Genomic DNA, 54,919 nt, shown 5'->3' on the forward strand with positions numbered 1-54,919 from the left:
TCGGACTGAGGCCGTGCAGGGGGTTGCGCCCCATGCTGGCGGGGCCGGGAAAACCGGGGCGGCAACGGGCTGTGGATAACTTTGGGAAGCTACGCCGCGGCGCCGGCGATCGGCACGGCATCGCGCCGCGTCACGGCGGCATAATACGACCAGAACAGCCGGGCTGCGACCGAGCGGTGCGGCGACCACGCCGCTGCCAGGGTCGACACGTCGCGCGCCGTGGGGCGGCTCGCAAGACCGAAGGCGTGGCCGACGGCCACTTGCAGCGCGAGGTCGCCGGCGGGAAATACGTCCGGGTGACCGCCGCAGAACAGCAGATAGCACTCCGCCGTCCACGGTCCGATGCCGCGCACCGCGACCAGTTCGGCGATCGCTGCCTCGGCGGGTGCGGCGCCGATGCGGCGAAAGTCGAGGCTGCCGGTCTCGATCGCTTGCGCGACCGCAAGCAGCGTCTGCTGTTTGGGCCGGGACATGCCGGCACGGCGAAACGCTTCGTCGGACGCGGCGAGGATCGCCGGCGCACTGTCGACGGCGATCTCCACGGCCAGCCGCGCGAGGATCGCATCGGCGCTGGCCCGCGATACCTGCTGGCCGACGATGATGGCGACGAGGCCGGCAAGTCCGCCCTGCCGGCGCCGCAGCGGCACGGTGCCGGCACGCTCGATCACGGCTTCCAGCCGGACGTCGGCGGCGCGAAGCGCCGCAAGACCGGCCGCGATATCGGCCTCGGTCGAAATGGTCATGCCGCTGCCTCCCGTCACTTTCCCCTCGCAATCGGACTCTAGATGCGCAGCCAGAACGAGGGAACCGATCCGAATGAACGACACGCCGGACGTCTTCCGCTTTGCCCCCAGTCCAAACGGTGAACTGCATCTTGGCCATGCCTTCTCGGCGCTGCTCAATCACCGGCTGGCGCGCGAATCGGGGGCGGATTTCCTGCTGCGGATCGAGGACATCGACAGGGCGCGCTGCACGCCGGCCTTCGAGCGGCAGATCGAGCAGGATCTGTTCTTTCTCGGCGTCGACTGGGACGGGCCGCCGCGCCGGCAGTCGGAGCATTTTGCCGACTATGCGGCGGCGCTGGAAGCGCTGGCGGACGAGGAACTGATCTATCCGGGCTTCATGTCGCGCGGCGAGATCCGGGGTTTCGTCGAACGGTTCGAGGCGGAGGAGGGGACGAAGTGGCCGCTCGATCCGGACGGCGCGCCGGTCTATCCCGGCCTCGACCGGCAGCTGTCGACCAAAGAGCGCGAGCGCAAGATGAGCGATGGCGAGCGTTTCGCCTGGCGGCTCGACATGGAGAAGGCGATCGAGCTTGTGCCCGCGCTCGCCTGGCAGGAAAGCGGGGAGTCGCCGGCGGGCGACAGCGGCGAGATCGTCGCCCGGCCGCTGGAATGGGGCGACGTCGTGCTCGCACGCTTCGACACGCCGACCAGCTACCATCTCGCCGTCGTCGTCGACGATGCGCTGCAGGGCGTCACCGACGTCGTGCGGGGCCGCGATTTGTTCTATGCGACCAGCGTCCACCGGCTGCTGCAGGCACTGCTCGGCCTGCCGGCGCCGCGCTATCATCACCACGCGCTGATCCTCGGGCCGGACGGGCGCAAGCTGTCCAAGAGCCTGCGCGACACCTCGATCCGCGCGCTGCGCGAGGCGGGGCTGACGGCGGAGGACATTCGGCGGATGGTCGGGTTTGCCGGCCGCTCGGCGTCGGAGAGCTTCAGCCGAGGACGATCAGCCAAAGGCTGAGGGTGATCACCGACAGCACCGTCGAGACCAGGATGGTGGTGGCGGCGAGGCGTTCGCCGGAGCCGAAATGCACCGCCAGCAGATAGGCGTTGACGCCGACCGGCGAGGCGGCGGTGATGACCGCGCCCTTCAGCCAGAGCGGCGGCAGGCCGAAGGCGGTGCCGGCGGCGAAGACGAGGGCCGGCATGACCAGCAAGGACAAAGTCGAGACGATGGCCGACGACAGGATGTCGCCGCGCAGGCCGTAGCGGGTCAGCGACATGCCGAGCGAGAACAAGGCCAACGGGCCGGCGGTGCCGGCGAGCAGCCGCGTCACCTCGTCGAGATGGGATTCGAGCTCCAGGCCGGTCAGCCGCCAGGCGGCGCCGGCGAGGATGCCGATGACAAGGGCGCTGGTGGCGAGGTTCTTCGCGACGCGGGCGAGGGTGCGGGCGAGCGAGACGGTCGGGGGCGCGGTGCCGGCCGCGCGGGCGTCGAGCAGCGCGGCGCGCTCGATCAAGAGCGACGAGGCGATCATCATGACCGGCAGATGAATCGAGATGATCAGCAGCAGCGGCTCGAGGCCGGCGTCGCCATAGGCGCGCTGGAGGGCGGGAATGGCGACGAAGACGGTGTTGGCGAAGCTCGCCGAGATGCCGGCGATGACGCCGCGGCGGTGGTCGGATGCGGTGAAGCGGCGCACGAGCAGCGTGGCGGCGGTCCAGGTGATCGCGACGGCGCCGAAATAGGCGAGCCAGAGAAAGAGCGGGTTGGCGGCGCCGAAATCGGCGGTGGCGAGGGTGCGGAACAGGAGGAGCGGCACGGCGACGACGAAGACGAAGCGGGCGAGGGCGTCGCCGGTGGCGGCGGGGAGGAGCTTGGCCCTGGCCATCAGGAAGCCGATGGCGATCAGGCTGAAGATCGGGACGATGACGTTGAGGATGGTCTGCATGCGGGGCCCGCCGGCAAGGGGTCCCATGGTCGATAGACCCCCGGCGGGGCGAAACGCAAATCGGCGGCGGCCGCAACGTCGGGCAGGAAAGACGGGAAGCTGGGTTCCGGCGGGGCGCTTCGCCTGCTATCGGGACGCCGTCGGCCGTCCGGCCGGTCCCGTCACGGCGCCGCAAAGGCGCCGCCCGCGAAAGCGCCCATCTTGAAACGGCTTCTCGTCTTCTTCCCCGCTTTGTTCGTGCTGCTCTGGTCGACCGGCTTCATCGGCGCGCGCTATGCGATGCCGCATGCCGAGCCGTTCACGTTCCTCACCATGCGCTACGCCCTGGCGCTGGCGCTGCTCGGGGCGCTGGCGGTGATGACCTCGGCGCCGTGGCCCAGATGGCGGCCGGCGAGCCATGCGATGATCGCCGGCAGCCTGATCCACGGCGTCTATCTCGGCGGCGTGTTCTATGCGGTGCGGCACGGGCTCAATGCCGGGATCGCGGCGCTGATCGTCGGGCTGCAGCCGATCCTGACGACGATTCTGGCCGCCAGCTTCCTCGGCGAGAAGGTCCGGCCGCGTCATTATGTGGGCCTGGCGCTCGGGCTTGTGGGCGTCGCGCTGGTGATCCTGCCGAAGCTCGGCGGCGCCGGGGCGTACGGGTTCCAGACGCTGGCGCCGGTGTTCCTGTCGGCGATCGCCATCTCGGTCGGCTCGGTCTGGCAGAAGCGCTTCGTCGGCGGGGTGGATCTGCGCACCGGCACGGCCCTGCAATATCTCGGCGCGCTGGTCCCGACGCTGATCCTGGCGCTCGCCACCGAGACGATGGTGGTCGACTGGACGGGCGAGCTGGTGTTCGCGCTGGTCTGGCTGGTGCTGGTGCTGTCGATCGGGGCGATCTTCCTGATGCTGTATCTGATCCGCGAGGGCGCGGTGTCGCGGGTGGCGTCGCTGATGTACCTGGTGCCGGGCGTCACGGCGGTGATGGCGTATCTCCTGTTCGGCGAGACGCTGCAGCCGGTGCAACTCGCCGGCCTCGCGCTGGCCGGGATCGGCGTCGCGGCGGCGACGCACCAGCGGGGGCCCAAGGTGCTGCCGCCGCCCTCCTGAGCGCGGCCGATCGCCGCCCGCCGGGCTTGCGCCTCGCGCCGTGGCGCGAGCTGCCTATATGAAGAACTCAGCATCGAAACCGCCGAAAGGCCGGCATGTCCGATTTCCTCACCTATCTCGCCCTCCTCGTGATGATCGCCACGGCCGGCGTGCTGCTCGCCGGGCTGTTCAACATGATGCGGGCCGGCGACGGCAACCGCTCGCAGAAGCTGATGCGCGCCCGCGTCATGCTGCAGGGCGTCGCGGTGATCCTCATCGTCGGCGTGCTGCTGCTGGCGCGGTAACCTCTCCTTCGGCTTTGGGTCTGGGCGTCTGCCGTTGGCGGCGCTCGGCGGGTTGCGCGCGCACCCTCATCCGGCGCTTCGCGCCACCTTCTCCCCGCTGGGGAGAAGAAGGGAGCCCGTTCCGGCGCCGTTTTCGCAGACGCCATTTCTTTGGCGACGCTGGCGGAAGCTCGCCATTCCTCTCCCGCTTGCGGGAGAGGGTGGATGCGAGCGGGAGCGAGCAGACGGGTGAGGGTGTTTGCCACCAACCTTTCTCCATAGCCCGGGGTCCCCGCCAGCGACGAGCGCAGCGAGGGGGAGGGGCAGCGAGTCTCTGTCCCGTCCGTCGCGGCTTCGCCGCTCACTGACGGGCCCCTGGCCGTTTCGTCTTCGACGAAACAGGCTGCGGGATGCCGCAGGCCAACCCTGCGACGTATTTAGCGTCATGCGGTTCGCCTCCGGCATCCCGCGCGGCGTTTGACCATCCCCTCGCCACGTGATCCGCCCGGAGGCGGCTAGCGTGTGGCCGGCTCTTCGCGCCCGGGGGCGCTCAAGCGGACCGATCCGCAGCCCTCTCATAGTGGAGGACGGTCCGGCGGCTCGAAGGGCGGTCCGGGCCGAAGCTTCTCCGGAAGAAGCCCCGTCGCGGCCGCCGCCCGCCGGCCCCCGAACGATCCCGGTGATCATTCGCGCCCGTTTCGCGGGCCGGCGGTGAGGGGAGTATGCGGGGGGTGTGGGAGGTGGGGATAAGTTTTTTTCGAGTTACACAACCCACTGGACGAGAGGTGCAGCCTAGTTCATTATATATTTAAATAATGGCAATTAAGGCGTGTGTCATGTCTCGCAACGAAGACGAGCAGGTCGTTCAATTCATGGTCTCTCCAAGAATCAAAAAAGCAATTAAATCGCTTGCGTTGGAGCGGGACGAAACGATTCGGACCTTGATCCTTCGGTCTCTAAGGGATTCTGGTCTGCATTTAGACGATGAAGAGCTCATTGATCGGCGAAAGGGCGTCGCTCGATGAGCGCCAGCAATGCGCCCGCCTCGGTCGTGGATATCTTTTGCGGAGCTGGCGGGCTCTCCTACGGATTCCTCGATGAAGGGTTCAGTGTTGTGGCTGGCATCGACGTCGATGAGGGCTGCCGTCATCCATACACAAAAAATCTTGGAGCCCCATTTCTTCGACGGGACGTCGCCGAAATAGAGGCAAAAGAGATCTGCGATTTGTTCGTGCCCAACCTTCCGAGGGTTTTGGTCGGCTGCGCCCCCTGCCAGCCCTTCTCAAGCTACAACCAAAAAAACGACGATCCAAAATGGCAGTTGCTGCGAGAATTCGCTCGGCTGATAGTAGATATCCAGCCAGATATTGTTTCCATGGAGAATGTTCCCCGCCTCCTAACTTTTAAGGGTGGGTTGGTTTTCCAGGAGTTTGTTCGGACGCTGCGAGCCGCAGGCTACGAGGTCAATTTCGATATTCTTTACGGGCCCGATTTCGGGATGGCGCAGTCGCGATCCCGTCTCGTTCTTCTAGCTGCCAAGGGCGTGGGGCCTGAACTCCCCATGCCAACACATAAAGATGGCTATCGGACGGTTGCAGACGAGATAGCAGATTTATCTCCCTTGGGCGCGGGAGAAGTGGATCCAACGGATCGCTTACACCGAACGAGCAAGTTGAGCGAAGTAAATTTACAAAGAATTCGTGCCTCGAAGCCCGGCGGAACCTGGCGAGATTGGCCTAGAGACCTTATTGCAGGATGTCACCAAGAGGAGCGTGGTCGGGGCTACTCCTCCGTGTATGGGCGCATGGTTCTTGATAAGCCTTCTCCCACAATCACCACGCAGTTTTATGGGTTCGGTAACGGTCGATTTGGTCACCCTATACAAGACCGTGCTCTCTCCCTCAGAGAAGGCGCCATGCTCCAAGGTTTTCCTCGAGATTATTCATTCTTACCCGATGAAACAGAGGTTTCCTTTAAGACGATCGGGCGAATGATCGGAAACGCCGTGCCTGTACAGCTGGCGCGGGCAATCGCACGCGCTGTTCAAAAGCATTTGGCGGGAAATTAATGTCTCAATTGCGCAAGCTTCAGATGAAGATCAGCCTAAATGCTCTCGAGCATCTTGGCATGAACCTCTACAGTAACGTTCCCGCCGTCTTATCAGAGGTCGTGGCGAACGCTTGGGATGCGGATGCGGCTAAGGTGAAGATCCAACTCGACAAGAGCGCAGAGCGGATCGTTATCGACGATGACGGAACGGGCATGACCCGTGACGAAGTCATTGAGCGGTTCCTCACAGTAGGATTTCGGCGGCGCACTACTCTTGGCGACCAGACCGAAAAAGGTCGTCGACCTATGGGGCGTAAAGGCATCGGCAAGCTGTCGACCTTTTCCATCGCGCGGGTTGTGGAAGTCTATACGGAACGGGGCGGTGAGCGGACCTCGTTCCAGATGGATCGGGAGGCAATACGAGAAAAGATTGAGAACGCAGACAACGAGCTTTACGAACCGGTCGAACTGCAAGATTGGCCTGCGGACCATCCGGGCGGAACGCGGATCGTGCTCTCAGACCTAGCAAAGAGTTTGACCAAGCTCACTGACGCTGGATTGCGAAGGCGGGTCGCCCGGAGATTTTCGATTATCGGACCGAGGCACGGCTTCGTCGTATCTGTGAATGGGAAGGATATCACAGCTGCAGACCGCGGATACCATGGAGCCTTAGAATACCTTTGGATTTATGGTAAGCAAAATGAGGTCGTTACGCTTGCTAATAACTTGAAGCGTACGGCGGACGACCGGACTGCAAATGTGGCGGAACGCCTTAAGAGTTCTAGTCTTTCCTTAAAAGGTTGGATTGGTACTGTCGAAAGCCCAGGTCAATTAAAAGATGAGGAAGGCGACAATCTCAACCGTATCGCTATTTTCATGCGGGGAAAGCTCGCGCAAGAAGATATGCTTGATGACTTTGGGCAGAAAGAGATTTATGCAGACTATCTGATTGGAGAGCTTCATTGTGATGAGCTGGATCTGGCGGCTGAGGCGGATATTGCGACGAGTAGTCGTCAGTCACTTAAGCAAGATGATCCGCGTTATGAAACTCTGAGATCTACGGTTCTTTCTGAGCTCCGTTACATAGCCAGCCAATGGAGCGAGCGACGCCGCGAAGATGGCACGAAATTTGCGCGCACAGTGCCGGCGGTGGCGGAGTGGCTCGACAGCTTAGAGGGGGATACTAAGAAGCAGGCTCAAAAGTGGGTTGGGCGGCTGAATGAGATTCGCTCTGACAAAGACAACGACCGAAAGGAGCTTCTCAAGGCGTCGATTTTAGCGTTTGAGAGTTATCGTCAGCGCCAGCAGTTGAGCATGCTGGATAAGATGAGTGTTGACAGTGTCGCGGCTGTTCTCCCGATTTTCAAAGATATCGACTCTTTAGAACTTAGCTACTACGGGCAGATTGTCAATTTGCGCCTCGGCGTGGTCCGTAAGCTTCAAGAGATGATGCGCACAGACGTAAAAGAAAAGATCATACAACAGCATGTTTTTGATCATCTTTGGCTAATCGATCCTTCTTGGGAGCGCGCTAAAGGGACAGAAAATCTTGAGACAAAGATTGGAGAATTTCTGAAAGGGGACACGGCTAAGTTAAACAGCGCCGAGAAAAAGGGGCGGATAGATATAGCCTATCGAACTGCTTCTGGATCCCATGTCATCATTGAATTGAAGCGGGCTTCTGTCGCGACATCAGTTGATAAGCTAGCTGCTCAGGTTCGGAAGTATCGTAATGGCGTGCGAAAAATCATCGAGGAAAGCGACTATGCCGGCTGGCCGATTCAGATCGTTTGCTTGGTCGGCAATCCGCCTCCTGAGTGGAATGAGCGAAATGGACAACAGGAGGTAAAGGAAACACTAGCGACGGTGGACGCTAGATTGGTGTTCTACGACCAGCTGGTCGACAACGCACAGAGGTCCTATGCGGACTATCTTGAGGCGCATAAAAAAACAGATCGCCTGTGGGATGTTTTCAAGTCGATCGACGACTTTGTGCCGACGCAGCAATCATAATCATGGGTAGAATTGACGAGCTTTCCGTTGATCCCTTGCGTTCGCGCATCATGCGGAGCGTAGGATCGAAAAAGACCAAGCCGGAAATGTTAGTCAGACGGGCCCTTCACACCATCGGTTACCGTTTCCGGACTAATTCAAAAGCACTGCCTGGCTCGCCGGATCTGGCCTTCACTGCTCGCAAGAAGGCTATTTTCGTTCACGGGTGCTTTTGGCACCGTCATTCGAATTGTCGCCTTGCAACGACACCCAAGACGCGTGCTGAATTTTGGGAAAACAAGTTTAGTCACAACGTGGAGCGAGATGCTCGAAAAGTAGCTGAGCTTGAAAGTCTGGGTTGGGAGGTCATTGCCGTTTGGGAGTGCGAAACGCGTCAGATGGACACCGTTTTGCCGCGCGTTGTCGAATTCTTGGGCAAGCCGAGGGTTATGGAGCGCTAACCAGCCGCACCACCCCCTGTCTCGCATCCTCCCGCGCCCTACGTCGCCGGAAAACCGGAGACAGCATGGTCAAGCTCAACAAGATTTACACGCGCACCGGCGATGCCGGGGAGACCGGGCTCGGCAATGGCGAGCGGCGGCTGAAATCGGATCTGCGGGTCGAGACCTATGGGACGGTGGACGAGCTGAACGCGGTGATCGGGCTGGCGCGCCTCTCCGCCGAGCCCGAACTCGATGCGATGCTGGCGCGGATCCAGAACGAATTGTTCGATCTCGGCGCGGAGCTGGCGACGCCGCTGACCGGCGAGCCTCTCGGCTACGAGCCGCTGAAGATCATCGCCTCGCAGGTCGAGCGGCTGGAGCGCGAGATCGACGCGATGAACGCGAAGCTGGAGCCGCTGAAGAGCTTCGTGCTGCCGGCAGGGTCGGCGGCGGCGGCGCATCTGCATCTGGCGCGCACCGTGGCGCGGCGGGCCGAGCGGCTGATGGTGGCGCTGGGGCGGGTCGAGACCGTCGAGGCCGTGGCGCTCGCCTATGTCAACCGGCTGTCGGACCATCTGTTCGTGGCGGCGCGCATCGCCAACGAAGACGGGCGGGCGGACGTGCTCTGGGTGCCGGGGCAGAGCCGGTAGCGGGCAGGCGGACGGGCGCCGTGGCCGGCGGGGCGGCGGTGTCAGCCGGGGGCCGTGCGGCGGGGTTCGTCGGCGCGGGACGGCCGGGGGCGGATGCGGCGCGAAAGCGGGGCTTGAAAGATGCGGGCCGGGGCGTCACTAAGCCGGCAGGCACAGACGTCGCTTTGACGATTACGTAAGAATCCGATATCGCGTCGGGCAGATAAAGGCCTCGGCCGAAGCGCTGCGCCAGGCCTGGGCGGCCCGCTGCGGGCCGAGCAAGGGAGAGCATCCGCATGAAGGTCCTCGTCGCCGTCAAGCGCGTGGTCGACTACAACGTCAAGATCCGGGTCAAGCCGGACGGCACGGGCGTCGACCTCGCCAACGTCAAGATGAGCATGAACCCGTTCGACGAGATCGCCGTCGAGGCGGCGATCCGGCTGAAGGAAGCCGGCACGGTCACCGAGATCGTCGCCGTCTCCGTCGGGCCTCAGCAGGCGCAGGAGACGATCCGCACGGCGCTCGCGATGGGCGCCGACCGCGGCATCCTGGTCAAGACCGACCAGCCGACCGAGCCGCTGGCCGTGGCGAAGATCCTGAAGGGCGTGGTCGAGGAGGAGAAGCCCGACCTCGTCATCGTCGGCAAGCAGGCGATCGACGACGACTGCAACCAGACCGGCCAGATGCTGGCGGCGCTGCTCGGCTGGAGCCAGGGCACCTTCGCCAACAAGATCGAGGTGGCGGACGGCCGCGCGGTGGTGACGCGCGAGGTGGACGGCGGGCTGCAGGTGGTGGACCTGGTGCTGCCGGCGATCGTCACCACGGATCTCAGGCTCAACGAGCCGCGCTACGCCTCGCTGCCGAACATCATGAAGGCGAAGAAGAAGCCGCTCGAGGAGAAGACGCCGGAGAGCTACGGCGTCGACATTTCGCCGCGGCTGGAGATCATCAAGACCGCCGAGCCGAAGGGCCGCGACGCCGGCATCAAGGTGGCGAGCGTCGACGAGCTGATCGACAAGCTCAAGAACGAAGTCGGCCTGCTCTAAAGCGCCCTTCCAGGAGACAATCGATGACCACGCTTCTCATCGCCGAACACGACAATGCGGCGCTTTCGGAACAGACGGCCAAGGCGCTGACCGCCGCCGCGCAGCTGGGCGGGGACGTGCATGTGCTCGTCGCGGGCTCGGGCTCGGCCGCGGTGGCGGAGGCTGCCGCGAAGCTCGCCGGCGTCGCCAAGGTGCTGCATGCCGATGGCGCGCCCTACGCCAACCAGCTGGCCGAGCCGCTGGCCGACCTCGTGGTGGGGCTGGCGGCGGGCTACGATGCCATCGTCGTGCCGGCGACGACCGGCGGCAAGAACGTCGCGCCGCGCATCGCCGCGCTGCTCGACGTGATGCAGGTGTCGGACGTCACCAGCGTCGAGGGGCCCGACACGTTCGTGCGGCCGATCTATGCCGGCAACGCCATGCAGACGGTGAAGTCGCGCGACGCCAAGAAGGTGATCACGGTGCGCACCTCGGCGTTCCAGGCGGCCGGCGAGGGCGGCTCGGCGCCGGTGGAAACGGTGGCGGCGGCGGGGGATCCGGGCCTGTCGCGCTTCGTCGAGGACCGGCTGGCGCACAGCGAGCGGCCGGAGCTGACCAGCGCCAAGATCATCCTCTCCGGCGGGCGGGCGCTCGGCTCGAAGGAGAAGTTCGAGGAATATCTCTTGCCGCTCGCCGACAAGCTGGGCGCGGCGATCGGCGCCTCGCGCGCCGCGGTGGACGCCGGCTACGCGCCGAACGACTGGCAGGTCGGCCAGACCGGAAAGGTGGTGGCGCCCGACCTCTACATCGCCGTCGGCATCTCCGGCGCCATCCAGCACCTCGCCGGCATGAAGGATTCCAAGGTGATCGTGGCGATCAACAAGGACGAGGAGGCGCCGATCTTCCAGGTCGCCGATTACGGCCTGGTCGGCGACCTGTTCCAGATACTGCCGGAGCTGAAGGACAAGCTCTGACGCGGCTTTGACGGGGTTTCGCCGCCCCGATAGGCTGGCAGCGGGGCGCGAGAGGAACGGGAATCCGCGATGGTTACGGGCATCGAGAAGATCGGCATCGTCGGCGCCGGGCAGATGGGCGCGGGGATCGCCCATGTATCGGCGCTCGCCGGCTACGCGGTAACGCTCTACGACATCTCGGACGACAGGCTGAAGGAAGGCCTCAGGCGCCTCGGGGCGTCGCTGGACCGCAAGCTCGGCTCGGAGAAGATCACCGAGGCCGAGCGCGCCGCGGCGCTCGCACGGGTGGTGACGACGACGGATCCGGCCGATCTCGGCGGCCTCGACCTGGTCATCGAGGCGGCGACCGAGGACGAGACGGTCAAGCGCAAGATCTACCGCGAGATCTGCCCGCATCTCAGCCCCGAGACGATCCTGGCCACCAACACCTCGTCGATCTCGATCACCCGCCTGGCCGCCTCCACCGACCGGCCCGAGCGGTTCATGGGCATCCATTTCATGAACCCGGTGCCGGTGATGATGCTGGTCGAGCTGGTGCGCGGCATCGCCACGGAGGACCCGACCTTCGAGGCGGCGCGGGAATTCGTCGCCTCGCTGGAGAAGACGATCACCGTGTCGGAGGACTTTCCGGCCTTCATCGTCAACCGCATCCTTTTGCCGATGATCAACGAGGCGATCTACGTGCTCTACGAGGGCGTCGGCTCGGTGGAGTCGATCGACACGGCGATGAAGCTCGGCGCCAACCACCCGATGGGCCCGCTGCAGCTCGCCGACTTCATCGGCCTCGATACCTGCCTGTCGATCATGCAGGTGCTGCATGACGGGCTTTCCGATTCCAAGTACCGGCCATGCCCGCTGCTGGTGAAATATGTCGAGGCCGGCTGGCTCGGCCGCAAGACCGGCCGCGGCTTCTACGACTATCGCGGCGAGACGCCGGTCCCGACACGGTAGGGGGGGTCGGGCGGCGCCGGTTCCGCGGCTTCCCCCTGCCGGGCCTGACCTGTTTCAGGTGACCTGACCGTGCTCGGCGAGGAAGTCCAGCAGCACGCGGGCCCGGGCCGGCAGGCCGGCGGAGCGGCCGATGAAGACGGCATGGAACGCTTCCTCGTCGCCCGGATTGAGCGCCTCCAGCAGGGGTGCCAGCCGGCCGGCGGCGATGTCGCCGCGGACCGTGAAGGCGGCGAGCCGGGCCGGGCCGATGCCGGCGAGCGCCAGCTGCCGCAGGCCCTCGCCGTCGTTGATCCGGACCTGCCCGACGCTCGGCAGCACCGTCACCTCGCCATCTCCCTTGCGCAGCGGCCAGCCGCTCGTCGCCCGGGCGTAGCTGAAGCCGAGCCGGCTCAGCCCCTCGATGTCCGCAAGGGTCTGGGGCAGGCCGTGCCGGTCGATCCATGCCGGCGCGGCGACGATTGTCATCCGCGTCGCGCCCAGCCTGCGCGCCATCAGGCCCGAACTCGGCATCGGTCCCGCCCGGATCGCGATATCGGTGCGGTCGCTGAGGAGATCGACGACCTGGTCGGTCTGGACGAGGTCGAGATCGATGCCCGGATAGCGCGCGAGAAAGGCGGGAAGCACCGGCGCCAGGACGTGGCTGAGATAGGAGGCGCTCGAGTTGACGCGCACCCGCCCGGCGGGCCGCTCGCCGGCACCGGCCGCGCGCTCCGCCTCCTCGAGGTCGGCGAGGATCGTCAGCGCTCGTTCGTAAAATGCCTGACCCTCCGCAGTCAGCTGGAACCGCCGGGTCGTGCGGTGGACGAGGCGCGTGCCGAGCCGCGCCTCCAGCCGGGCGACGAGCTTCGAGACCGCTGAGGCGGAGACGCCGGCGGCGCGCGCGGCGGCGGAAAAGCCCGCCTGCTCGACGACGCGGACGAAGACCTCCAGCTCGGCGAAGCGATTGACGTCGGGGCGCGGCATTCGTGAGGTGAATTCCCAGATGTTGTTCCTGCCGGCAGCCTACTTCATCAGCGTGGGAGCTGTCATCTGAGAGGCCTGTTCAACGGTCAGGCCATCGTCATGCCCCTTGCTCTCTACGCCCTCACCGCTGGTGCCTTCGGCATCGGCGTCACCGAATTCGTCATCATGGGCCTGTTGCTGGAGGTGGGCGCCGATCTCGGCGTCTCGACCAGTGCCGCCGGCTTCCTGATCTCCGGCTATGCGCTCGGCGTCGTCGTCGGCGCGCCGCTGCTGACCATCCTGACCAGCCGCTGGCCGCGCAAGACCGTGCTGCTGGCGCTGATGGCGATCTTCATCGTCGGCAATCTCGCCTGCGCGCTGGCGCCGACCTACGGCATGCTGATGGCCGCGCGGGTGCTGACCGCCTTTGCCCACGGCACGTTCTTCGGCGTCGGCTCGGTGGTGGCAACCCGCCTGGTGCCGGCGGACAGGAAGGCATCCGCCATCGCGCTGATGTTCACGGGCCTGACCGTCGCCACGGTGCTCGGCGTTCCCTTCGGCACCTGGCTCGGCCAGGCCGCCGGCTGGCGCGCCACCTTCTGGGCGGTCACCCTAGTCGGCATCGCCGCCTTCGCGGTCCTCGCCCTTGCCGTGCCGCAGGACGGCAAGCCACCATCGGCCGGCGACTGGCGGGCCGACGTCAGGGCCCTCGGGCGACGGCCGGTGCTGCTCGGACTACTCACCACCGTCCTCGGCTATGCCGGCGTCTTCGCCGTCTTCACCTATATCGCCCCGATCCTGACCCAGATCACCGGCTTCGGGGAGGCGGCGATCTCACCGATCCTGCTGCTGTTCGGCGGCGGGCTGGTCGTCGGCAACCTCGTCGGCGGCAAGCTTGCGGACAGGGCTCTCGTGCCGGCGCTGCTCGGCAGCCTCGCAACGCTCGCGCTGGTCCTCCTGGCGATGGGGCCGGCCCTCAACAGCGCCTGGACGGCGCTCATCGCCGTGACGTTGCTCGGCGCAACGGCCTTTGCCACGGTGCCGCCGCTGCAGATGTGGGTGCTGTCCAAGGCGGACGGCGCCGGCGAGAGCCTCGCCTCGTCCTTCAACATCGCCGCCTTCAATCTCGGCAATGCGCTCGGCGCCTTTGCCGGCGGGCTGGTGATCGATTCGGGACCGGGTCTCGGTTACGTCACGTGGACAGCGGCGCTGTTCCCGCTCATCGCCCTCGGCATCGCCGTCCTCGCGGTACGGCTCGACCGCGCGAGTGGCCGCCCCGCCGAGGTCGGGTATGTCGGATAGCGGTGCCTAGACCCCCGGCGCCGCGCTCTGCCGCACGACGTCGATCAGCCGCACGGCATCCGGGCTCGCCCACTCCGCCGGGCCGTTGATCGCGGCGCGGGCGCAGCCGTCGGGGCCGACGACGAGGGAGATCGGCAGGCCGAAGGCGACGCCCTGGCCCTTGAGGTCGTTGAAGACGCCCATCGTCTCGTCGCGGTAGAAGGGCAAAGCGGTCAGGCCGGTCTCGGTGTAGAAATCCTTCGGCTTCTGCGGGTCGCCCATGTCGACATTGATCGGCACGACGGCGAAATCCTCGCCGCCCTCGTCGCGCTCCAGCGCGTCGAGGGCCGGCATCTCCTCGCGGCAGGGGCCGCACCAGGTCGCCCAGAGATTGACCAGGACGGTGCTGCCGGCAAAATCGGCAAGGCTCGCCGCGTTGCCGTCGCCGTCCTTGAAGGCGATGGCGGAGACGTCGAAGGGCTTGTCGAGCGGCGCCACGGCCGCGACCTCGCCGCGGGCGTTCTGGTCGAGCGCCGCGGAAAGCGCCTCGTCGACCGTGCAGCGGTCGGCGACTTCGTTGCCAGACCCCGTTTCGCTCACGTATAGGACGGCTCCCCCCGCCGCGACGCCGCACAACAGCGCCACTGCCGCGACGAGACCCAGCCGCCGCCCGTTCGAAGCCTTCGGTGTTTCGTCGGACATGTCGTCGAGAGCCTTTCGGGATTCCATGAGCGATAAGATCAGCAACGAGATGTGGGGCGGTCGTTTCGCCTCGGGGCCTGCCGCGATCATGGAGGAGATCAACGCGTCGATCGATTTCGACAAGCGCCTATATGGCGAGGATATCGACGGTTCGAAAGCCCATGCGACGATGTTGGGCGCGCAGAAGATCATTTCGGCCGAGGATGCGGCGCTGATCTGCGATGGGCTGGAGACGATCCGGGGCGAGATCGCCGGCGGCAAATTCGCCTTCTCGCGCCAGCGCGAGGACATCCACATGAATGTCGAGGCGCGGCTCGCCGAACTGATCGGACCGGCCGCCGGGCGGCTGCACACGGCGCGCTCGCGCAACGACCAGGTGGCGGTGGATTTCCGCCTGCACGTGAAGTCGGCGCTGGGCGCACTCGCCGAAGCGCTGGAGGCGTTCATCGCGGCGCTGCTCGACAAGGCCGACGCGCATGCCGGCACCGTGATGCCGGGCTTCACGCATCTGCAGGTGGCGCAGCCGGTGACCTTCGGCCATCACTGCCTTGCCTATGTCGAGATGGCGTCGCGCGACCTGTCGCGCTGCCGCGACGCGCTGACGCGGCTCGACGAATGCCCGCTGGGCGCCGCGGCGCTCGCCGGCACCGGCTTTCCCATCGACCGGCACGCGACGGCGGCGGCGCTCGGCTTTCGCGAGCCGACGCGCAACTCGCTGGATTCGGTGTCCGACCGCGACTTCGCGCTGGAGTTCCTGTCGATCGCGGCGATCTGTGCCACGCACCTCTCGCGCCTTGCCGAGGAGATCGTCATCTGGGCGACGCCGCAATTCGGCTTCATCCGCCTGTCCGACGCGTTCTCCACCGGCTCCTCGATCATGCCGCAGAAGCGCAATCCGGACGCGGCGGAGCTGGTGCGGGCCAAGCCCGGCCGCATCAACGGCGCGCTGATCTCGCTGCTGACGGTGATGAAGGGCCTGCCGCTGACCTATTCGAAGGACATGCAGGAGGACAAGGAACAGGTCTTCGACGCGATCGACTCGCTGTCGCTGGCGCTGGCGGCGGCGACCGGCATGGTCCGCGACATGACGGTGAACGTCGAGGCGATGCGCCGCGCCGCCGGCCACGGCTATGCGACGGCCACGGATCTCGCCGACTGGCTGGTGCGCGAGGCGGGCCTGCCGTTCCGCGAGGCCCATCACGTCACCGGACGGGCGGTGGCGAGCGCCGAGGCGCAGGGCGTCGGGCTGGAGGAGCTGCCGTTCGAGGCGCTGCACGCGATCGACCCGCGCATCACGAAAGACGTCTATTCGGTGCTCGGCGTCGACGCGTCGGTGGAAAGCCGCACCAGTTTCGGCGGCACGGCGCCGGACAATGTCCGCGCGCAGATCGCCTACTGGCGGGAGCGGCTGGGCGAGGCGGCGCGATAGTCGCGACCGGGTGGTGATTTCTTCGGCGGGAACGGCTATCACGGCGGTGGCGAAGCGCCACAATCGGCAGCGGACAGCGCGGGCATGGGCGACATGACGGATCGATCGAAACGGGCGGCGACGACGCTCCTGGTGATGGCGGGCGCCGCGCTGCTTGGCGGCTGCGGGGTCAAGAACATGCCCGTGGCGCCGGCTTCCGACGGGACATCGGCGGTGGTCGCCGAGGGCGAGGACGGGCGCGGCAACTCGATCATCGGCAGCGGCAGCGGCGCCTCCACCGTCAGCAGCCAGCGCATCTCCGCGATCCAGAACGACAATATCGTCAGTGCGGCGGAGGTCACCCGCAACCCCGCATCCGCCGGCTCCAGCTTCATCCTCGACCCGCTGCTGAACTGATCGCCGCCTTCCATCCTCGCATAACCGTGGCGACATGAACCATTTCGAGATCCGGGACGGCGCCCTCCACGCCGAGGGCGTGCCCGTGGAGCGCATCGCGCACGACGTCGGCACGCCGTTCTACTGCTATTCCTCCGCGACGCTGACGCGCCACTACGAGGTCTTCACCCGGGCTTTCGCCGACATCGACGCGCTGGTCTGCTACGCGACGAAGGCCAATTCCAACCAGGCGGTGCTGGCGACGCTGGCGCGGCTCGGCGCCGGCGCCGACGTCGTCTCGGGCGGGGAATTGCTGCGGGCGCTGCGCGCCGGCATCGCGCCGCAGAAGATCATGTTCTCCGGGGTCGGCAAGACCGTCCCGGAGATCGACCTGGCGCTCGCTGCGGGAATCTTCTGCTTCAACGTCGAATCCGAGCCGGAGCTCGAGGCGATCGCCGCCCGCGCGGTGGCCGCCGGGCTTACCGCGCCGGTGTCGTTCCGGATCAACCCGGATGTCGACGCCCGCACCCACGCGAAGATCTCCACCGGCAAGAAGTCCGACAAGTTCGGCATCGCCTTCGACGACGCCATCGGCATCTACGACCGGGCGCGGGCGCTGCCGGGGATCGCGGTGTGCGGCATCGACATGCATATCGGCAGCCAGATCATCGATCTCGAGCCCTTCGACCAGGCCTTCGGCCGCCTCGCCGGGCTGGTGCGGCAGCTGCGCGAGGCCGGCCACAGCATCTCGCATGTCGATCTCGGCGGCGGGCTCGGCGTGCCCTACAAGCGCGACAACGCGCCGCCGCCGCTGCCCACCGCCTATGCCGAGATCGTCAAGCGCCACGTGCGCGACCTCGACTGCCGGGTGGTGTTCGAGCCGGGCCGGCTGATCGCCGCCAATGCCGGCATCCTGGTGACCCGCGTGCTCTACGTGAAGGAGGCCGGCGACAAGGTCTTCGTCATCGTCGACGCGGCGATGAACGACCTCGTGCGCCCGACGCTCTACGACGCCTGGCACGACATCCACCCGGTGATCGAGCAGCCGGACGGCGCGCGCATGGTCGCCGACGTCGTCGGGCCGGTGTGCGAGAGCGGCGACTTCTTCGCCAGGGACCGCGACCTGCCGAAGGTCAAGGCGGGCGACCTCGTCTATCTCGCCTCGGCCGGCGCCTACGGGGCGGTGCAGTCGGGCACCTACAATTCCCGGCCGCTGATCGCCGAGGTGCTGGTCAGGGACGACGATTTCTTCGCGGTGCGGCCGCGCCAGACGATCGACGAGCTGATCGCGCTCGACCGGCTGCCGCCCTGGCTGGACGAGACGGCGTAGGCTGCCCGGCGCCGGGTTCACAGATGCGTCACCCGCCTCGTCTTCGCCGTAAAAACGGTTAAGGTTCTCAGGTCTACGAGGAACGAGAGCTGGCCATGACGCAGGACGACCGGCGCAAGGACTTCCCGCGGCCCGGGCGTCTCGCCCTGACGCGCAGGCTCTCGGCCGCCGCCCTCGTCGTCGAGCGCGTGTGGCCGCTGGTGGTGGCCTTCGTCTGCCTCGCCGCGCTGTTCCTCACCTTCTCCTGGTTCGGGCTGTTCGCCGCCATGCCGTTCGCCGCGCGCGTCGCCGTGCTGGCGGTGCTGGCCGGGCTGGCGCTGTTCGCGCTGTGGCGGAACCGCCATGTGCGCTGGCCGGACGATTCGGAGGTCGATGCGCGGATCGAGCTGGTCAGCCGGCTGCAGCACCAGCCGCTGCGCACGCAGGACGACCATGCCGCGACCGCCGATCCGTTCGCGCTGGCGCTGTGGCACGAGCACCAGCGGCGCATGGCGGCGCAACTCCGCAATCTCAGCGGCGGCTCGCCCCGCACCCAGACCGAGCGGCTCGACCCGTTCGGCCTGCGCGCGATGGTGGCGCTGCTGTTCGTCACCGCCTTCGCCTTCTCCTTCGGGCCGGGCGGCGGCCGGATCGTCGACGCGTTCGGGACGATCGACGTGCCCGGCGCCGTCACGGCGCGGGTCGATGCCTGGGTGACGCCGCCGACCTATACCGGCCGGGCGCCGATCTTCCTGACCGAGGCGGGGCGCGAGGGCCCGGTGGTCGTGCCGGAGGGCAGCGTGCTCTCGGTGCGGATCTCCGACGCCACGGCGGCCGACCTCACCTTCACGCCCGCCCGCGAGGGCGCCGAGGCCGTGACGGTCGCGCCGGTGGGGGCGGAACTGGACGAGGACGAGGCCGATGTCGCGGAAGCTGCCGACGGCGAGGCCGCCGCGCCGCCGCCGGAGGGCCCCCGCGAATATGTCTTCACGCTGGAGGAAAGCGGCGACGTGGCGCTCGCCACGGCGTTCTCGACGATGGGGCGCTGGGGCTTCGACGTGACCGAAGACGCCGACCCGCTGATCGCCTTCAAGGAGGATCCGTCGGTGGCGCAGAACAGCGCGCTGCAGCTCGTCTACACGGTCAGCGACGACTATGGCGCCCGCAAGGGCCAGGCCGAGATCGTCGTCGAGGAGGAGAATATCGCCGAGGGCGCCCGGCCGCTGGTCGCCCCGCCGGAGATCAACCTGGCGCTGCCGCGCCGGGCGCGCGAGCCGACCGAGGGGCGGACCAATGCCGACCTGACCGAGAGCCCCTATGCGGGCGCGAAGGTGGCGATGACGCTGGTGGTGACCGACGACGCGGCGCAGACCGGCCGTTCCGAGACCAAGCGGCTGACCCTGCCGGAGCGGCGCTTCAGCAATCCGCTGGCACGGGCGGTGATCGAGCAGCGGCGGCTCCTGGCGCTCGATGCCGATTCGGTCGACCGGGTGGTCGAGATGCTCGACGCCGTCACGCTGCGCGGCGAGGAATTCATCGAGAGCCCGACGGACTATCTGGCGCTGATGGCGGCGCGGACGCGGATCGCCACCGCCCACGACGATGCGGGGCTGCTGTCGGCGGTCGACTTCATGTGGGAGATCGCGCTCGGCATCGAGGACGGCAACCTGTCGCTGGCCGAGCGCCGGCTGCGCGACGCGCGCGAGCAGCTTTCCGAGGCGCTGGAGGAGGGCGCGACCGACGCCGAGATCGACGCGCTGATGCAGGAACTGCGCGAGGCCATGCAGGAATACATGCAGGCGCTCGCCGAGGCGATGCAGAACCAGCCGCCGATGAGCCAGGACCAGATGCAGATGGGCGACGTCCAGGAGATCCGCCCGCAGGACCTGGAGCGGATGATGGACCGGATCGAGGATCTGGCGAAGTCGGGCTCGAAGGACGCCGCGCAGCAGATGCTCTCCGAGCTGCAGCAGATGATGGATAATCTCCAGGCGATGCGCCCCGGCCAGCAGCAGGGCGGCGAGCAGAACGCCATGCAGGAGCAGATGAACAAGATGGGCGAGCTGCTGCAGCGCCAGCAGCAGCTGATGGACCAGACCTACGATCTCGGCCGCCAGCAGATCCAGCGCCAGCAGCAGCAACAGCAGGGCCAGCAAGGCGAGCAGGGCGAGCCGCAGCAGGGCGGCGAGGGTCAGCAGGGCGAGCCGATGACCGCCGAACAGATGCAGGAGATGATGAAGCAGCTGCAGGAGCAGCAGGGCCAGCTGCAGGAGGAGCTGCAGGCCATGCAGCAGGAGCTGGAGGGGATGGGCATGGAGCCCTCCGACGGCTTCGGCGAGGCCGGCGAGGCGATGGGCGAGGCGGAAGGCGCGCTCGGCGAGGGCAATGACGGCGAGGCCGTCGGCCAGCAGGGCCGGGCCATGGAGGCGATGCGCCGCGGCGCCCAGGACATGATGCAGCAGATGCAGCAGGCGATGCAGCAGGGCCAGCAGGGCCAGCCCGGTCAGCCGGGGCAGGGCCAGATGGGCCAGGGCTTCAACGGCATGCAGCAGCGCTCGGGGCGCGACCCGCTCGGCCGCCAGCGCCAGACCCAGGGGCCGGATTTCGGCCAGGATGTCGGCGTGCCGGACGAGATCGACACGCAGCGGGCGCGCCAGATCCTCGACGCCATCCGCCAGCGCCTCGGCGACAGCCTGTCGCCGCAGCTGGAGCGGGAATATCTGGAGCGGCTGCTGCAGACGCCCTGAGGCGCCCGCGCCGCCGCGCGTTCAGGCGTGCGGCGGCTCGCGGCGCTGTCTGTTTCGGAGCGGCAGTCGGGTCAGGCGCAGCGGCGGGTGACCGTGGGCGTGGTCTCGTCGAGCTCGGCTGGTGCTCTGCCGGCTTCGCGCTCCGCCAGAATGCGGCCGACCTCGCTGCGCAATTCGGCGATGCTGAACGGCTTCTCGACGACGCCCTCGATGATCGCGGTGAGGTCGTCGGCGTTTTCCTTCTGCTCGGCATAGCCGGTCATCAGAAGGATGGGCAGTTCCGGCCAGATCGCGGCGATCTCGTGCGCGAGCTCGATGCCGGTCATGGCCGGCATGCGGATGTCGGACAGCACGAAATCGAACGCGCCTTCCTCAGCCGCGAGCGTCTCGAGCGCGAGCTCGCCGTCTTCCACCGCGACCACCTGATGGCCTTCGAGGCCAAGCGCCCGCGTCACGAGCAGGCGGACGCCCGGATCGTCTTCGGCAACCAGAATTCTCGCCACGCCAGTCTCCTGCAGGTCGTCATAGCCGTGCGCGCATCTACCACCGGCTTAGGGCATGGGCCTGACCTGGAGCTTAACGGGCAGGGACTATTCCACCACCTTTCCGACGAAGGGCAGTTCGCGGAAGGCATGGGCGACGTCCATGCCGTAGCCGACGACGAAATAGTCGGGGCAGTCGAAGCCGACGTAGTCGGCCTCGATGGCGGCCTGGCGGCGCATGCGCTTGTCCAGGAGCACGGCGATCTTCACTTCCTTGGCGCCGCGCGCCAGCAGCATGTCGCGGGCAAAGCTGATCGTGCGGCCGGACTCCAGGATATCGTCGATCAGAAGGACGGTGCGGCCCTCGACCGGGCTCTCGACGTCGCGCAGCACGCGGATCTTGCCCGGCTCGGTGCCGGCGCCGTAGCTCGACAGGGTGATGAACTCGACCTCGGGGGCGAGGCCGGTGAGGTGCATGGCGCGAATCAGGTCGGCGGCGAAGACGAAGGAGCCCTTGAGCACCGAGACGACCAGGAGGTCGGTGGACGGCGTCGCGGCGATCTCCTTGGCGACGCGCAGCACTTCGGCCGCTATGCGCCTCTCGTCGAACAGCGTCTCGATGTTCTTGCCGCGTACGGTGATCACAGGCCGCCCGCCGCGAAGTCCACGGCGATGTCGCCTTCGATGCCGGCGGGGACCGCCAGCGCCGAGAGAAACTGCACCGACCGGCCGGCACCGAGCTCGCCGATCCCGGCGCGCAGCGGCTTGACCTGGCGGCTGCCGTCCGGGCCGTTCATGACGATGTGCATCAGCGGCACGTGCGCAGCCCGGTCCGCGACATTGGCGATGCGACCGGCGACGGTGAGCACTGCGCCGTCGCCGCGCGGCGCCAGGCTGGTCTCGACCTCGCTGAGGATCACGCCGCCCGTCGGGGAGGCGGCCAGCGGCGCCGCCGCCATCCAGAGAATCAACACCGGCATCGCGAACATGCCGACGATGAACGCCGTGGCGATATAGGCGGCGTCGCGCAGCCGCAGCGAGCGCGCATGGGCGATGATGGCGCGGGCCGCGCCGCCGGGCATCGGCCTCGCGCCCCGGGGTGGCAGGCTCTGCCAGAGAAGATCGGGAGCGGCCGTGCGGGGTTCGTGGCGCCTCGAGCCTGCCGGATCGAGCGGCGAGCGCCGTCCGAACATGGGCCGGCTGTCGGCCTCGGCGGGCGCGGCAAGGCTCAGCCGGGCGGCTTCCATCTCGGCGGCGGATTTTTCCCGGCGGATGCGCGTCGTCACCTCGGCCGTTCCCTCGATCACCCGTGCAGGGGCGGCGGGACTGGCATGGTGGCGGCTTTCGTCCGATACGGGCGAGGCTCGGCGGAACTCGGTCAACGCATCCTCCCGGTCATTCGCTTCAGAAACGGGTAAGGAAACATGCTTAACAAAGCATGAAGCCGGCCTTGCCGAGAAGCTCGACGCGGCGGCCTGAAATGAACACAGTCCGGCGCATCCTGACGGCGGTCACAATACGGGGGGAAACATCAAGGATGATTCGGTTCGAAAATGTCGGGCTGCGCTACGACATGGGGCCGGAGGTGCTGCGCGATCTCTCCTTCGAGATCCGGCGCCAGTCCTTCCAGTTCCTCACCGGCCCGTCCGGCGCCGGCAAGAGCAGCCTGCTGCGCATGCTGTTCCTGGCGCTGAAGCCGACGCGCGGCCTGATCACCGTGCTCGGCCGGGACGCCGCGACGCTGTCGCGCGCCGACCTGCCGTCGATAAGGCGGCGCATCGGCGTGGTGTTCCAGGATTTCCGCCTGCTCGAGCACATGTCTACCTACGAGAACGTCGCCCTGCCGCTGAGGGTGCGCGGCAAGGACGAGTCCAGCTACCGCCAGGACGTGATCGACCTGATCAAATGGGTCGGGCTCGGCGAGCGGCTCAACGCCTCGCCGGTGGTGCTCTCGGGCGGCGAGAAGCAGCGCGCCGCCATCGCCAGGGCACTGATCGACCAGCCCGACATCCTGCTCGCGGACGAGCCGACGGGCAATGTCGATCCGCCGCTGGCGCGGCGCCTGCTCCGCCTCTTCCTCGAACTCAACCGCACCGGTACCGCGGTGGTTATCGCCACCCACGATCTCGCCCTGATGGAACAGGTCGACGCCCGCCGCATGGTCCTCGCGGATGGCAGACTGGAAATCTATGACTGATCTCGCCGAACGGTGGCTGGACCTGCGCGAATTCGTCGAGCGCACGACGGGGATCACCCGTCGCGAGCGCCCGGCGCCGATCGTGCCGCCGGCCAACGTCGCCGGCCGCGCGCTGATGACCGTGATCGCCATCATGACCTTCCTCGCCAGCCTGACCGTCGGCGCGGTGACGCTGGTCTCCGACACGGCCGCGCAGTGGCAGAGCGACATCTCCCGCGAGATCACCGTGCAGGTGATGCCGGACGACGGCGTCGACATGGCGGCGGCGCTGCGGACGGTGCAGAGCATCGCCGGCGAAACGCCGGGCATCACCGGAACGTCGGTGCTCGACGACGCCGCCACCGGCCGGCTGCTGCAGCCCTGGCTCGGGACCGGCCTCGATCTCGACGAGCTGCCGGTGCCGCGCCTGGTGATCATCGCGATCGACGCGGATTCGCCGCCGGACTTCGCCGCCTTCGCCGCGCGGCTCAACGAGGCCGTGCCGTCAGCGGCGCTCGACGACCACCGTGCGTGGGTCTCGCGGCTGGTCACCATGGCGCGGGCCATGGTCATCGCCGGCCTGGCGGTGCTGACGCTGGTGCTGGTCGCCACCGTCCTCACGGTGATCTTCGCGACGCGCGGGGCGATGGCCGGCAACCGCCAGATCATCGAGGTGCTGCATTTCGTCGGGGCCCGCTCGGCCTTCATCGCGGGGGAGTTCCAGGGCCATTTCCTGCGACTCGGCCTGTTCGGCGCGCTGGGTGGCGGCGTCGCCGCCCTGTTTCTCTTCGCGCTGATGGGGCTGTGGACGCGCAGCAACCAGGCGACGCCCGAAGCCGACCAGATCAGCGCCCTGTTCGGCTCGTTCGCCATCGGCTGGACCGGCTATTTCGGCGTCGTGGTCCTGATCGCAACCATTGGCGGGCTGACGGCGTTCACCTCAAGGATCACTGTCATGCGGCAATTGGCGGCAATCGACATGATTTCTCCGGTGGAAGGGTAATATTCCATTAACCCTGAGCGCCCAGAGTCGGGCGGACGGCAAGACGGGCGGCTTCACCACTCCGCCGCAATCGCGGGAATAGACTGTCGAATGACGATTTTCGCGCCGACTTCGGAGAGCCACGAGCAGGAGGCGCCGCCGGCTGGCCGCCCGCGTCGGCGTCGCCGTCTCGGCATCGGCCCGTTCGTCGTGCTCGCCTTCGTCGCCCTGTGCGGCTACCTCGTCGGCGGGTTCCTGCGCTTCACCGAGGAGGTCAATCTCCTCGCGCGGCCGACCGCATTCGCTGCCGCCGACGGCATCGTCGTGCTGACCGGTGGCGCCTGGCGCATCGATCACGCCATCAACCTCCTGAAGGAAGGGCGGGGGCGCAGGCTGCTGATCAGCGGCGTCAATCCCGACACCAGCGTCGATGCGCTGGCGAAGCTCACCGATACCGACCGCACATGGTTCGACTGTTGCGTGGACATCGACTATGCGGCGCTCAACACGGTCGGCAATGCCGAGATCGCCGGTCGCTGGGCCCGCGAGCAAGGCTTTCGCGACCTGATCCTGGTGACCAGCGACTACCACATGCCGCGCTCGCTCATCGAGTTCGACCGGGTCGGCAACATCCGCTCGGTCACCCCCTACGCCGTCCGGCGGGACGATCTGTGGCGGAACGAGCAGATGCCTTCGGCGCCCGGCCTGCGGGTCCTGGCGAGCGAATACGTCAAGCTCATCGCGGCGCGCTTCCTGTCGACGGTCGGGATCGTCGGCAAGGAAAGCGTCTCGACCCGCGTCGCCCATCTCGCGCACTGACGCGTGCCGACTGCGCGCCTGGCCCTCGATTTTCCGTCCGCGCCAGCGTAGACCCTGCAGCAACCGCTGGCGGGAGACAGGCTCCCGCATGGCCCCGATGACCGCCGCGGGAGCGATCCCTTGATCATGTTTCTTCGCTCGCTGGCCTTCAACGGCCTGTTCTATCTCAATCTCGTCGCCCAGCTTTTGTTCTATTCGCCGGTGTTCTTCTTCGTCTCCGAGGCGACCGGCTGGTGGATCGTGAAGAACTGGGCGCGCTCGAATCTCTGGCTGCTCGAGCATGTCGCCGGCATTCGCGCCGACATTCGCGGCAAGGAGAACCTGCCTGCCGGCCCGGCGATCATCGCCGCCAAGCACCAGTCGGTCTGGGACGTGTTCGCCTTCCTGCCGGATCTCGACCGCCCGACCTTCATCCTCAAGAAGGAGCTGATGGCGATCCCGTTCTTCGGCTGGTACGCGCGGCGCATGGGGATGATCCCGGTCGACCGGGCGCGCCGGGGCGGCGCCGTCGCCTCGATGATCGAAGGTGCCGAGAAGGCGGTAGCGGAGGGACGCCAGATCGTCATCTTCCCGGAAGGCACACGCACGGCGCCCGGCGCGGCGCCCGACTACCGGCAGGGCGTGTTCCGCCTCTACGAGGCCCTGGGACTGCCGGTCGTGCCGGTGGCGTTGAACTCCGGCCTGTACTGGCCGCGGCGCAAGTTTGTCCGCCGGCCGGGTACGATCCGCGCCGACATCCTGGCGCCGGTGCCGCCGCATCTGCCGCGCGGCGAATTTCTCGACCGGCTGCGCGGCGGGATCGAGGAGCGTTCCACCGACCTTCTGGCGGAGGCCTCCGCGCGCGACGGCTACGTTCCGGCCGTCGACGCCGGCGAGCCGGACCCTTACGGGGGCCCGGCGCGTCATTGAGGCTTACAGCCGGGCGACGACCTCCGACAGCCAGCGGTCCTTCAGGCCCAGCTCGGTGATGTGCGCGAGCGCGCTGGTGACGTAGTCGACATTCGGGCCTGACTGGCCATGCGCGCCACGCACGATGACGGCCGCCTCCGCCGGCGTCATGCGGCCGGCATACTGGCTGTGGCCACGGTCGACGACGTAGGTGAGGGCGCGGACGCTCTCCCCGTCATGCAGCCGTACCGGCAGGTGCGACTCGCGATAGACGTTGGTGACCAGCTCGCGCTCGCGCAGATACGCCACCACCGATTCCGCGTCGGTGGCCGCGACGCGGAACGCCATGCCGACGCAGGATCCGCCGCGGTCGAGCCCGAACACCAGTCCCGGCCGCTGCGGCGTGCCGCGATGGACATGCGAATGGATGCAGAGCGCGCGGTGATAGCCGGCGAGCCGCGCCGGCTGGCGGTCGAGGAAAGCAAAACCCGGCCGCCAGATCAGCGAGCCGTAGCCAAACACCCATAAATCGTCCATTGCCCTCAAATCGCCCCGTCGGTCGGCTCAGCCCGGCCGGGTGCTCACAAAGGATAAGGCGATGGCGGCGTCAAGCGGCTCGGCCCGGAAGGCCTATCTCTGGATCATCGTCGTGGCGGTGGCGCTGTTTCTCGCGCTGAGCGCCGCCTGGTACTATCTGGCGGCGCAGCTCGACGCCCGCGCCGAGGCGACGATCGCGGCAGCTGCCGCCGATGGCGTGGAGATCGGCTGCCCCAATCGAACGGTCGTCGGCTATCCGTTCCGGCTCGGGCTGCGCTGCGACGCGGTGACGATCGACCCGCGCGGCGAAGGGCTGCGGCTGACCGCCGGCGCGTTGCGGACGGCGGCGCAGATCTACCAGCCGAACCGCGTCGTCTCCGAGCTCGATTCGCCGCTGATCGTCGATGCGCCGGAAGCGCCGCCGCTGGACATTCGCTGGCAGCTCGCCCAGGCGAGCGCCAGCTTCTGGACCGAAGGGCTCGACCGCTTCTCGCTAGTCGCCGAGGCGCCGGACGTGGCCCTGGCGCAGCCCGCGGCCAGCCGGCTGCCGCTGGTCGCCTCCGAGCATCTGGAACTGCATGTGCGTCGCCGCGAGGCGGACCTCGATCTCGCTCTTTCCAATCGCGGCATCCGCGTCGTTGCCCCCGACGTGCCATCGCTGCCGGTCTTCGACGCCTCGCTCGATACCACGATCGCCGGCGCGGCGGACTGGCTGAACGGCTATGCCGGCGGCACGGCGCGCGAGGCGATGGCCGGGCGCGAGGCGACGCTGCGGGCGCTGACGATCGATCTCGGCGAAGCCGGCGCCGATCTGTCCGGGGCATTCCGCTTCGACGACGAGGGGCGGCTGTCGGGTGACTTCGAGCTGGCGGTGACCGATCCGCAGCGGATCGCGGCGCTGGTGGCCGAGGCGCTGCCGCAGCTCGCCTCGGTGGCGAACTCGATCGCCGCCGCGGTCGGCTTCATCGGCCGGCAGGAGAACGGCCGGACGGTGATCGGGCTGAATGTCCGCGACGGCGACGTGTCGGCCGGGGTCATCCCGCTCGGGGAGATCCCGCCGCTGGAGTAGCGTCGGCGCCTATGCCTCGTCCTTCGGGCCGCGGCCGTGCTCGCGGCCGAAGTCCGGTGCGGCGGTGTCCTGGCCGGCCTCGACGATGCCGCGGCGGATCGCCCTGGTGCGGGTGAACAGCTCGAACAGCGTGTCGCCGTCGCCCCAGCGGATCGCCCGCTGCAGCGTCGCCAAGTCTTCCGAAAAGCGCGCCAGCATCTCCAGCACCGCCTCGCGGTTGTGCAGGAAGACGTCGCGCCACATGGTCGGGTCGGAGGCGGCGATGCGGGTGAAGTCGCGGAAGCCGGAGGCGGAGAATTTCACCACTTCCGACTGCGTCACGGTCTCGAGGTCGGCGGCGGTGCCGACGATGTTGTAGGCGATCAGATGCGGCACGTGGCTGACGATGGCCAGCACCAGGTCGTGATGCTCGGCGGTCATCACCTCGACATCCGAGCCGCATGCCTCCCAGAAGCCCCGGAGCCGCTCGACGGCCTGCGGATCGGTGCCCTCGACCGGCGTCAGGATGCACCAGCGGTTCTCGAACAGCTCAAGGAAGCCGGCGTCGGGGCCCGACTGCTCGGTGCCGGCGATCGGGTGGGCGGGGACGAAATGGACGTTCGCCGGCAGGTTCGGCTGCATCTGCTGGATGACCGAGGCCTTGACCGAGCCGACGTCGGAGACGATCGCGCCGGGCTCGAGCGCCGCGGCGATCTCCTTCGACACCGCGCCGCAGGAGCCGACCGGCACGCAGAGGATCACCAAATCGGCGCCGCGGACGGCTTCCGCGGCGTCGAGATGGTAGCTGTCGCCGAGGCCGAGTTCTGCCGCCCGCGCAAGGGTCTCGGCGCGGCGGGTGGTGATGGCGATGTGGTCCGCCAGCCTGTGGGCGCGGATGTTGTGGGCGAGCGACGAGCCGATCAGGCCGATGCCGATCAGCGCGACGCGCGCAAAGGGGGCTTCACTCATGCGGGAGCCTTGCCGAGAAATTCCGCAAGACTCGCGACGACGCCGCGATTGGCCTCCTCGGTGCCGATCGACAGGCGCAGCGCGTCCGGCAGGCCGTAGCCGGCGACCCGGCGCAGGATGTAGCCCCGCCGGGTGAGGAAGTCGTCGGCGTCGGCGGCGGTGTGGCCGGGCTCGGCCGGGAAGTGGACGAGGATGAAATTGCCGACGCTGGGGGTGACCGCGAGGCCGAGATCGGTCAGCGCCTTCGTCGTCCATTCCAGCCAGTGGCTGTTGTGCTCGACCGCCGTCTCGAGGAATCCGCGGTCGCGGATTGCCGCGGCGCCGGCCGCGATCGCCAAAGCGTTGAGGTTGAACGGACCGCGCACGCGGTCGAGCGCGTCGACCACCGCCTCCGGCCCGTAGAGCCAACCGATGCGCAGCGCGGCGAGGCCGTAGATCTTCGAGAAGGTCCGGGTCATGACGACGTTGTCGGCCGAGGAGACCAGCTCGATGCCGGCGCCGTAGTCGTTGCGCCGGACATATTCGGCATAGGCCGCGTCGAGGACCAGGATGACGTGGCCCGGCAGGCCGGCATGCAGGCGCCGCACCTCGTCGAACGGCAGATAGGTGCCGGTCGGGTTGTTCGGGTTGGCGAGGAAGACCAGCTTCGTGCGTTCGGTGACGCGCGACAGGATCGCGTCGACGTCGGCGGTCGCGTCCTTCTCCGGCGCGACGACGGGGGTCGCGCCGCGGGCGAGGATCTGGATCTTGTAGACGAGGAAGCCGTGCTCGCTGTGGATCGCCTCGTCGCCGGGCTCGAGATAGCACTGGCAGATGAGGCCGAGCAGTTCGTCCGAGCCGTTGCCGCACAGGAGGGCGCGCGGGTTCAGTCCGTGCACCTCGGCGATCGCCTGCTTCAGTTCCGCGGACTGGCCGTCGGGATAGGACTCCAGATGCGTCAGGGCAGCGGCGGCAGCCTCGAGCGCCGCCGGCGAGGCGCCGAGCGGGCTCTCGTTGGAGGAGAGCTTGTGGAGACGGACGCCTTCCGGCGCCTTGCTCTTGCCGGGCACGTAGGCCTCGATGTCCAGGATACCCCTGTTCGGAACGGGTCGCATCGTCCTGATCTTTCGCTTGCGGATGGCCCGGAAGCTGCCTTCGGGGCAGGCCGGACAGGCGCGGAATAACTGCCGGCCGGGCCGATGTCGAGGGCGAGTGCCATGGCCGATGTGCCGGCCGGGGCGCGACATCATTGCCGGGGCTGCCGCAAATGCGTATCTGAGACCACCATTTGAAGCGAAGGGGAGGCCGGTCCGGGCAGAGACGCACGGGAAGGCCGCCGATCAACATGCCGATGACCATCGCCGATACCGCCCGCCAGGACCTGGAGCACGCCGCCGGCAACCGCGAGGTGTACGAGCCGTCGAGCCCGGTGGCGCATTTCGGCGAGGACGAGCCGCTGCTGCTCGACGCCGGCCGGGCGCTGTCGCCCTTCCAGATCGCCTACAACACCTACGGCACGCTGAACGACGACAAGTCCAACGCGGTGCTCGTCTGCCACGCGCTGACCGGCGACCACTACGCCGCCAGCCAGTCGCCGGTGACCGGCAAGCCGGGCTGGTGGTCGTCGATCATCGGCCCGGGCAAGCCGATCGACACGGACCGGTTCTTCGTCATCTGCTCCAACGTTATCGGCGGCTGCATGGGCTCGACCGGGCCGGCCTCGATCGATCCGGCGACGGGCGAGCCGTACGGGCTCGACCTGCCGGTGATCACCATCCGCGACATGGTGCGGGCGCAGGCGATGCTGGTCGAGCGGCTCGGCATCGACACGCTGTTCGCCGTCATCGGCGGCTCGATGGGTGGCATGCAGGTGCTGCAGTGGACGGTGAGCTATCCGGACAAGGTGTTCGCGGCTTTGCCGATCGCCACCGGCGCGCGGCATTCCTCGCAGAACATCGCCTTCCACGAGGTCGGCCGGCAGGCGGTGATGGCCGATCCCGACTGGCATGGCGGGCGCTATTTCGCCGTCGGCAAGCGGCCGCGCAAGGGGCTGGCCGTCGCGCGGATGGCCGCGCACGTCACCTATCTGTCGGAGATGGCGCTGCACCGGAAGTTCGGCCGCAACCTGCAGGACCGCGAGACGCTGGGCTTCGGCTTCGACGCCGACTTCCAGATCGAGAGCTATCTGCGGCACCAGGGCATGACGTTCGTCGACCGGTTCGACGCCAATTCCTATCTCTACATGACCCGGGCGATGGACTATTTCGACATCGCCGGCGATTTCGGCGGAAGGCTCGCCAACGCGTTCCTGGGCGCGAAGACGCGCTTCTGCCTGGTCTCCTTCTCCTCCGACTGGCTGTTCCCGACCGAGGAGAATCGCGCCGTGGTCCACGCGCTGAACGCGGCCGCCGCCTCGGTGTCCTTCGTCGAGATCGAGACCGATCGCGGCCACGACGCCTTCCTCCTGGACGAGCCGCATTTCTTCGCTGCGATCGACGGGTTCGTCTCGTCGGCGGCGCGGGCACGGGGGCTTTGACGATGGCCGTGGCCGAACTGAACGCCGATGCGGCGCGGACCGGGGCGCCCGCAACGGCCCGCGTCGACCTGCAGCTGATCGCCGATCTCGTCACCCGCGGCAGCCGCGTGCTCGACGTCGGCTGCGGCGACGGGCTGCTCCTGTCGCTCCTCCAGGAGCGGCGGGGCGTCGACGGCCGCGGCATCGAGCTCAGCCAGGAGGGCGTCAACGAATGCGTGGCGCGCGGCCTGTCGGTGATCCAGGGCGACGCCGACCGCGACCTCGTCCACTACCCGGACGACGCCTTCGACTACGTGATCCTCTCCCAGACCATCCAGGCGACCCGCAATCCGAAGACGGTGCTGGCGGAACTGCTGCGGATCGGCGAGCGGGCGATCGTGTCGTTCCCGAATTTCGGCCACTGGTCGATCCGTCTTTCGCTGCTGGCGCGCGGCCGGATGCCGGTGACCGCGAACCTCCAGCACGCCTGGTACGAGACCCCGAACATCCATTTCTGCACCATCCGGGATTTCGTCGGGCTCGCCGAAGAACTGGGGGCGACGGTGGAGAACGCCATGGCGATCAATGCCACGGGCCAGAAGATGGGGATGCAAATGCCCTGGGCGTTCTGGAACCTGTTCGGCCAGCAGGCGGTGTTCGTCCTGCGGCGCTGAGCGGCCGCATCCAGCCGGAGACGCGATCATGCAACTCTATGCGCATCCGTTCTCGTCCTACTGCCAGAAGGCGCTGATCGCCCTCTACGAGAAGGACATCCCCTTCGACTACCGGGTGGTCGGCGGCGAGGACGGCGTCGTCGACGCGGAACTCGCAGCGCTCTGGCCGCTGAAGCGCTTTCCGGTTCTGGTGGACGAGGACCGGACGCTGTTCGAGGCTAGCATCATCATCGAATATCTGGACCAGCTTCGGCCGGGCGCGGTGCCGCTGATCCCGCGCGATCCGGCTGCCGCGCTGGAGGTGCGGATGCTGGACCGCTTCTTCGACAACTATGTCTCGACGCCGCAGCAGAAGATCGTCTTCGACAGCATGCGGGCGCCGGCCGACCACGACCCGTATGGCGTCGGCGAGGCGCGCGCCATGCTGGAGCGGGCCTATGGATGGCTGGACGAGCGGATGGCGGGACGGCAATGGGCCGTCGGCGAGACCTTCAGCCTGGCCGATTGCGCGGCGGCGCCGTTCCTCTTCTACGCCGACTGGACGCATCCGATCGACAAGCGACATGGCCATGTGCATGCCTATCGGCAGCGGCTGCTGGCGCGCCCGTCCTTCGCCCGCGCGGTCGACGAGGCGCGGCCGTTCCGGCAGTACTTCCCGCTCGGGGCGCCGGACCGCGATTAGGCGGGCCCGTCTAGCCCGGCCGCTACAGTCCGCGCTCGATCATCTCCAGCAGCTCGAAGCGGAGCTGGCCGCCGCCCTCTTTCAGCGAGATCACGAAGCGCGCGTCGCCGTGGTCGGTGGTCCGGGCGTAGCCCGTCAGCGTCCTGACGCCGGAGAAGGTGCCGGTCTTGTAGCGCGAACCGCGCCGGCTCTCGGTCAGCAGTTCGGCGTGTGGCGCGAAGCTGTCGAGAACGGCGGCGAGACCGTGGGCCGTGAAGCGGTTGTCGCGGCTGATGCCCGAGCCTTCCACCAGCTGGATTTCATCGGCGATCCCAAGTTCCGCCAGCATCTCGCGTGCGACCTCGAGCGACTTCTCGAGGCTGACCGGCGGGCCGAGGCGGCGGGCGCCGACTTCCAGGAAGACCTGGTTGGCCATGTAGTTGTTCGAGCCGATCAGCATCAGCCGAATGATTTCCTCAAGGTCGCGCGACTGGCGGTGGACATGGACCGGCTCCAGCCCGTCCGGGACGGCGCCAGTCGATATCTCGCCGGCGACGCTGCCGCCGGCGCGCTCGATGAAGGCGGCGATGAGTTCGCCGGCATAGCGCACGCCGACGCTCGGGTCCTCCTGTGTCAGGCTGATCCGGCCCCTGCCGTTCGGGCCCCGCGCGCGGAATTCGCTGATCGCCAGCGGGGTGATCGGGGTCTGCGCCTCGGCGGAGCGGACGCTCTTTCCGTCGCGCACGGCGGCGATTGTGTTGAAGTTGACCGCCAGCGCCGCGTTCAGCGCGTCATAGGCCTCGTCGGTGACCTCGATGCCGGGAATGCGGAGCTCGGCGGGATAGTAGCTGGCGTCGAGGACGATACGGTCGAACGGCTCCTTCCCGGTTGCGGCGAGAAGCTTGGGCGCGAGTATGGCCAGTTCCTCAGAGACCAGGAACGGGTCGCCGCCGCCGCGCACATAGAGGACCCTGTCGTCGTCCAGGTAGAAGCGCGTCTCGAAGCGGTAGTCGCCGCCGAGGACCTCCATGGCGAGCCACGCCGTGACGATCTTCGCCACGGACGCCGGAACGAAGGGTTCGTCGGCATTCTGCGCGACCAGCTCGTTGCCGTCCGCGTCCAGCACGAGCACCATCCCCGACGGCGCGAGCGCCGCGATCCGGCTCTTAACGTCGGACGCGGCAGGGGCAGTCAGCAGCAGCATTGCCAGGGCGGCGGCAAACGGGCGAAACGACATGGCATCTCCAGCGCCGGCCAACGTCGGCTCGACCTGCCCTACGGTAACGGCGTACGGGCGTCAGGCAAGCCCGATCGGTGCCGATACGTTCGAGGTCCGGGCCGGACGGGCGCCGGGCTCGCGTTCAGGCGCCGTTATCTCGGCAGGTCCGGGCGCCCGCGCCGGCACCGGCGGGCACCAGCACCGGCTTGATCGCCCGGCGGCGCTCCCGCGCCGTCGAGGCGACCGGCAGGCCGCGATAGAGCTGCTTGGTCGCCTCGATGATGACGACGCCGGCGAAGACCGGCCAGAAGTCCCGTCCGAGCCGCTCCAGCGGCCCCGCCAGGCCGAGCAGCGGGCGCTTGCGGAAGGGCGGGAACAAGAGCGCCTCCGACCACGAGCTCGGCGTGAACATGGCGTCGCGCAGGAGCCGCGTCAGCTGGCCGCGCGACCACGGCCGGCCCGACCCCCAGGGCGTGTGCTCGAAGCGCGCCCAGACGCCGCGCCGGTGCGGCACGAGGATGACGATGCGCCCGCCGGGGGCCAGCACCCGCCAGGCCTCGGCCATCATGAGTTCCGGGCTCTCGGCGAATTCCAGCGAATGCACCATCAGGATGCGGTCGATGGAGGAATCGCCGAGCGGCAGATCTTCCGAGCCGACCAGCACGGTCCGGGAGGCGGCGAAGGGCGGCCAGTTCTGCGCGCCCTGGGCGGCCGGCATGAAGGCCAGCGCCCGCTCGGCGTCGGCGGCGAAACGGTCGATATAGGGCACCGCATAGCCGAGCCCGACCAGCCGCTCGTCCGGGATGTGGCGCCAGACCGGCGTCAGCGCGAGCGACACGGCGCGCGCGGCGGCCTGGCCGAGCGGCGAGGCGTAGAACGCGATCAGGTCGTTGATGTCGGCATTGGTGGTCAGCTGCGGGTCCCTCGGGCGGTCGCGGTTCGGCCGGCCATCATAGACCGGTCCGCATAGAACAGCAGCAAGCTGGCCCGAAACTCCAGTGCCGCGCCGCGGCCGATGCTGACAGGAACGCCCGGCGCCCTAACTCGACCTGTCCAAGGGGCCAACAGCGAGTCGTATCCCATGCCTTCGATCGAGATCCGGCAGTTCGGCTGCCGAACCGACAATTTCGGCGTCCTCGTCCACAACAAGGACAGCGGCGCCACGATTTCCATCGATGCGCCGGAGGAGGCGCCGATCCTCGCCGCGCTCGAGGAGAACGGCTGGACGCTGACCCATATCCTGACCACGCATCATCACGGCGACCACGTGGCGGCCAACGAGGCACTGAAGCAGCGTTTCGGCGTCGAGATCGTCGGCCCTGTCAAGGAGCGCGACCGGATCCCGGGGATCGACCGGACGGTGACCGGCGGCGACAAGTTCGAATTGGGCGGTATCGCGATCGAGGCGATCGACACGCCGGGGCACACGCTGGGCGAGATCTCCTATTACCTGCCCGAGGCGAAGGCCCTGTTCGCCGCCGACGCGCTGTTCTCGCTCGGCTGCGGCCGGTTGTTCGAGGGCGACGCGGCGATGATGTGGGAATCGCTGAAGCGGCTGCGGGCGCTGCCTGACGAGACGATGCTGTATTGCGGGCACGAATATACCGCGACCAACGCCAAATGCGCGATCGCCGTCGATCCGGACAATATTCAGCTGCGGGAACGGGTGAGGGAGGTCGAGACGCTGCGGATCGCCGGCAAGCCGACGCTGCCGGTCAAGCTCGGGCAGGAGAAGGCGACCAATCCTTTCCTGCGCGCCGACGACCCGGAACTGGCAGAGGACATGGGGCTCGCGGGCGCCGAGCCGGCCGCCGTCTTCGCCGCGATCCGCAAGAAGAGGGACCAGTACTGATGAGCTCCGCCGCACTTCGCATCGTCCGCACGCTCGGCCTCAAGCCGCATCCGGAAGGCGGCTGGTATCGCGAGACGTTCCGCGACGAGGCCGTCGACTCGACGGGCCGGGCCCGCTCGACCTCGATCTACTATTTGCTGGAGGCGGGCGAGACGTCGGAATGGCACCGGGTGCGGGACGCCGCCGAGGTCTGGCACTGGTATGCCGGCGCGCCGATGGTCATCACCGTGTCAGAGGACGGCCACGACGCTTCGGCGCATCGGCTCGGGCCCGATATCGGCGAGCACGAGGCGCCGCAGTTCGTGGTGCCGGCGGGCTGGTGGCAGACGGCGACGAGCCTCGGCGAATACACGCTGGTCGGCTGCACCGTGGCGCCGGGCTTCGACTTCGCGGCTTTCGAGATGGCGCCGCCGGACTGGCGGCCGACGCCGCGCGAGGCAGGCCGGAAGTAGCGAAGATCAAGCGTCTCGCCGCGCGAGGCGCAAGAACAGCGGCAGCGCGGCGAGCCCGGCGCCGCCGGTGATGAGGATCGCCGCGGCGACGACGCCGAGGCTCATCGCGGCTTCGCCGGCCGCGATGAGGATCAGCGTCGACAAAAGCGGCGCGGCATAGCTGGCGGCGCCGATGACCTGGATGTCGCCGCGCTTGACCGCGTAGTCCCAGACATAGAACGCCGCGCCGACCGGCATCAGGCCGAGCAGCAGTACGGCGAGCCATTCGCCGCTGGTGGCGGGCAGGACGGTCGTCTCGAAGGCGAGATGCGCGGCGAGCGACAGGAGCGCGGTGGCGGCGCAGAAGCCGGTGACGACGTCGGTCGGCACGTCGCCGAAGCGCCGCGACAGCAGCGAGTAGGCGGACCAGGTGAGGGCGCAGAGCCCGGCAAGGGCGTAGCCCAGAGTGTTGTCGGCCGACAGCGACAGGCCCTCGCCGCCGGTGACGATGATCGCGGCGCCGGCGAGGCCGAGCAGGGCGCCCAGCGCGTGGAACCAGCGCAGCCGCTCGCCGGGCAGCGTCGCCGAGCCGAGGACGATCAGCAGCGGCCAGAGATAGGCGATGAGGCTCGCCTGGGCGGCGGGCGCGTTGCGCAGCGCTGCGAAATACAGCGCGTGATAGCCAAACAGGCCGGCAACGCCGACGAGCCAGACGACCGGCGGCTGGCGGAACACATGCCACGGCGCGCCGCGCGCGAAGAACACGGCGACGCCGATCAGCGTGGCGATGGAAAAGGTGAGGGCGGCGAGCAGGAAGGGCGGCACGCTGCCGCTCCGCGCCGTCAGGAGCGCCAGCAGCGACCACATCAGCACCGCGGCAAATCCGAGCAATGTCCCCAAGGCCGCGTCCCCGTCCGGCAATGCGGCGGGTCTAGCGAGCGGCCATGGCGGGGTCAATGCGCGCGACGGCCGGTCGTGTGGTGGCTGCCGGCGAGCCGGTTCGGCGGTTACTTCACCGCAACGGAGAGGGCGCTCAGCGTCAGCGGCCCGACCTGCGTCGGAATGCGGGCATAGACCGGAACGTAGGTGTCCGGCTGGGCGATCGGGGCGAACCACACCTGGATCGTCTGGTCCTTGAGGAACTTCAGCCCCTTGGAGGATTTGTCGTAGCCGCTGACCGGCCGGATGCGGGCGTTGCAGACCACGGCCTCGCCGGAATAGCCGGTCATCGAATAGGTGTTGGTGCCGCCGGAGGACAGGACGAGATCGAGCCGCGACCAGCCGTCATAGAGCGGCAGGGTGCGCTTGCAGACGGAAGCGGCGTCGCCGGTGCGGATCATCAGGCCGCTGAGCGGATCGACGACTGAGGAAAGCTGCGACTTCGCCACCGGCACGTAGCTCGGCTTCGGCTTGTCGCGCTTCGGGCTGACGGCGCTTGAGGTGACCCGGCCGCCGGAGAAGGCGACGTCGCTCGACCAGCGCTTGCGGTCGCTGGAATAGTCGAGCGCATAGCGTTCGGCGGCGAAGCCGCGGCGCGAGACGGTGCCGGAGACCTTGCTGGTGCCGCCGGTATCGGAGACGAGGCTGCCGAGCCCGCTGGAGGAGAGCTGTCCCTCGACGCTGAAGCGGCCGCCCTCGATCACCGTGTCGAAGGACGCCTTGCCGATCGGCAGGCCGATGACCGCCATGCCGTAGCTGGTGGTGATCCGGGCCGTCTCGGCGGCGGCGCCCGACGCACCGACGAGGGCGAGGCCGATGGCGCCGAAAAGGAATCGCTTGCGCATTACTGGTCTATCCATAAAAGCGGGAGGCACGTTGCGACCGTCTGAGCGCAGGAACGGCGCGCTTTTGTGGCCGCCGGGGCTGATCCCGCAAAGTTGTAGCGGCTTGACGCTCCGGTTCTCAGGGCTTATAGAGCCGTTCGAATTTCCGATCATGCCCGACAGCGATGATCGCGCCGTTTTGCGGCGGCGTGTCCCTGTCGGGTTCTAGGTTAAGCTGAAAGGTGATCTGATGTCACGCGCCTGCGAACTGACCGGCAAGGCTGTCCAGTCCGGCAACAATGTGAGCCACGCGAACAACCGTACGCGTCGCCGCTTCCTGCCGAATCTGTGCAACGTGTCGCTGATTTCCGACGCGCTCGGCCAGCGCTTCCGGCTCCGCGTTTCGGCCTACGCGCTGCGTTCGGTCGAGCATCGCGGCGGTCTCGACGCGTTCCTGATCAAGGCCGACGAGGCGGAGCTGTCGCAGCGCGCCCGCCTGCTCAAGCGCCAGATCGTCAAGAAGGTCGCCACCGCAGCCTGATCCGGCTCCGGCGCCTTTCCGACCCTATCTGCCGGGCCCTCGGGCTCGGCACTGGTTCCATCACCCAGGCTAAAAAAATGACATCCCTGCGCAGCTATATCCTGCCCGTGGCAGCGATGACGGCTATCGTCCTCGCGTCCAATGTTGCCGTGCAGTTTCCGGTGTTTGCCGAGATCGGCGGGCTGCAGCTCGCCGACCTTCTGACCTTCGGCGCCTTCACCTATCCCTTCGCGTTTCTCGTCACCGACCTGACCAACCGTCGCTATGGCCCGGCCGTGGCGCGCCGCGTGGTCATGGCGGGCTTCGCGGCAGCGGTTCTCTGCTCGATCGTCGTGCCGCCGGTCCTCTACGATCTCGGCCTGCTCGAATATGCGACCGCCGCCGACCGCCTGCTGCGCATCGCACTCGCCTCCGGCGGCGCATTCCTCGCGGCGCAGCTCCTCGACATCGCGGTGTTCAACCGGCTGCGGCAGGATAGCTGGTGGCGGGCTCCGGCGGCTTCGTCGGTGAGCGGATCGGTGGTCGACACCTTCCTCTTCTTCACCATCGCGTTCGCGCCGGTCTTCGCCTTCGTCGGGCCGAACGACGGCTTCGCGCTGGAGGCAGCGCCGTTGCTGGGCGTGTTCGCCACCGAGGCGCCGCGCTGGGTCTCATGGGCGATCGGCGATTTCGGCATGAAGCTGGCGATCGCCGTGCTGGCGCTGGTCCCCTACCGGATCATCATGCAGCAATTCGTGCCGTACCGTCCGGTCGACGCCCGCACAGCCGCCTGATCCTGTTTTGCTGATCTCGACGTCCGGTGCGCCTCAGCGCGCCGGTCAGCGACGCCCGCCCATGGCGGCGCGGCGACGGGCGCCGTGGCCGGTGCGCGGCGCGCCTTCCTGCTCGAACAGATCGGCCAGCTGCTCGGTCATCGCGCCGGCCAGTTCCTCCGCGTCGACGATGGTGACGGCGCGGCGATAATAGCGCGTGACGTCGTGGCCGATGCCGATGGCGAGCAGCTCGATCGGCGATCTTGTCTCGATCTCCTCGATGACGGCGCGCAGATGCCGCTCGAGATAGTTGCCGGGATTCACCGACAGGGTGGAATCGTCGACCGGCGCGCCATCCGAGATCATCATCAGGATGCGGCGCTGCTCCGGGCGGGCGAGCAGGCGGTTATGCGCCCAGATCAGCGCCTCGCCGTCGATGTTCTCCTTGAGCAGGCCCTCGCGCATCATCAGACCGAGATTGCGCCGGGCCCGCCGCCAGGGCGCGTCGGCGGACTTGTAGACGATGTGGCGGAGATCGTTGAGCCGGCCGGGCTTCTGGGGCTTGCCGGCCTTCAGCCAGGCCTCGCGCGACTGGCCGCCCTTCCAGGCCCGCGTCGTGAAGCCGAGCACCTCGACCTTGACGCCGCAGCGCTCCAGCGTGCGGGCAAGAATGTCGGCGCAGGTCGCGGCGACGGTGATCGGCCGGCCGCGCATCGAGCCGGAATTGTCGATCAGCAGCGTCACGATCGTGTCGCGGAAATCGGTGTCGCGCTCCATCTTGTAGGAGAGCGGCTGCATCGGGTCGATCACCAGCCGCACCAGCCGCGCTGGGTCGAGATAACCTTCCTCTAGGTCGAAGTCCCAGGAGCGGCTCTGCTGCGCCATCAGGCGGCGCTGGAGGCGGTTGGCGAGGCGTCCGACGACGCCCTGGAGCGAGGCCAGCTGCTTGTCGAGAAACGCGCGCAGGCGGTCGAGCTCGGCCTCGTCGCAGAGTTCCTCGGCGCCGACCATCTCGTCGAATGCCTTGGTGAAGACCTGGTAGTCGGAGTCCAGCAGCTGGTTGGACAAAGGTTGGTGCGGCCGGCGCGTCTCGCCGGGTGTCTCGCTGTCCTGGCTGTCGTCGTCGGCGGGATCGTCGGCCGTGACCTCGGAGGATTCCGGCTCGGCCGTCTCCTGGTTCTCGCCTTCGGTCTCGCTTTCCTGCGGCATCGCCTCGTCGCTGCCGCTCTCCTTCTCGGAGCCGCCTTCCTCGTCGTCGCGGGTCTGGTTGTCGCCGGACTCCTCGTCGTCGTCGCTGCCCTCGCTGTCGTCCGAATCGCCGAGCTCCTCGGCCATTTCCAGCGAGACGAGCATATCGCGCAGCGCGCGTGCGAAGGATTGCTGGTCCTCGACGGTTTCCGACAGGCGCTCGAACTTGGCCCCTGCCTTGTCCTCGATGAAGTCCCGCCAGACATCGACCAGCGCCTGGGCGCTCGGCGGCACCGGCCGGCCGGTCAGCCGCTCGCGCACCATCAGCGCGACGGCGTCCTCGATCGGCGCCTCGGCCCGGTCGGTGACGTCGGAGAGGTTGGAGCGGAAATACTTGTCCTCGAGCATCGCGCCGAGATTGTCGCCGACACCTTCCATGGCGTTGGCGCCGATCGCCTCGCAGCGCGCCTGCTCCACCGCGTCGTAGACGGCGCGCGCGCCCTTGCTGTCGGGCGCCAGGCTCGCATGCATCCGCGAGTCGTGGCGCGCCTTGCGCAGCGCCATGGCGTCGGCGAGGCCGCGGGTGACGGCGAGATCGTTGCGGGTGGGCCGCTTGGTCAGCTCCGGCAGCCTGGCGCGGCTGCCGGACAGGCCGGGCCGCTCGGAGCCGAAGCTGATCTCGAGATCAGCCTCTCCGGCGATCGCCCGCAGGCAGCCCGCCACAGCGCGACGGAACGGCTCGCGGTCTGCCGGCGGAGAGCCGGGGGGACGCTGGTTGTCGCCGATGCGGGCCACGGTCGTGCGTCAGTCCAGAACGAGGTTCGCCGCCGATTCCGGCAGCTCCTCGCCAAAGGCGCGCTGGTAGAACTCGGCCACGAGCGGCCGCTCCAGATCGTCGCATTTGTTGAGGAAGGTCAGGCGGAAGGCCATGCCGAGATCGCCGAAGATCTCGGCATTCTCCGCCCAGGTGATGACGGTACGTGGGCTCATGACGGTCGACAGGTCGCCGTTGACGAAGGCCGAGCGGGTGAGATCGGCGACGCGGACCATCTTGGAGATGGTCTGACGGCCTTCCTTGGTGTCGTAGGTCCGCGCCTTGGCGGCGACGATCGACACTTCGGTATCGTGCGGCAGATAGTTCAGCACGGTGACGATCGACCAGCGATCCATCTGCGCCTGGTTGATCTGCTGGGTGCCGTGATAGAGGCCGGTCGTGTCGCCGAGGCCGACCGTGTTGGCGGTGGCGAACAGGCGGAAGGCCGGGTGCGGGCGCACCACGCGGCTCTGGTCGAGCAGCGTCAGGCGGCCGGAGGATTCCAGCACGCGCTGGATGACGAACATCACGTCGGGCCGGCCGGCGTCGTATTCGTCGAACACCAGGGCGACGTTGCGCTGGTAGGCCCAGGGCAGGATGCCATCGCGGAACTCGGTGACCTGCATGCCGTCGCGCACGACGATCGCGTCCTTGCCGACGAGGTCGATGCGGCTGACATGGCTGTCGAGATTGATGCGCACGCAGGGCCAGTTGAGGCGCGCGGCGACCTGCTCGATATGGGTCGACTTGCCGGTGCCGTGATAGCCGGAAACCATGACGCGCCGGTTCTTGGCGAAGCCGGCGAGGATCGCCAGCGTCGTCGGCTTGTCGAAGATGTAGTCGGGGTCCAGCTCGGGAACGTGCGGGTCGGTCTTCGAAAAGGCCGGGACGGTCAGGTCGCTATCGAAACCGAAGGTTTCGCGGACGGAGATCGTGGCGTCCGGGAGGGGGGCCACTTCCAGTTCCGCTGCACTCATCATACCTCCAGAGGCCCGGTGCCCTGTCAGGGCCAGCCGGGCCATGTCCATTCTCTGATGTTGCCCGCCATCGAACGAGAGCGGGGTTGCCTGGTCGCGTCGCGGCCGATGGCGATCGGGCAGGCCCGAAGCGGTCAGTCAGCGATTAGCAAAAACCCGACTGCTTCAAAAGCTTGTAGGCCTGGATCACTTCGCGCAGCTTGTCCTCGGTGCTGCGGTCGCCGCCATTGGCGTCGGGGTGCAACTGCTTGACCAGGTTCTTATAGCGCCCGCGTATGGCTTCGCCAGTCGCGTCGCGCTCGAGGTCGAGCGTTTCGAGCGCCTTCACTTCCAGGGAGCGCAGCTTCGGCCGCCGGGCCGCCGTCTTGCGGGCGGCCGCGGCTTCCGCGCCGAACAGGCCGAACGGATCGCGCGCGCGGCCGTTCCAGCGCCGCGTTCGGGCCGCGGTCGCGGCGCGGGCGGCGTCGCCGGCCGTGCCATTATGCCCCATAGTCCAGGTCGGCCGGTTGCCGGTCAGGCTGTCCTTCAGGTGACGCTGGATGTCCTTGTCGTTCATGCCGGAGAAATAATTGTACGACTTGTTGTACTGCCGGACGTGGTCGACGCAGAAATTCAGGTACTGCCCCTCGTGGTCGCGGCCCATCGGCGCCTTGTAGATACCGGCCTGGTCGCAGCCTTCCCAGGCGCATTCGGGCGCGCGCGGAGGCTCGGCCGAGCGTTTGCCTTTGACGCGGATCCCGTCGAAATATTTGGAGTCGAGTTTCATCACCGGCGATTATGGTGCCGCAGCATCGGCCGAACAAGAATTGACAGATCGGAAAAAGCCGGAAATTCAAGGCCTCCGGCTGTTTCGCGCAAGTTTCGGCGCGGCGGGACGAGGCGGCACAGGCCGGCAACGGCAGCGCGAGGAGAGCCACAAGATGAGTACCCGGGCAACGATCGAGGCGAAGCTCACCGGCGCTTTCGCCCCCGAGTCACTGGCGGTGATCGATGAGAGCCATCTTCATGCCGGCCATCATCACGGGGGCAGCGACCACCACGCCGGCTTCGACGGCTCCGGCGAGACGCATTTCCGGGTGCGGCTGGTCAGCGACGCATTTGCCGGCAAGAGCCGGATCGAGCGGCATCGGGCGATCAACGCCGTGCTCAGCGACGAGCTGGCGGCGGGCGTCCATGCGCTGGCGATCGAGGCGGCCGCGCCGGGCGAGCCGACGCGGCGCTAGCCGGGAAGCCCCGCGTCGCGGCAGGCAGATCATCTTTGAGACCTCATTGATGATGTTCTATGCATGACTATAGGGATGTGGTAGCCTAGTCCGATCATAATCAGACAGGCTTGCCCATGATCACCTCCGCCCAGATGCGTGCCGGCCGGGCGCTGCTCGGCATCGACCAGCGCCAGCTGGCGGCGCTGTCCGGCGTCTCGCTGCCGACGATCCAGCGGATGGAGGCGAGCGAGGGCACGGTGCGCGGCGTCGTCGACACGCTGGAGAAGGTGGTCGCGGCCTTCGATGCCGCCGGCGTGGAGTTGCTTTCCGAGCATGTGCCGAGCCGCGGCAGCGGGCGCGGGGTGCGGCTGAAGCAGGCCGCCAATCCCGAGGCGGGGCTGGTCTGACTTCATGGCGACGATTCCGATAATGCCGGGGCAGGAGAGCGACGACGGCAAAGCGCCGGATTTCGCCGCGGCGGCGCCGATCAGCGCCCTGGAAATGTTCACGCCAAAACTCGTCACCGCCTTCCGGGAGGGCTACGACCTGTCGGCGTTCAAGGCGGATGCCGTGGCGGGCCTCACGGTCGCGATCGTCGCCCTGCCGCTGTCGATGGCGATCGCCATCGCCTCCGGCGTGTCGCCGGACCGGGGACTGACCACGGCGATCGTCGGCGGGTTCCTGGTGTCGCTGTTCGGCGGCAGCCGCTTCCAGATCGGCGGGCCGGCCGGCGCCTTCATCCTGCTCGTCGCCGCGACGGTCGCCGCGCACGGGATCGAGGGGCTGATCCTCGCGACGTTTCTCTCCGGACTGATGCTCGCCGCGCTCGGCGCCCTGCGGCTCGGCACGTTCATCAAGTACATTCCCTATCCGGTGACCGTCGGCTTCACCGCCGGCATCGCCGTGGTCATCGCCGCGACGCAGCTGAAGGAATTCTTCGGCCTGACGCTCGGCGGTCCCGAACCGGGCGAGCTGGTCGAAAAGCTCGGCGCGCTGGCGAAGGCGGCGCCGACGCTGGACCCGCCGACGCTCGTCATCGCGCTCCTGACGCTGGCGCTCATCATCCTGGTGCGACATTTCCGGCCACACTGGCCATCGCTGCTGATCGCCGTCGCCGTCGGCTCGATCGCGGCGACGGCGGCCGGGCTCGACATCGCCACGATCGGCAGCCGCTTCGGCGGCATCCCGTCGTCGCTGCCGATGCCGCGCCTGCCGGTCTTCTCACTCGAGCTGGTGGTGGCGGTGCTGCCGGCCGCGGTTTCGTTCGCGCTATTGGGGGCGATCGAGAGCCTGCTTTCCGCCGTCGTAGCCGATTCCATGAGCGGCCGGCGCCATCGCTCGAACTGCGAACTGGTGGCGCAGGGCATCGCCAATGTCGGAGCATCGCTGTTCGGCGGCTTCTGCGTCACCGGTACCATCGCGCGGACCGCGACGAACGTGCGGGCCGGCGCGCGCAGTCCGGTCGCCGGCATGCTGCACGCGCTGTTCCTGCTGGTCTTCGTGCTGGTCGCGGCGCCGCTCGCCGCCTATGTGCCGCTGGCCGCGCTGGCGGCGGTGCTGCTGTTCGTCGCCTGGAACATGGCGGAGCGGCACGAGGTGTTCAGCCTGCTGCGCAGCTCGCGCGGCGACGCGCTGGTGCTGAGCGTCACCTTCCTGCTGGTGATCTTCCGCGACCTGACGACCGGGATCGTCGTCGGCTTCTCGCTCGGCGCGCTCTTGTTCCTGCACCGGATGGCCGGCGCGGTGACGGTCGAGGGCGGGCACGCGCCGCTGGTGGAGGCCGACCGCGCCGACCGCGATCGCGACCCGGGGGAGGATCCCTACGACGAGAGGCTGGTCCGCGATCCGGACATCTTCGTCTGCCGGATTTCCGGGGCGTTCTTCTTCGCAGCCGCCGGCAGTGTCGGTGCGGTGCTCGACCGGATCGCCGAGCGGCCGCGGGCCTTCGTGCTGGACGTGGCCGAGGTGCCGTTCCTCGACAGTTCCGCCGCGGCGACCATCGTCGCCTTCGCCCGCAAGGCACGGCGCGACGGAGCGCTGCTGCTGATCGCCGGAGCGGGCGAGCCGGCGCAGCGCCTGCTCGACGTGCAGCAGGAGAAGGCGGCGCCGCCGCTGCGGTTCACCGCGACGGTCGCGGAGGCCGTGGCGATCGCGCGGGCGGAGCTCGACGCCGCGCCGGCGGCCTAGTCGAAGAGCGGCCGCGCCGGCCGCATCCGCCGCCGGTCAGTCCGGCTTCCTGTCGTCGGCCGGCGGCTCGTCCCAGGCAGGCGCCACCGTTTCGTCCGCCGGCAGGGGTTCCTCGTCGCGCGCCTCGCGGTCACCCATCTCGTCCAGTATCGGGGCCTCGTCGGCGGTCGTGGCCTCGTCGTTCATCTCGACCAGATCGTCGTAGCCCTCGTCATAGAGATCGCCGTCGGTGGCTTCCGCCACGGCGACGGCCGCTGCGCCGGGCGACTGGGTGCCGAGCTTCTTGGGCGGCACGAGAATGGTGGCGGGCCGGATGCGCAGCTTGGCGATGCGGTTCTTCTCGCGCTTCAGGACGGTGAAGCGCTTCTGGAAGAAGGTGAAGGCCTGCCGCTCTTCCGGAATGGTCTGGGTCTCATGGATGACGAGGCCGGCGATGGTCACCGCCTCGTCGTCCGGCAGGTTCCAGTCGAGGGCGCGGTTGAGGTCGCGGATCGGCACCTGGCCGTCGACCACGACCGAGCCGTCGGCCTCGGTGGTAACGCCCTGCATGTCGAGATCGTGCTCGTCGGCGATGTTGCCGACGATCTCCTCGAGGATGTCCTCGAGCGTGATCAGGCCTTCGACCTCGCCATATTCGTCGACGACGATGGCGAAATGGCCCTTGCGGCGCAGGAAGGCGTTGAGCTGGTCCTGCAGCGTGGTGGTCTCCGGCACGAACCACGGCGGGTTGCAGATCTTCAGGATGTTGATCTTCGAGGGGTCGTTGTCGACCTCGTGCAGGGCGCGCAGCAGGTCCTTGGCATGCACGACCCCGACGATGTTGTCGTAGTCGTTCCGCCAGATCGGCATGCGCGTATAGGGGCTTTCGAGGATCTGGCGAACCACGTCGGCGGGCGCGTCGTCGCCGTTGACCTGCCGCATCGAGGTGCGGTGGACCATCACGTCCGAGACTTCCAGCTCGTGCAGGTCAAGCAGGCCGCCGAGCCGGTTGCGGTCGGCGTTGACCAGCGAGCCTTCCCGATGCAGCACCTCGACCGCGCCACGCAGCTCTTCATGGGCCGTGAGCAGCGAGGCGCCGGATTCGAGGCTGACGCCGAACATCGCCAGGATGCGCCGGACGATCCAGTTGATCACCCCGGTTAGCGGGCCGAACAGCGTGACGATGATGCTGACCGGGCGGGCGATGGCGAGCGCGAAGGTATCGGGCCGGGCGATCGCCGCCGATTTCGGCAGGACCTCGCCGAAGATGACGACGATGATCGTCATCGCGATGGTCGCGTAGACGACGCCCGACTGGCCGAACAGGCCGAGAAAGGCGGTGGTCGCCAGCGACGAGGCGAGGATGTTGACGAGGTTGTTGCCGATCAGCAGCGCGCCGATCAGCCGGTCCTTCTTCTCGATCAGCGTCTGGACGAGGTTCGCGCGGGAATCGCCGTTCTTGGCGTGGCTCATCAGCCGGGCGCGCGAGGCCGCCGTCAGCGCGGTTTCCGAGCCCGAGAAGAAGCCGGAGATGCAGACCAGGACCACGACGATGGCGAGCATGATCCAGAGCGTGGCGGTCATCGGGCAAGTTCCTTGGCGAGAAAGGCTTCGACGGCGGCGGGATCGACGTCGGGGGCGACAAAAGCCCGGCCGATGCCGCGCGTCAGGATGAAGGTGAGGCGGCCCTTCTCGACCTTCTTGTCCTGGGCGATGCCGCGCATCAGCTCGGCGACCGTGAGCGGCGCGCCGGGAATGGCGCCGATCCGCACGGGCAGGCCGGCGGCGGAAAGATGTGCGGCGACACGGTCGGCGTCCGCCTGCGGGCAGAAGCCGAGTTCGGCGGAGAAGCGGTGGGCGAGGACCATGCCGATGGCGACGCCCTCGCCATGGACAAGCCGGGACGCGTCATAGCCGACGGCGGCCTCCAGCGCGTGGCCGAATGTGTGGCCGAGATTGAGCAGCGCCCGGCTGCCATGCTCCTCCTCGTCGGCCGCGACGACCGCGGCCTTGGCCTCGCAGCTGACGCGGATGGCCTCGCCGCGCTCGGCGCCGCCGCCGAACACGGCGCCGAGGTCGTTCTCCAGCATCTCGAAGAATGCCGGCCGGTCGATCAGGCCGTATTTGACCATCTCGGCATAGCCCGCCGCGAACTCGCGCGGGGTCAGCGTGTCGAGCAGCGCCGTATCGGCGAGGACTAAGGACGGCTGGTGGAAGGCGCCGACGAGGTTCTTGCCGCGCGGCGAGTTGATGCCGGTCTTGCCGCCGACGGAGGAATCCACCTGCGCCAGCAGCGTCGTCGGGACCTGCACGAAGCGCATGCCGCGCCGAACGATGGCGCTGGCAAAGCCGGCAAGGTCGCCGATCACGCCGCCGCCGAGCGCGATGACCGCGTCGCCGCGCTCCAGCCGGGCGGCGAGGATTTCGTCGACCACATGGGTGAGATGCTCGAAGGACTTGGTCTTCTCGCCGGCGGGCAGGACGATCTCGACGTGCTCGATGCCGGCGGCGCGCAGTGCGACGGAGAGGCGCGTCAGATAGAGCCGGCCCACCGTCTCGTCGGTGACGACGGCTGCGCGGATGCCCGGCAGCCGGGCGGCGATCTCCGCGCCCGCCGCGTCGATCAGGCCCGGGCCGATGAGGATGTCGTAGGACCGGGCGCCGAGATCGACGACGACACGGCGACGCGGGGTCGTGCCCTTGGGCTCGGCTCCGTAGGCGGCCTCTCGTTTCATCGTGCGACTTCCTTCTCGAGATAATGGTGCAGGGCCTCGACGATCTCGGCGGCGATCACCTCCCGCTTGACGTTGCGGGTGCACACGGTGATGTCGGCAGTAGCATAGACGGGGTAGCGAACCGCCATCAGGTCGCGCATCACCGCCTCGGGGTCCGGCGCCTGCAGCAGCGGCCTGCCGGGCCGCTTGCCGACGCGCTCCATCAGCGTCTCGAGGTCGGCCTTCAGCCAGACCGTCACGGCCTTCTCCGCCAGGATCGCACGGGTCTCCTCCCGCATGAAGGCGCCGCCCCCCGTCGCCAGCACCTGTGGCCCCTCCGCCGCGAGCCGGGCGATGACGCGCGCCTCGAGGGCGCGGAATTCCGGTTCGCCATAGGCTTCGAACAGTTCCGGCACGCTCATGCGCGAGACGGTCTCGATCTCCGCGTCGCTGTCGCGGAAGGGCACGGACAGATAGTTCGCGAGCTTGCGGCCGACCGTCGTCTTGCCGGCCCCCATCAGCCCGATCAGGGTCACCGAACGGCTACCGAGTAGGGGAAGGACTGCCGTCTCCGCGTCCGTAGGCTGGTGCCTGCTCATCGTGCCTTTCGCCGCATCCGCATCCCCGACGGGCACGGGATCGGCATCCCGCGTCGCCGCTCCTCCGGCCCGCCATCGACGTCGGCCCGCTTGCGTTGCCGCTCATTCCCACTAGAAGCGACGGGTCATAAGCGACATCATCCAGAGCGAGTGCGCCAGACCGCGATGCCGACCCTCGTCCGCCTCCTGACGACGCTCCTGATCGTTGCCGGCATCATCTACGGCATCATGGCGGCGCTCGTCTACTTCGTCGAACCGACCCGGCGGGAGATGATCGTCGACGTGCCGCTGCCGCGGATCGAGCCGGCGCCCGTGCCAGATACCGGGGAGCTGCGGCCGTGAGCACTGCCGGGGCCGTCGCGGGGCGGGACGCCGCCGACATCGAATCGTTTCTCGAGATGATGGCCGTCGAGCGCGGCGCCGCGGAGAACACCGTCGCGGCCTATCGCCGGGATCTGGAGGACGTGGCCGGCTTCCTGTCCGGGCGGGGCGCGACGCTGCACGAGGCCTCCACCGACGCGCTGCGTGCCTATGTGGCCCGCATGGCGGCGCGCGGCTTCGCCGAATCGAGCCGCTCGCGCCGGCTGTCGGCGCTGCGGCAGTTCTATCGCTTCCTGTTTACCGAGGGCGGGCGCCGGGACGATCCGACCGGGCCGATCGAAGGCGCGCGCAAGAAGCGGCCGCTGCCGAAGATCATGAGCGAGGACGAGGTCGACGCGCTGCTCGACCTCGCGGCGGCCGATGCCGCCGATCCGGCGCTGGCGCCGGGCAAGGCCGTCCGGGCAGCGCGGCTGCATGCGCTGGTCGAGCTGCTCTATGCCACCGGCATGCGGGTGTCGGAACTGGTCAGCCTGCCGCGCTCCGTGCTGCGCTCGAAGAACCGGATGATCGTCGTGCGCGGCAAGGGCGACAAGGAGCGCATGGTGCCGGTCGGCGAGGCCGCACGGGAAGCGCTGCAGCTTCTGGCGGACGCGATGCGCGTCGCCGGTGTCGGCGAAGGTCCCTGGCTGTTCCCGGCGCTGTCGGAAAGCGGCCACCTGACCCGCCAGGCCTTCGCGCGCGACCTCAAGGCCCTGGCCGCGCGGGCCGGCGTCCCGGCGGCGCGAATCTCGCCGCACGTGCTGCGCCATGCCTTCGCCAGCCACCTGCTCAAGCATGGCGCCGATCTTCGCTCGGTCCAGGAGCTGCTCGGCCACGCCGACATCTCGACGACGCAGATCTATACTCATGTCCTGGAGGAACGGCTGATCCGCCTCGTCACCGACCATCACCCGCTGTCGGCGGAGAGTCGCGATTGACGCCAAGCCCCAAGGGTTTTCTTGACAAGGGTGCCCCCGGTCGCCAGTTTCCGCCGCGAAGCAGATCTCCAAGCAGAGCGCCAGGCAAGCGCGGCCCACAGGGCCGGACAGGCCCGCTATGCAAACCGGCCGGCTGCCGCCTCCGGTCGACAATCCAAAGGACGGCCAAAGCCGCGTAACGGATGCACAATTATCTGGATTTCGAGAAGCCGGTCGCCGATCTAGAGGGCCAGATCCTCGAGCTGAAGAAGATCGAGTCGAGCGAGAACGCCGTCGACGTCACCGAAGAGATCGAGCGGCTGGAGAAGCGGTCGCGCGACGCGCTCGCCGACCTCTACCGCAAGCTGACGCCCTGGCAGAAGACCCAGGTCGCACGGCATGCCGACCGGCCGCATTGCCTCGACTACCTGCAGCGGCTGATCACCGATTTCGTGCCCCTGGCGGGTGACCGGTTCTTTGCCGAGGATTACGCCGTCATCGCCGGCTTCGGCCGCTTCGATGGCCGCTCGGTCGCCGTGATCGGCCAGGAGAAGGGCAACGACACCCAGACCCGGCTGAAGCACAATTTCGGCATGGCGCGGCCCGAGGGCTATCGCAAGGCGGTCCGGATCATGGAGCTGGCGGAGCGGTTCGACATTCCGGTCCTGACGCTGGTCGACACGGCCGGCGCCTATCCGGGGATCGGCGCGGAGGAGCGCGGCCAGGCCGAGGCGATCGCCCGTTCCACCGAGGCGTGCCTCAATCTCAAGGTGCCGCTGGTCTCGGTGATCATCGGCGAGGGCGGCTCCGGCGGCGCCATCGCCATCGCCACGGCGAACAAGGTGCTCATGCTCGAGCACGCGATCTATTCGGTGATCTCGCCGGAAGCCGGCGCCTCGATCCTCTGGCGCGACTCGACGCGGGCCCGCGACGTCGCCCAGGCGATGAAGATCACCGCCCAGGACCTGAAGGAATTCGGGGTCATCGACGAGATCCTTCCGGAGCCGCTGGGCGGCGCCCACCGCGCTCCCGACGAGGCGATCGACACCGCCGCGGCCCATATCCGGACGGCCTTTGCCGAGCTCTCGACGCTCGACGGTGAGTCATTGCGGCGACATCGGCGGGAAAAGTTCCTCGCGATCGGACGTAATCTCTGAGCCTGTTGCCCGCCGGCCACGGACTTCCCTTCCGGCATTTGCCAAAATGAAGCCACGCTCGGGGTTCAGGAGAATGGGGTCCTGGACTGCCGGGGGGTGATTTGGCTTAACGGCTTCTTAATCCGGCAGTACCAATGTCGAGGGAAGTCGCGATGGAAACTTCGGCCTGGCCGGAGTGTCGCCATCGCAAGGATCCGGACCGTGCGGGGTGCGCACCGGATCGAGAGGGGACGGCGTCGGTTGAACGCCGTGCGATAGGGGACTGAGGGGATGTTTATCCGACGCCTCGTGACTGCGGCCGCGCTTGCCGCAAGCCTGTTTGCGCTGTCTGCCTGCAAGTACGAAGACCTGGTGCCGGCCAATGCGCCGCTGCCTGCCGAACTCGTCCGGGCGATCAAGGCGCAGGGCATGGGGGTGAACTCGCCCGTTCTCGTCCGGCTCTACAAGGAAGAGTCCGAACTCGAGATCTGGAAGCAGAAGACCGACGGCACCTACGCCCTCCTGAAGACCTACGAGATCTGCGCCTGGTCGGGAAAGCTCGGCCCGAAGAAGAAGGAAGGCGACCGTCAGGCGCCCGAGGGCTTCTACACGGTGACGCCGGCGCAGCTGAACCCCAATTCGAACTACCATCTGGCGATCAACATGGGCTACCCGAACGCCTATGACCGCGCCAACGACCGCACCGGCAGCCATCTGATGATCCACGGCTCGTGCAACTCGTCCGGCTGCTACGCCATGGACGACGTGCAGGTGCAGGAGATCTACACGCTGGCCCGCGATTCCTTCCAAGGCGGGCAGCGGGCGTTCCAGATCCAGGCCTATCCGTTCCGGATGACGCCGAAGAATCTCGCCCGTCACCGCAAGTCCGAGCACTACGCCTTCTGGAAGATGCTCAAGATGGGCTCGGATCATTTCGAGATCACCAAGCGTCCGCCGAATGTCGGCGTCTGCGAGGGCCGCTACATCTTCGACCAGAGCGCCGAGACCGTCGCCGGTCTGTCGCCGACCGGGCCGTGCCCGGTGTTCCAGACGCCGGCCGAGATCGCCGCCAAGGCCGCCGCCGACGCAGCGCAGGAAGAGCAGATCGCCGCGCGGCTGAAGCCCAGCGAGTTCGCCGTCACGTCGAGCTTCACCTACCGCACCGGCGACCCGATCACCGCCGATGCCTACGCGCAGGAACAGAACCGCCGCAAGGGCTACGACCGCGACGGCAACCGCATCGGTGGCAGCCGGTCCGGCTCATCGTCGTCGAGCAGCGGCGGGTCGATCTTTTCGAGCTTCCTGAACTGAGGTCGACGGCGAGGGCGGCTGTAACCGTCCTCGCCGGCTCAGCCGGATAGCTCACGCCTGTCAGGGCGGAATGCTTCGGCCGCGAGCCGGCCAGGCGCCCGTTCCGAGCAAGGGAACGCCGTGATGTCCCAGACCTTCCATCAGCCCGACGCCGCCCTGCCCGGTGGCCATCCCTTATCGGAGGCCGTCGCTTTCGACGACTATCTGACGGCCCCGCCGAGCAGAGAAGCGCTGGCCGAAATCCTGCGAATGATGGGTGCAAGGCCCCGCGACATCCTGCGCCGCTGGGGAACTCCCTATGTCGAGCTCGGTCTCGACGACCCGGCGCTCAGCGACGAGGAACTGCTCGAGGCGATGATCGCCAATCCGGTCCTGATCGCTCGCCCGCTTGGCCTGGCAAGCTGAAACGGGTCAGCCGACAGCTTCATAACCGCGCGGCCTAGGGACGACATCGGCCGACACGCCGTTCGGGCGTGCCGGCAAATCGGTCCGACGTGTCTTCAGACGAAGGCGCCGTGGCAGTGCTTGTACTTCTTGCCGGAGCCGCACGGGCAAGGCTCGTTGCGGCCGACATGGCCCCAGCCTTCCGGATTGGCCGCATCGCGCGGCATGCCGTTGGCCGCCGCCGGCGCGAAGGCGGCGGTGACGGACTGGGCACCGCCATCCATCTCGTCCTCGCCGGTGGTCGCATCGACATGGTGCCCGGCCATTTCCGGGACCCGGGGCGGCTGGGTTTCCTGCGCCTGGCGGACGATCTCCACCCGCATCAGCTGCTGGGTGGTACGCTCCCGCAGGTTGGCGAGCATCGACTCGAAGAGCTCGAAAGCTTCCGACTTGTATTCGTTGAGCGGGTCGCGCTGGGCATAGCCGCGGAAGCCGACCACCGAGCGCAGATGGTCGAGATTGACCAGATGCTCGCGCCAGAGCGCGTCGATCGTCTGCAGCACGACGTTGCGCTGGACATAGGTCGCTACGTCGCGGCCGAAGCGCTCGGCCTTCTCCGCCGCGGCCTTGTCCGCCGCCTCGCGAATGCGATCGCGGATGTCGTCCTCGGCAATGCCTTCCTCTTCGGCCCATTCCGGGATCGGCAGGTCGAGATTGAGGAGTTCGATGGCCTCGGCCTTCAGCTCCTGCGTCGACCACTGCTCCGGATAGGCCCGCTCGGGGATGTGTCTTGCGACCATCGCCTCGATCGTCGCGTGACGCATGTCGGCGACGGTGTCGTCGAGCTCGGCGGCATCCATCAGCTCGATGCGCTGCTCGAAGATCACCCGACGCTGGTCGTTCATCACGTCGTCGTATTTCAGCAGGTTCTTGCGGATGTCGAAGTTGCGCGCCTCGACCTTCTTCTGCGCCTTCTCGAGCGCCTTGTTGATCCAGGGATGGACGATCGCCTCGTCTTCCTTGAGGCCGAGCTTGGTCAGCATCGAGTCCATGCGCTCGGACCCGAAGATGCGCATCAGGTCGTCCTGGAGCGACAGATAGAATTTCGAGCGGCCGGGGTCGCCCTGGCGGCCGGAGCGGCCGCGCAGCTGGTTGTCGATGCGCCGGCTCTCGTGGCGTTCCGTGGCGAGGACATAGAGCCCGCCAGCGGCCATCGCCTGTTCCTTCAGCCGCTTGATGTCGGCGGTGATCTCGGTTTCCTTCGCCGTGCGCTCCGGGCCCTCGGGCATGTCGCCCAGTTCCCGCGCGATGCGCATCTCGGCATTGCCGCCGAGCTGGATGTCGGTGCCGCGGCCGGCCATGTTGGTGGCGATGGTCACCGCGCCCGGCACGCCGGCCTGGCTGACGATGTAGGCTTCCTGCTCGTGGTAGCGGGCGTTCAGCACCTGGAAGTCCTTGAGGCCTTCCTTGCGCAGCCGCTCGGCCAGCATCTCGGACTTCTCGATCGAGGTGGTGCCGACGAGGATCGGCTGGCCGCGCTGCGCGGCGTCCTTGATCTCCAGGGCGATGGCGCGGAACTTCTCCTCGAAGGTCCGGTAGACCTCGTCGTCCTCGTCGAGGCGCTGGATCTTCTGGTTGGTCGGGACCTCGATGACGTCCAGGCCGTAAATGTCGCCGAACTCGGCCGCCTCGGTCTGAGCGGTGCCGGTCATGCCCGCCAGCTTCCTGTACATGCGGAAATAGTTCTGGAAGGTGATCGAGGCGAGGGTCTGGTTCTCCGGCTGGACCGTCACCCCTTCCTTGGCCTCGAGGGCCTGGTGCAGGCCTTCCGAATAGCGCCGGCCCGGCATCATGCGTCCGGTGAACTCGTCGATGATGACGATCTCGTCGCCGCGGACGATGTAGTCCTTGTCGCGCTGGAAGAGCTGGTGGGCCTTCAGCGCGTTGTTGACGTGGTGGACGATGGCGACGTTCTCG

At 67.8% G+C, this 54,919-nt stretch carries 56 protein-coding genes (1 of these 56 running past the window's edge); 35 read left to right on the forward strand and 21 right to left on the reverse strand.

Annotated elements, in window-relative coordinates; all coding sequences use genetic code 11:
- Positions 1-89: 89 nt before the first annotated feature.
- Positions 90-743, reverse strand: coding sequence for a DNA-3-methyladenine glycosylase family protein (locus GGR03_RS23510; protein WP_183211253.1), 654 nt, complete (start codon positions 741-743; stop codon positions 90-92).
- Positions 744-816: 73 nt separating this feature from the next.
- On the opposite strand from GGR03_RS23510, the gene gluQRS reads away from it, so the two are divergent.
- Positions 817-1,749 (forward strand): tRNA glutamyl-Q(34) synthetase GluQRS, encoded by a 933-nt coding sequence (gluQRS, locus tag GGR03_RS23515; protein ID WP_183211254.1) that lies wholly within the window; start codon positions 817-819, stop codon positions 1,747-1,749.
- Here gluQRS and GGR03_RS23520 read toward each other — a convergent pair.
- Positions 1,721-2,680: an AEC family transporter gene (locus GGR03_RS23520; RefSeq protein WP_183211255.1), complete on the reverse strand. Its 960-nt coding sequence runs from the start codon at positions 2,678-2,680 to the stop codon at positions 1,721-1,723. The two genes, gluQRS and GGR03_RS23520, sit on opposite strands and share 29 nt — an antisense overlap.
- Before the next feature lie 201 nt (positions 2,681-2,881).
- Here GGR03_RS23520 and GGR03_RS23525 point away from each other — a divergent pair, with 201 nt between their 5' ends.
- From GGR03_RS23525 to GGR03_RS23565, 9 genes are all read left to right on the forward strand, one after another.
- Complete coding sequence (locus GGR03_RS23525) at positions 2,882-3,772, forward strand: DMT family transporter (RefSeq protein WP_210292277.1); 891 nt, start codon at positions 2,882-2,884, stop codon at positions 3,770-3,772.
- A 95-nt stretch (positions 3,773-3,867) separates the two neighbouring features.
- Positions 3,868-4,056 (forward strand): twin transmembrane helix small protein, encoded by a 189-nt coding sequence (locus GGR03_RS23530; RefSeq protein ID WP_183211256.1) that lies wholly within the window; start codon positions 3,868-3,870, stop codon positions 4,054-4,056.
- Positions 4,057-5,056: 1,000 nt separating this feature from the next.
- On the forward strand, positions 5,057-6,103 hold the full coding sequence (locus tag GGR03_RS23535) for a DNA cytosine methyltransferase (protein WP_183211257.1): 1,047 nt from the start codon (positions 5,057-5,059) through the stop codon (positions 6,101-6,103).
- A 23-nt stretch (positions 6,104-6,126) separates the two neighbouring features.
- Positions 6,127-8,097 (forward strand): BbrUII/HgiDII family restriction enzyme, encoded by a 1,971-nt coding sequence (locus tag GGR03_RS23540; RefSeq protein WP_246368455.1) that lies wholly within the window; start codon positions 6,127-6,129, stop codon positions 8,095-8,097.
- Between the two features lie 2 nt (positions 8,098-8,099).
- Entirely contained in the window at positions 8,100-8,537 is a 438-nt protein-coding gene (locus GGR03_RS23545) for a very short patch repair endonuclease (protein ID WP_281379100.1), read from the forward strand.
- Positions 8,538-8,602: 65 nt separating this feature from the next.
- Positions 8,603-9,169, forward strand: coding sequence for a cob(I)yrinic acid a,c-diamide adenosyltransferase (locus GGR03_RS23550; protein ID WP_183211259.1), 567 nt, complete (start codon positions 8,603-8,605; stop codon positions 9,167-9,169).
- Between the two features lie 275 nt (positions 9,170-9,444).
- The gene (locus tag GGR03_RS23555; RefSeq protein ID WP_183211260.1) at positions 9,445-10,194 is read left to right on the forward strand and encodes an electron transfer flavoprotein subunit beta/FixA family protein; all 750 of its coding nucleotides are present in this window, start codon (positions 9,445-9,447) and stop codon (positions 10,192-10,194) included.
- A gap of 23 nt (positions 10,195-10,217) precedes the next feature.
- Positions 10,218-11,147: an electron transfer flavoprotein subunit alpha/FixB family protein gene (locus GGR03_RS23560; RefSeq protein WP_183211261.1), complete on the forward strand. Its 930-nt coding sequence runs from the start codon at positions 10,218-10,220 to the stop codon at positions 11,145-11,147.
- A gap of 69 nt (positions 11,148-11,216) precedes the next feature.
- Positions 11,217-12,098 (forward strand): 3-hydroxybutyryl-CoA dehydrogenase, encoded by an 882-nt coding sequence (locus tag GGR03_RS23565; protein WP_183211262.1) that lies wholly within the window; start codon positions 11,217-11,219, stop codon positions 12,096-12,098.
- A 54-nt stretch (positions 12,099-12,152) separates the two neighbouring features.
- Here GGR03_RS23565 and GGR03_RS23570 read toward each other — a convergent pair whose 3' ends face one another.
- A complete protein-coding gene (locus GGR03_RS23570; RefSeq protein ID WP_183211263.1) occupies positions 12,153-13,061 on the reverse strand; it encodes a LysR substrate-binding domain-containing protein in 909 nt (302 codons plus the stop codon).
- Positions 13,062-13,160: 99 nt separating this feature from the next.
- On the opposite strand from GGR03_RS23570, the gene GGR03_RS23575 reads away from it, so the two are divergent.
- Positions 13,161-14,342 carry an MFS transporter gene (locus tag GGR03_RS23575; RefSeq protein WP_183211264.1) on the forward strand — a complete coding sequence of 394 codons (1,182 nt, stop codon included), beginning with the start codon at positions 13,161-13,163 and terminating at the stop codon, positions 14,340-14,342.
- A gap of 6 nt (positions 14,343-14,348) precedes the next feature.
- On the opposite strand, the gene tlpA is transcribed toward GGR03_RS23575, so the two are convergent.
- A complete protein-coding gene (gene tlpA / locus GGR03_RS23580; protein WP_183211265.1) occupies positions 14,349-15,023 on the reverse strand; it encodes a thiol:disulfide interchange protein TlpA in 675 nt (224 codons plus the stop codon).
- A gap of 25 nt (positions 15,024-15,048) precedes the next feature.
- On the opposite strand from tlpA, the gene argH reads away from it, so the two are divergent.
- The 4 genes from argH (at position 15,049) to GGR03_RS23600 (ending at position 20,883) form a co-directional block, all read left to right on the forward strand.
- A complete protein-coding gene (gene argH / locus GGR03_RS23585) occupies positions 15,049-16,452 on the forward strand; it encodes an argininosuccinate lyase (RefSeq protein ID WP_183211266.1) in 1,404 nt (467 codons plus the stop codon).
- 84 nt (positions 16,453-16,536) lie between these two features.
- On the forward strand, positions 16,537-16,848 hold the full coding sequence (locus GGR03_RS23590) for a hypothetical protein (RefSeq protein WP_183211267.1): 312 nt from the start codon (positions 16,537-16,539) through the stop codon (positions 16,846-16,848).
- Positions 16,849-16,882: 34 nt separating this feature from the next.
- A complete protein-coding gene (gene lysA, locus GGR03_RS23595) occupies positions 16,883-18,157 on the forward strand; it encodes a diaminopimelate decarboxylase (RefSeq protein ID WP_183211268.1) in 1,275 nt (424 codons plus the stop codon).
- 95 nt (positions 18,158-18,252) lie between these two features.
- Complete coding sequence (locus GGR03_RS23600) at positions 18,253-20,883, forward strand: TIGR02302 family protein (protein WP_183211269.1); 2,631 nt, start codon at positions 18,253-18,255, stop codon at positions 20,881-20,883.
- 71 nt (positions 20,884-20,954) lie between these two features.
- On the opposite strand, the gene GGR03_RS23605 is transcribed toward GGR03_RS23600, so the two are convergent.
- The 3 genes from GGR03_RS23605 to GGR03_RS23615 all read right to left on the reverse strand — a co-directional run bounded on the left by GGR03_RS23605 (position 20,955) and on the right by GGR03_RS23615 (position 22,747).
- Complete coding sequence (locus GGR03_RS23605) at positions 20,955-21,386, reverse strand: response regulator (protein ID WP_183211270.1); 432 nt, start codon at positions 21,384-21,386, stop codon at positions 20,955-20,957.
- Positions 21,387-21,473: 87 nt separating this feature from the next.
- Positions 21,474-22,010, reverse strand: a complete 537-nt coding sequence (hpt, locus tag GGR03_RS23610) for a hypoxanthine phosphoribosyltransferase (RefSeq protein ID WP_183211271.1) — start codon at positions 22,008-22,010, stop codon at positions 21,474-21,476.
- Entirely contained in the window at positions 22,007-22,747 is a 741-nt protein-coding gene (locus tag GGR03_RS23615; protein WP_183211272.1) for a hypothetical protein, read from the reverse strand. The genes hpt and GGR03_RS23615 overlap by 4 nt, the downstream gene beginning before the upstream one ends.
- 155 nt (positions 22,748-22,902) lie before the next feature.
- Here GGR03_RS23615 and ftsE point away from each other — a divergent pair, with 155 nt between their 5' ends.
- The 4 genes from ftsE (at position 22,903) to GGR03_RS23635 (ending at position 26,251) form a co-directional block, all read left to right on the forward strand.
- A complete protein-coding gene (ftsE, locus tag GGR03_RS23620; protein ID WP_183211273.1) occupies positions 22,903-23,562 on the forward strand; it encodes a cell division ATP-binding protein FtsE in 660 nt (219 codons plus the stop codon).
- Positions 23,555-24,544 (forward strand): cell division protein FtsX, encoded by a 990-nt coding sequence (locus GGR03_RS23625; RefSeq protein ID WP_425486747.1) that lies wholly within the window; start codon positions 23,555-23,557, stop codon positions 24,542-24,544. The genes ftsE and GGR03_RS23625 overlap by 8 nt, the downstream gene beginning before the upstream one ends.
- A gap of 90 nt (positions 24,545-24,634) precedes the next feature.
- Positions 24,635-25,342, forward strand: a complete 708-nt coding sequence (locus GGR03_RS23630) for a YdcF family protein (protein WP_183211275.1) — start codon at positions 24,635-24,637, stop codon at positions 25,340-25,342.
- Between the two features lie 126 nt (positions 25,343-25,468).
- On the forward strand, positions 25,469-26,251 hold the full coding sequence (locus GGR03_RS23635) for a lysophospholipid acyltransferase family protein (protein WP_183211360.1): 783 nt from the start codon (positions 25,469-25,471) through the stop codon (positions 26,249-26,251).
- Positions 26,252-26,254: 3 nt separating this feature from the next.
- On the opposite strand, the gene GGR03_RS23640 is transcribed toward GGR03_RS23635, so the two are convergent.
- Positions 26,255-26,767 (reverse strand): gamma-glutamylcyclotransferase, encoded by a 513-nt coding sequence (locus GGR03_RS23640; RefSeq protein ID WP_183211276.1) that lies wholly within the window; start codon positions 26,765-26,767, stop codon positions 26,255-26,257.
- Positions 26,768-26,828: 61 nt separating this feature from the next.
- Here GGR03_RS23640 and GGR03_RS23645 point away from each other — a divergent pair, with 61 nt between their 5' ends.
- Entirely contained in the window at positions 26,829-27,836 is a 1,008-nt protein-coding gene (locus tag GGR03_RS23645; protein ID WP_183211277.1) for a DUF2125 domain-containing protein, read from the forward strand.
- A gap of 9 nt (positions 27,837-27,845) precedes the next feature.
- On the opposite strand, the gene GGR03_RS23650 is transcribed toward GGR03_RS23645, so the two are convergent.
- On the reverse strand, positions 27,846-28,784 hold the full coding sequence (locus GGR03_RS23650; RefSeq protein ID WP_183211278.1) for a prephenate/arogenate dehydrogenase family protein: 939 nt from the start codon (positions 28,782-28,784) through the stop codon (positions 27,846-27,848).
- A complete protein-coding gene (gene hisC / locus GGR03_RS23655) occupies positions 28,781-29,878 on the reverse strand; it encodes a histidinol-phosphate transaminase (RefSeq protein ID WP_183211279.1) in 1,098 nt (365 codons plus the stop codon). The genes GGR03_RS23650 and hisC overlap by 4 nt, the downstream gene beginning before the upstream one ends.
- A 236-nt stretch (positions 29,879-30,114) precedes the next feature.
- Here hisC and metX point away from each other — a divergent pair, with 236 nt between their 5' ends.
- The 3 genes from metX to GGR03_RS23670 are packed head-to-tail and all read left to right on the forward strand — an operon-like array spanning position 30,115 to position 32,634.
- Complete coding sequence (gene metX / locus GGR03_RS23660; RefSeq protein ID WP_183211362.1) at positions 30,115-31,299, forward strand: homoserine O-acetyltransferase MetX; 1,185 nt, start codon at positions 30,115-30,117, stop codon at positions 31,297-31,299.
- Between the two features lie 2 nt (positions 31,300-31,301).
- Positions 31,302-31,952, forward strand: coding sequence for a methionine biosynthesis protein MetW (gene metW, locus GGR03_RS23665; RefSeq protein ID WP_183211280.1), 651 nt, complete (start codon positions 31,302-31,304; stop codon positions 31,950-31,952).
- A gap of 28 nt (positions 31,953-31,980) precedes the next feature.
- Complete coding sequence (locus tag GGR03_RS23670) at positions 31,981-32,634, forward strand: glutathione S-transferase family protein (protein WP_183211281.1); 654 nt, start codon at positions 31,981-31,983, stop codon at positions 32,632-32,634.
- 22 nt (positions 32,635-32,656) lie between these two features.
- On the opposite strand, the gene GGR03_RS23675 is transcribed toward GGR03_RS23670, so the two are convergent.
- Positions 32,657-33,850: a D-alanyl-D-alanine carboxypeptidase/D-alanyl-D-alanine-endopeptidase gene (locus tag GGR03_RS23675; protein ID WP_183211282.1), complete on the reverse strand. Its 1,194-nt coding sequence runs from the start codon at positions 33,848-33,850 to the stop codon at positions 32,657-32,659.
- Between the two features lie 124 nt (positions 33,851-33,974).
- A complete protein-coding gene (locus GGR03_RS23680; protein ID WP_343058991.1) occupies positions 33,975-34,670 on the reverse strand; it encodes a class I SAM-dependent methyltransferase in 696 nt (231 codons plus the stop codon).
- A gap of 243 nt (positions 34,671-34,913) precedes the next feature.
- On the opposite strand from GGR03_RS23680, the gene gloB reads away from it, so the two are divergent.
- Together gloB and GGR03_RS23690 are read left to right on the forward strand one after the other, a co-directional pair.
- The gene (gene gloB / locus GGR03_RS23685; RefSeq protein ID WP_183211283.1) at positions 34,914-35,684 is read left to right on the forward strand and encodes a hydroxyacylglutathione hydrolase; all 771 of its coding nucleotides are present in this window, start codon (positions 34,914-34,916) and stop codon (positions 35,682-35,684) included.
- Positions 35,684-36,136 (forward strand): cupin domain-containing protein, encoded by a 453-nt coding sequence (locus GGR03_RS23690; RefSeq protein ID WP_183211284.1) that lies wholly within the window; start codon positions 35,684-35,686, stop codon positions 36,134-36,136. The genes gloB and GGR03_RS23690 overlap by 1 nt, the downstream gene beginning before the upstream one ends.
- A gap of 6 nt (positions 36,137-36,142) precedes the next feature.
- Here GGR03_RS23690 and yddG read toward each other — a convergent pair whose 3' ends face one another.
- Both yddG and GGR03_RS23700 read right to left on the reverse strand, forming a co-directional pair.
- Positions 36,143-37,015 (reverse strand): aromatic amino acid exporter YddG, encoded by an 873-nt coding sequence (yddG, locus tag GGR03_RS23695; protein ID WP_183211285.1) that lies wholly within the window; start codon positions 37,013-37,015, stop codon positions 36,143-36,145.
- Between the two features lie 107 nt (positions 37,016-37,122).
- Positions 37,123-37,899 carry a DUF3108 domain-containing protein gene (locus tag GGR03_RS23700; RefSeq protein WP_246368458.1) on the reverse strand — a complete coding sequence of 259 codons (777 nt, stop codon included), beginning with the start codon at positions 37,897-37,899 and terminating at the stop codon, positions 37,123-37,125.
- Positions 37,900-38,128: 229 nt separating this feature from the next.
- On the opposite strand from GGR03_RS23700, the gene rpmB reads away from it, so the two are divergent.
- Together rpmB and GGR03_RS23710 are read left to right on the forward strand one after the other, a co-directional pair.
- Positions 38,129-38,419, forward strand: a complete 291-nt coding sequence (gene rpmB / locus GGR03_RS23705; protein ID WP_183211287.1) for a 50S ribosomal protein L28 — start codon at positions 38,129-38,131, stop codon at positions 38,417-38,419.
- 77 nt (positions 38,420-38,496) lie between these two features.
- Complete coding sequence (locus GGR03_RS23710) at positions 38,497-39,192, forward strand: queuosine precursor transporter (RefSeq protein ID WP_183211288.1); 696 nt, start codon at positions 38,497-38,499, stop codon at positions 39,190-39,192.
- 45 nt (positions 39,193-39,237) lie between these two features.
- On the opposite strand, the gene cobT is transcribed toward GGR03_RS23710, so the two are convergent.
- From cobT to GGR03_RS23725, 3 genes are all read right to left on the reverse strand, one after another.
- Positions 39,238-41,154 carry a cobaltochelatase subunit CobT gene (gene cobT, locus GGR03_RS23715; RefSeq protein ID WP_183211289.1) on the reverse strand — a complete coding sequence of 639 codons (1,917 nt, stop codon included), beginning with the start codon at positions 41,152-41,154 and terminating at the stop codon, positions 39,238-39,240.
- A 9-nt stretch (positions 41,155-41,163) separates the two neighbouring features.
- A complete protein-coding gene (cobS, locus tag GGR03_RS23720) occupies positions 41,164-42,153 on the reverse strand; it encodes a cobaltochelatase subunit CobS (RefSeq protein ID WP_183211290.1) in 990 nt (329 codons plus the stop codon).
- Between the two features lie 142 nt (positions 42,154-42,295).
- The gene (locus tag GGR03_RS23725) at positions 42,296-42,793 is read right to left on the reverse strand and encodes a J domain-containing protein (protein WP_335632526.1); all 498 of its coding nucleotides are present in this window, start codon (positions 42,791-42,793) and stop codon (positions 42,296-42,298) included.
- A gap of 277 nt (positions 42,794-43,070) precedes the next feature.
- On the opposite strand from GGR03_RS23725, the gene GGR03_RS23730 reads away from it, so the two are divergent.
- The 3 genes from GGR03_RS23730 to GGR03_RS23740 all read left to right on the forward strand — a co-directional run bounded on the left by GGR03_RS23730 (position 43,071) and on the right by GGR03_RS23740 (position 45,542).
- Entirely contained in the window at positions 43,071-43,373 is a 303-nt protein-coding gene (locus GGR03_RS23730) for a BolA family protein (protein ID WP_183211292.1), read from the forward strand.
- A 116-nt stretch (positions 43,374-43,489) separates the two neighbouring features.
- A complete protein-coding gene (locus tag GGR03_RS23735) occupies positions 43,490-43,762 on the forward strand; it encodes a helix-turn-helix domain-containing protein (RefSeq protein ID WP_183211293.1) in 273 nt (90 codons plus the stop codon).
- A 4-nt stretch (positions 43,763-43,766) separates the two neighbouring features.
- Complete coding sequence (locus GGR03_RS23740) at positions 43,767-45,542, forward strand: SulP family inorganic anion transporter (RefSeq protein WP_425486748.1); 1,776 nt, start codon at positions 43,767-43,769, stop codon at positions 45,540-45,542.
- A 36-nt stretch (positions 45,543-45,578) separates the two neighbouring features.
- On the opposite strand, the gene GGR03_RS23745 is transcribed toward GGR03_RS23740, so the two are convergent.
- From GGR03_RS23745 to GGR03_RS23755, 3 genes are read right to left on the reverse strand one after another with little or no spacing between them, the layout of a single operon-like run.
- Complete coding sequence (locus GGR03_RS23745) at positions 45,579-47,105, reverse strand: HlyC/CorC family transporter (RefSeq protein WP_183211294.1); 1,527 nt, start codon at positions 47,103-47,105, stop codon at positions 45,579-45,581.
- Positions 47,102-48,256, reverse strand: coding sequence for a 3-dehydroquinate synthase (gene aroB / locus GGR03_RS23750; RefSeq protein ID WP_183211295.1), 1,155 nt, complete (start codon positions 48,254-48,256; stop codon positions 47,102-47,104). Before aroB ends, GGR03_RS23745 begins: the two co-directional genes overlap by 4 nt.
- Complete coding sequence (locus GGR03_RS23755) at positions 48,253-48,834, reverse strand: shikimate kinase (RefSeq protein ID WP_183211296.1); 582 nt, start codon at positions 48,832-48,834, stop codon at positions 48,253-48,255. Before GGR03_RS23755 ends, aroB begins: the two co-directional genes overlap by 4 nt.
- A 165-nt stretch (positions 48,835-48,999) precedes the next feature.
- On the opposite strand from GGR03_RS23755, the gene GGR03_RS23760 reads away from it, so the two are divergent.
- From GGR03_RS23760 to GGR03_RS23780, 5 genes are all read left to right on the forward strand, one after another.
- The gene (locus tag GGR03_RS23760; protein ID WP_183211297.1) at positions 49,000-49,176 is read left to right on the forward strand and encodes a histidine kinase; all 177 of its coding nucleotides are present in this window, start codon (positions 49,000-49,002) and stop codon (positions 49,174-49,176) included.
- Entirely contained in the window at positions 49,173-50,132 is a 960-nt protein-coding gene (locus tag GGR03_RS23765) for a site-specific tyrosine recombinase XerD (RefSeq protein WP_335632524.1), read from the forward strand. Before GGR03_RS23760 ends, GGR03_RS23765 begins: the two co-directional genes overlap by 4 nt.
- A gap of 182 nt (positions 50,133-50,314) precedes the next feature.
- Positions 50,315-51,268, forward strand: a complete 954-nt coding sequence (locus tag GGR03_RS23770) for an acetyl-CoA carboxylase carboxyltransferase subunit alpha (RefSeq protein WP_183211298.1) — start codon at positions 50,315-50,317, stop codon at positions 51,266-51,268.
- Between the two features lie 270 nt (positions 51,269-51,538).
- Positions 51,539-52,558, forward strand: a complete 1,020-nt coding sequence (locus tag GGR03_RS23775; RefSeq protein ID WP_183211299.1) for a L,D-transpeptidase family protein — start codon at positions 51,539-51,541, stop codon at positions 52,556-52,558.
- A gap of 123 nt (positions 52,559-52,681) precedes the next feature.
- Complete coding sequence (locus GGR03_RS23780) at positions 52,682-52,963, forward strand: arsenate reductase family protein (RefSeq protein WP_183211300.1); 282 nt, start codon at positions 52,682-52,684, stop codon at positions 52,961-52,963.
- Positions 52,964-53,058: 95 nt separating this feature from the next.
- Here the strand turns inward: GGR03_RS23780 and secA are convergent, their stop codons facing one another.
- Positions 53,059-54,919, reverse strand: the 3' portion of a protein-coding gene (gene secA, locus GGR03_RS23785) for a preprotein translocase subunit SecA (protein ID WP_183211301.1). 869 nt of this gene lie beyond the right edge of the window; 1,861 of the gene's 2,730 nt are visible here — the last part of the coding sequence; its start codon lies off the right edge, out of view; its stop codon occupies positions 53,059-53,061.

Source organism: Aurantimonas endophytica, from assembly GCF_014196845.1.
Taxonomy (GTDB): Bacteria; Pseudomonadota; Alphaproteobacteria; order Rhizobiales; family Rhizobiaceae; genus Aurantimonas; species Aurantimonas endophytica.

Coding starts and splice junctions, on each gene's coding strand:
- GGR03_RS23510 (WP_183211253.1), bottom strand. CDS start 743: ATGACCATTTCGACCGAGGCCGATATCGCGGCCGGTCTTGCGGCGCTT.
- gluQRS (WP_183211254.1), top strand. CDS start 817: ATGAACGACACGCCGGACGTCTTCCGCTTTGCCCCCAGTCCAAACGGT.
- GGR03_RS23520 (WP_183211255.1), bottom strand. CDS start 2,680: ATGCAGACCATCCTCAACGTCATCGTCCCGATCTTCAGCCTGATCGCC.
- GGR03_RS23530 (WP_183211256.1), top strand. CDS start 3,868: ATGTCCGATTTCCTCACCTATCTCGCCCTCCTCGTGATGATCGCCACG.
- GGR03_RS23535 (WP_183211257.1), top strand. CDS start 5,057: ATGAGCGCCAGCAATGCGCCCGCCTCGGTCGTGGATATCTTTTGCGGA.
- GGR03_RS23540 (WP_246368455.1), top strand. CDS start 6,127: ATGAAGATCAGCCTAAATGCTCTCGAGCATCTTGGCATGAACCTCTAC.
- GGR03_RS23545 (WP_281379100.1), top strand. CDS start 8,100: ATGGGTAGAATTGACGAGCTTTCCGTTGATCCCTTGCGTTCGCGCATC.
- GGR03_RS23550 (WP_183211259.1), top strand. CDS start 8,603: ATGGTCAAGCTCAACAAGATTTACACGCGCACCGGCGATGCCGGGGAG.
- GGR03_RS23555 (WP_183211260.1), top strand. CDS start 9,445: ATGAAGGTCCTCGTCGCCGTCAAGCGCGTGGTCGACTACAACGTCAAG.
- GGR03_RS23560 (WP_183211261.1), top strand. CDS start 10,218: ATGACCACGCTTCTCATCGCCGAACACGACAATGCGGCGCTTTCGGAA.
- GGR03_RS23565 (WP_183211262.1), top strand. CDS start 11,217: ATGGTTACGGGCATCGAGAAGATCGGCATCGTCGGCGCCGGGCAGATG.
- GGR03_RS23570 (WP_183211263.1), bottom strand. CDS start 13,061: ATGCCGCGCCCCGACGTCAATCGCTTCGCCGAGCTGGAGGTCTTCGTC.
- GGR03_RS23575 (WP_183211264.1), top strand. CDS start 13,161: ATGCCCCTTGCTCTCTACGCCCTCACCGCTGGTGCCTTCGGCATCGGC.
- tlpA (WP_183211265.1), bottom strand. CDS start 15,023: ATGTCCGACGAAACACCGAAGGCTTCGAACGGGCGGCGGCTGGGTCTC.
- argH (WP_183211266.1), top strand. CDS start 15,049: ATGAGCGATAAGATCAGCAACGAGATGTGGGGCGGTCGTTTCGCCTCG.
- GGR03_RS23590 (WP_183211267.1), top strand. CDS start 16,537: ATGGGCGACATGACGGATCGATCGAAACGGGCGGCGACGACGCTCCTG.
- lysA (WP_183211268.1), top strand. CDS start 16,883: ATGAACCATTTCGAGATCCGGGACGGCGCCCTCCACGCCGAGGGCGTG.
- GGR03_RS23600 (WP_183211269.1), top strand. CDS start 18,253: ATGACGCAGGACGACCGGCGCAAGGACTTCCCGCGGCCCGGGCGTCTC.
- ftsE (WP_183211273.1), top strand. CDS start 22,903: ATGATTCGGTTCGAAAATGTCGGGCTGCGCTACGACATGGGGCCGGAG.
- GGR03_RS23625 (WP_425486747.1), top strand. CDS start 23,555: ATGACTGATCTCGCCGAACGGTGGCTGGACCTGCGCGAATTCGTCGAG.
- GGR03_RS23630 (WP_183211275.1), top strand. CDS start 24,635: ATGACGATTTTCGCGCCGACTTCGGAGAGCCACGAGCAGGAGGCGCCG.
- GGR03_RS23635 (WP_183211360.1), top strand. CDS start 25,469: ATGTTTCTTCGCTCGCTGGCCTTCAACGGCCTGTTCTATCTCAATCTC.
- GGR03_RS23640 (WP_183211276.1), bottom strand. CDS start 26,767: ATGGACGATTTATGGGTGTTTGGCTACGGCTCGCTGATCTGGCGGCCG.
- GGR03_RS23645 (WP_183211277.1), top strand. CDS start 26,829: ATGGCGGCGTCAAGCGGCTCGGCCCGGAAGGCCTATCTCTGGATCATC.
- GGR03_RS23650 (WP_183211278.1), bottom strand. CDS start 28,784: ATGAGTGAAGCCCCCTTTGCGCGCGTCGCGCTGATCGGCATCGGCCTG.
- hisC (WP_183211279.1), bottom strand. CDS start 29,878: ATGCGACCCGTTCCGAACAGGGGTATCCTGGACATCGAGGCCTACGTG.
- metX (WP_183211362.1), top strand. CDS start 30,115: ATGACCATCGCCGATACCGCCCGCCAGGACCTGGAGCACGCCGCCGGC.
- metW (WP_183211280.1), top strand. CDS start 31,302: ATGGCCGTGGCCGAACTGAACGCCGATGCGGCGCGGACCGGGGCGCCC.
- GGR03_RS23670 (WP_183211281.1), top strand. CDS start 31,981: ATGCAACTCTATGCGCATCCGTTCTCGTCCTACTGCCAGAAGGCGCTG.
- GGR03_RS23675 (WP_183211282.1), bottom strand. CDS start 33,850: ATGTCGTTTCGCCCGTTTGCCGCCGCCCTGGCAATGCTGCTGCTGACT.
- gloB (WP_183211283.1), top strand. CDS start 34,914: ATGCCTTCGATCGAGATCCGGCAGTTCGGCTGCCGAACCGACAATTTC.
- GGR03_RS23690 (WP_183211284.1), top strand. CDS start 35,684: ATGAGCTCCGCCGCACTTCGCATCGTCCGCACGCTCGGCCTCAAGCCG.
- GGR03_RS23700 (WP_246368458.1), bottom strand. CDS start 37,899: ATGCGCAAGCGATTCCTTTTCGGCGCCATCGGCCTCGCCCTCGTCGGT.
- rpmB (WP_183211287.1), top strand. CDS start 38,129: ATGTCACGCGCCTGCGAACTGACCGGCAAGGCTGTCCAGTCCGGCAAC.
- GGR03_RS23710 (WP_183211288.1), top strand. CDS start 38,497: ATGACATCCCTGCGCAGCTATATCCTGCCCGTGGCAGCGATGACGGCT.
- cobS (WP_183211290.1), bottom strand. CDS start 42,153: ATGATGAGTGCAGCGGAACTGGAAGTGGCCCCCCTCCCGGACGCCACG.
- GGR03_RS23725 (WP_335632526.1), bottom strand. CDS start 42,793: ATGGGCCGCGACCACGAGGGGCAGTACCTGAATTTCTGCGTCGACCAC.
- GGR03_RS23730 (WP_183211292.1), top strand. CDS start 43,071: ATGAGTACCCGGGCAACGATCGAGGCGAAGCTCACCGGCGCTTTCGCC.
- GGR03_RS23735 (WP_183211293.1), top strand. CDS start 43,490: ATGATCACCTCCGCCCAGATGCGTGCCGGCCGGGCGCTGCTCGGCATC.
- GGR03_RS23740 (WP_425486748.1), top strand. CDS start 43,767: ATGGCGACGATTCCGATAATGCCGGGGCAGGAGAGCGACGACGGCAAA.
- GGR03_RS23745 (WP_183211294.1), bottom strand. CDS start 47,105: ATGACCGCCACGCTCTGGATCATGCTCGCCATCGTCGTGGTCCTGGTC.
- aroB (WP_183211295.1), bottom strand. CDS start 48,256: ATGAAACGAGAGGCCGCCTACGGAGCCGAGCCCAAGGGCACGACCCCG.
- GGR03_RS23755 (WP_183211296.1), bottom strand. CDS start 48,834: ATGAGCAGGCACCAGCCTACGGACGCGGAGACGGCAGTCCTTCCCCTA.
- GGR03_RS23760 (WP_183211297.1), top strand. CDS start 49,000: ATGCCGACCCTCGTCCGCCTCCTGACGACGCTCCTGATCGTTGCCGGC.
- GGR03_RS23770 (WP_183211298.1), top strand. CDS start 50,315: ATGCACAATTATCTGGATTTCGAGAAGCCGGTCGCCGATCTAGAGGGC.
- GGR03_RS23775 (WP_183211299.1), top strand. CDS start 51,539: ATGTTTATCCGACGCCTCGTGACTGCGGCCGCGCTTGCCGCAAGCCTG.
- GGR03_RS23780 (WP_183211300.1), top strand. CDS start 52,682: ATGTCCCAGACCTTCCATCAGCCCGACGCCGCCCTGCCCGGTGGCCAT.